Source organism: Simplicispira sedimenti (assembly GCF_022760965.1).
Taxonomy (GTDB): Bacteria; Pseudomonadota; Gammaproteobacteria; order Burkholderiales; family Burkholderiaceae_C; genus Simplicispira; species Simplicispira sedimenti.
Genome location: NZ_JAKVIJ010000007.1, coordinates 55,122 through 111,097, shown reverse-complemented (window position 1 = coordinate 111,097; position 55,976 = coordinate 55,122). Strand labels below are relative to the sequence as shown.

The 55,976-nt window shown below is 66.5% G+C and carries 52 protein-coding genes and 1 pseudogene (2 of these 53 cut by a window edge); 33 read left to right on the top strand and 20 right to left on the bottom strand.

Annotated features, from left to right (window positions below; all coding sequences use genetic code 11):
* Positions 1–1,247, bottom strand: the 5' portion of a protein-coding gene (locus MJ602_RS09545; protein WP_243020616.1) for a rhomboid family protein. Its footprint begins 238 nt before the window's first position; the window shows 1,247 of its 1,485 coding nt (coding positions 1–1,247); its start codon is at positions 1,245–1,247; its stop codon lies beyond the left edge, outside the window.
* Between the two features lie 189 nt (positions 1,248–1,436).
* On the opposite strand from MJ602_RS09545, the gene MJ602_RS09540 reads away from it, so the two are divergent.
* Positions 1,437–2,102, top strand: coding sequence for a hypothetical protein (locus tag MJ602_RS09540; protein WP_162016743.1), 666 nt, complete (start codon positions 1,437–1,439; stop codon positions 2,100–2,102).
* Between the two features lie 21 nt (positions 2,103–2,123).
* Here the strand turns inward: MJ602_RS09540 and MJ602_RS09535 are convergent, their stop codons facing one another.
* Positions 2,124–3,149 (bottom strand): tetratricopeptide repeat protein, encoded by a 1,026-nt coding sequence (locus MJ602_RS09535; protein WP_243020615.1) that lies wholly within the window; start codon positions 3,147–3,149, stop codon positions 2,124–2,126.
* A 136-nt stretch (positions 3,150–3,285) separates the two neighbouring features.
* Between MJ602_RS09535 and MJ602_RS09530 the strand changes: the two genes are divergently transcribed.
* Positions 3,286–5,283, top strand: coding sequence for a transglutaminase family protein (locus MJ602_RS09530; RefSeq protein ID WP_243020613.1), 1,998 nt, complete (start codon positions 3,286–3,288; stop codon positions 5,281–5,283).
* An 81-nt stretch (positions 5,284–5,364) separates the two neighbouring features.
* Here MJ602_RS09530 and hemH read toward each other — a convergent pair whose 3' ends face one another.
* The 6 genes from hemH to MJ602_RS09500 all read right to left on the bottom strand — a co-directional run bounded on the left by hemH (position 5,365) and on the right by MJ602_RS09500 (position 11,456).
* The gene (gene hemH, locus MJ602_RS09525) at positions 5,365–6,453 is read right to left on the bottom strand and encodes a ferrochelatase (RefSeq protein ID WP_243020612.1); all 1,089 of its coding nucleotides are present in this window, start codon (positions 6,451–6,453) and stop codon (positions 5,365–5,367) included.
* Positions 6,454–6,495: 42 nt separating this feature from the next.
* Complete coding sequence (locus MJ602_RS09520) at positions 6,496–7,605, bottom strand: GGDEF domain-containing protein (protein ID WP_243020611.1); 1,110 nt, start codon at positions 7,603–7,605, stop codon at positions 6,496–6,498.
* A 138-nt stretch (positions 7,606–7,743) separates the two neighbouring features.
* Positions 7,744–8,301: a hypothetical protein gene (locus MJ602_RS09515; RefSeq protein WP_162016738.1), complete on the bottom strand. Its 558-nt coding sequence runs from the start codon at positions 8,299–8,301 to the stop codon at positions 7,744–7,746.
* 32 nt (positions 8,302–8,333) lie between these two features.
* Complete coding sequence (locus MJ602_RS09510) at positions 8,334–8,522, bottom strand: rubredoxin (RefSeq protein WP_243020609.1); 189 nt, start codon at positions 8,520–8,522, stop codon at positions 8,334–8,336.
* 171 nt (positions 8,523–8,693) lie between these two features.
* A complete protein-coding gene (locus MJ602_RS09505) occupies positions 8,694–10,946 on the bottom strand; it encodes a TonB-dependent receptor (RefSeq protein ID WP_243020607.1) in 2,253 nt (750 codons plus the stop codon).
* 114 nt (positions 10,947–11,060) lie between these two features.
* The gene (locus MJ602_RS09500) at positions 11,061–11,456 is read right to left on the bottom strand and encodes a hypothetical protein (RefSeq protein WP_243020606.1); all 396 of its coding nucleotides are present in this window, start codon (positions 11,454–11,456) and stop codon (positions 11,061–11,063) included.
* 141 nt (positions 11,457–11,597) lie between these two features.
* Between MJ602_RS09500 and MJ602_RS09495 the strand changes: the two genes are divergently transcribed.
* The 8 genes from MJ602_RS09495 to MJ602_RS09460 all read left to right on the top strand — a co-directional run bounded on the left by MJ602_RS09495 (position 11,598) and on the right by MJ602_RS09460 (position 18,989).
* Complete coding sequence (locus MJ602_RS09495) at positions 11,598–12,308, top strand: HAD family hydrolase (RefSeq protein ID WP_243020604.1); 711 nt, start codon at positions 11,598–11,600, stop codon at positions 12,306–12,308.
* A 24-nt stretch (positions 12,309–12,332) separates the two neighbouring features.
* Positions 12,333–13,196, top strand: a complete 864-nt coding sequence (locus MJ602_RS09490) for a DUF2189 domain-containing protein (protein ID WP_243020603.1) — start codon at positions 12,333–12,335, stop codon at positions 13,194–13,196.
* A complete protein-coding gene (locus tag MJ602_RS09485; protein ID WP_162016733.1) occupies positions 13,193–13,405 on the top strand; it encodes a DUF2788 domain-containing protein in 213 nt (70 codons plus the stop codon). Before MJ602_RS09490 ends, MJ602_RS09485 begins: the two co-directional genes overlap by 4 nt.
* A gap of 34 nt (positions 13,406–13,439) precedes the next feature.
* Positions 13,440–14,102: a glutathione S-transferase family protein gene (locus tag MJ602_RS09480; RefSeq protein WP_243020602.1), complete on the top strand. Its 663-nt coding sequence runs from the start codon at positions 13,440–13,442 to the stop codon at positions 14,100–14,102.
* Positions 14,103–14,208: 106 nt separating this feature from the next.
* Positions 14,209–15,618 (top strand): efflux transporter outer membrane subunit, encoded by a 1,410-nt coding sequence (locus MJ602_RS09475; RefSeq protein WP_243020600.1) that lies wholly within the window; start codon positions 14,209–14,211, stop codon positions 15,616–15,618.
* Between the two features lie 43 nt (positions 15,619–15,661).
* Complete coding sequence (locus MJ602_RS09470) at positions 15,662–17,014, top strand: efflux RND transporter periplasmic adaptor subunit (protein ID WP_243020598.1); 1,353 nt, start codon at positions 15,662–15,664, stop codon at positions 17,012–17,014.
* On the top strand, positions 17,011–17,787 hold the full coding sequence (locus tag MJ602_RS09465; protein WP_243020597.1) for an ABC transporter ATP-binding protein: 777 nt from the start codon (positions 17,011–17,013) through the stop codon (positions 17,785–17,787). Before MJ602_RS09470 ends, MJ602_RS09465 begins: the two co-directional genes overlap by 4 nt.
* Positions 17,787–18,989, top strand: a complete 1,203-nt coding sequence (locus tag MJ602_RS09460; RefSeq protein WP_162016729.1) for an ABC transporter permease — start codon at positions 17,787–17,789, stop codon at positions 18,987–18,989. The genes MJ602_RS09465 and MJ602_RS09460 overlap by 1 nt, the downstream gene beginning before the upstream one ends.
* Before the next feature lie 76 nt (positions 18,990–19,065).
* Here the strand turns inward: MJ602_RS09460 and MJ602_RS09455 are convergent, their stop codons facing one another.
* A complete protein-coding gene (locus tag MJ602_RS09455) occupies positions 19,066–19,440 on the bottom strand; it encodes an Hsp20/alpha crystallin family protein (protein ID WP_243020596.1) in 375 nt (124 codons plus the stop codon).
* Between the two features lie 90 nt (positions 19,441–19,530).
* Between MJ602_RS09455 and MJ602_RS09450 the strand changes: the two genes are divergently transcribed.
* A complete protein-coding gene (locus MJ602_RS09450; protein WP_243020595.1) occupies positions 19,531–20,868 on the top strand; it encodes a branched-chain amino acid ABC transporter substrate-binding protein in 1,338 nt (445 codons plus the stop codon).
* 30 nt (positions 20,869–20,898) lie between these two features.
* On the opposite strand, the gene MJ602_RS09445 is transcribed toward MJ602_RS09450, so the two are convergent.
* Positions 20,899–21,738, bottom strand: a complete 840-nt coding sequence (locus tag MJ602_RS09445; protein ID WP_243020593.1) for an alpha/beta fold hydrolase — start codon at positions 21,736–21,738, stop codon at positions 20,899–20,901.
* Between the two features lie 36 nt (positions 21,739–21,774).
* Entirely contained in the window at positions 21,775–23,298 is a 1,524-nt protein-coding gene (locus MJ602_RS09440; protein WP_243020591.1) for a wax ester/triacylglycerol synthase family O-acyltransferase, read from the bottom strand.
* 260 nt (positions 23,299–23,558) lie between these two features.
* Between MJ602_RS09440 and MJ602_RS09435 the strand changes: the two genes are divergently transcribed.
* The 5 genes from MJ602_RS09435 to MJ602_RS09415 all read left to right on the top strand — a co-directional run bounded on the left by MJ602_RS09435 (position 23,559) and on the right by MJ602_RS09415 (position 28,270).
* The gene (locus MJ602_RS09435; RefSeq protein WP_243020589.1) at positions 23,559–24,110 is read left to right on the top strand and encodes a hypothetical protein; all 552 of its coding nucleotides are present in this window, start codon (positions 23,559–23,561) and stop codon (positions 24,108–24,110) included.
* Positions 24,107–24,802 carry an ABC transporter ATP-binding protein gene (locus MJ602_RS09430; RefSeq protein ID WP_162016723.1) on the top strand — a complete coding sequence of 232 codons (696 nt, stop codon included), beginning with the start codon at positions 24,107–24,109 and terminating at the stop codon, positions 24,800–24,802. The genes MJ602_RS09435 and MJ602_RS09430 overlap by 4 nt, the downstream gene beginning before the upstream one ends.
* Positions 24,799–26,022 (top strand): FtsX-like permease family protein, encoded by a 1,224-nt coding sequence (locus MJ602_RS09425; RefSeq protein ID WP_243020587.1) that lies wholly within the window; start codon positions 24,799–24,801, stop codon positions 26,020–26,022. Before MJ602_RS09430 ends, MJ602_RS09425 begins: the two co-directional genes overlap by 4 nt.
* Positions 26,023–26,201: 179 nt before the next feature.
* Positions 26,202–26,999, top strand: coding sequence for an outer membrane lipoprotein-sorting protein (locus tag MJ602_RS09420; protein ID WP_243020585.1), 798 nt, complete (start codon positions 26,202–26,204; stop codon positions 26,997–26,999).
* A gap of 5 nt (positions 27,000–27,004) precedes the next feature.
* Positions 27,005–28,270 (top strand): hypothetical protein, encoded by a 1,266-nt coding sequence (locus MJ602_RS09415; protein WP_243020584.1) that lies wholly within the window; start codon positions 27,005–27,007, stop codon positions 28,268–28,270.
* On the opposite strand, the gene mltB is transcribed toward MJ602_RS09415, so the two are convergent.
* The 4 genes from mltB to MJ602_RS09395 all read right to left on the bottom strand — a co-directional run bounded on the left by mltB (position 28,271) and on the right by MJ602_RS09395 (position 33,367).
* Complete coding sequence (gene mltB / locus MJ602_RS09410; protein WP_162016720.1) at positions 28,271–29,329, bottom strand: lytic murein transglycosylase B; 1,059 nt, start codon at positions 29,327–29,329, stop codon at positions 28,271–28,273.
* On the bottom strand, positions 29,326–31,377 hold the full coding sequence (locus MJ602_RS09405) for a transglutaminase TgpA family protein (RefSeq protein WP_243020583.1): 2,052 nt from the start codon (positions 31,375–31,377) through the stop codon (positions 29,326–29,328). The genes mltB and MJ602_RS09405 overlap by 4 nt, the downstream gene beginning before the upstream one ends.
* A 79-nt stretch (positions 31,378–31,456) precedes the next feature.
* The gene (locus MJ602_RS09400; protein ID WP_243020581.1) at positions 31,457–32,446 is read right to left on the bottom strand and encodes a DUF58 domain-containing protein; all 990 of its coding nucleotides are present in this window, start codon (positions 32,444–32,446) and stop codon (positions 31,457–31,459) included.
* Positions 32,447–33,367 (bottom strand): AAA family ATPase, encoded by a 921-nt coding sequence (locus MJ602_RS09395; protein ID WP_243020579.1) that lies wholly within the window; start codon positions 33,365–33,367, stop codon positions 32,447–32,449.
* Between the two features lie 42 nt (positions 33,368–33,409).
* On the opposite strand from MJ602_RS09395, the gene MJ602_RS09390 reads away from it, so the two are divergent.
* The 9 genes from MJ602_RS09390 (at position 33,410) to acs (ending at position 44,016) form a co-directional block, all read left to right on the top strand.
* Positions 33,410–34,363 carry a histone deacetylase family protein gene (locus MJ602_RS09390; RefSeq protein ID WP_162016716.1) on the top strand — a complete coding sequence of 318 codons (954 nt, stop codon included), beginning with the start codon at positions 33,410–33,412 and terminating at the stop codon, positions 34,361–34,363.
* A gap of 11 nt (positions 34,364–34,374) precedes the next feature.
* Positions 34,375–35,175 (top strand): enoyl-CoA hydratase, encoded by an 801-nt coding sequence (locus tag MJ602_RS09385; protein WP_243020577.1) that lies wholly within the window; start codon positions 34,375–34,377, stop codon positions 35,173–35,175.
* Complete coding sequence (locus MJ602_RS09380; protein ID WP_243020575.1) at positions 35,175–36,461, top strand: mechanosensitive ion channel family protein; 1,287 nt, start codon at positions 35,175–35,177, stop codon at positions 36,459–36,461. Before MJ602_RS09385 ends, MJ602_RS09380 begins: the two co-directional genes overlap by 1 nt.
* Positions 36,462–36,660: 199 nt before the next feature.
* On the top strand, positions 36,661–37,410 hold the full coding sequence (locus MJ602_RS09375) for an electron transfer flavoprotein subunit beta/FixA family protein (protein ID WP_243020574.1): 750 nt from the start codon (positions 36,661–36,663) through the stop codon (positions 37,408–37,410).
* Between the two features lie 20 nt (positions 37,411–37,430).
* A complete protein-coding gene (locus MJ602_RS09370) occupies positions 37,431–38,363 on the top strand; it encodes an electron transfer flavoprotein subunit alpha/FixB family protein (RefSeq protein ID WP_243020572.1) in 933 nt (310 codons plus the stop codon).
* Between the two features lie 84 nt (positions 38,364–38,447).
* A complete protein-coding gene (locus MJ602_RS09365; protein ID WP_243020570.1) occupies positions 38,448–38,891 on the top strand; it encodes a hemerythrin domain-containing protein in 444 nt (147 codons plus the stop codon).
* A 23-nt stretch (positions 38,892–38,914) separates the two neighbouring features.
* Complete coding sequence (locus tag MJ602_RS09360) at positions 38,915–40,705, top strand: acyl-CoA dehydrogenase (RefSeq protein WP_243020568.1); 1,791 nt, start codon at positions 38,915–38,917, stop codon at positions 40,703–40,705.
* A gap of 106 nt (positions 40,706–40,811) precedes the next feature.
* Positions 40,812–41,771, top strand: a complete 960-nt coding sequence (locus tag MJ602_RS09355; RefSeq protein WP_243020566.1) for an NAD(P)H-dependent flavin oxidoreductase — start codon at positions 40,812–40,814, stop codon at positions 41,769–41,771.
* Between the two features lie 250 nt (positions 41,772–42,021).
* Positions 42,022–44,016, top strand: a complete 1,995-nt coding sequence (gene acs / locus MJ602_RS09350; RefSeq protein WP_243020564.1) for an acetate--CoA ligase — start codon at positions 42,022–42,024, stop codon at positions 44,014–44,016.
* 299 nt (positions 44,017–44,315) lie between these two features.
* Here the strand turns inward: acs and MJ602_RS09345 are convergent, their stop codons facing one another.
* Positions 44,316–44,621 (bottom strand): c-type cytochrome, encoded by a 306-nt coding sequence (locus MJ602_RS09345; protein ID WP_243020715.1) that lies wholly within the window; start codon positions 44,619–44,621, stop codon positions 44,316–44,318.
* Positions 44,622–44,720: 99 nt separating this feature from the next.
* On the opposite strand from MJ602_RS09345, the gene MJ602_RS09340 reads away from it, so the two are divergent.
* From MJ602_RS09340 to MJ602_RS09310, 7 genes and pseudogenes are all read left to right on the top strand, one after another.
* Positions 44,721–44,963: a TIGR04438 family Trp-rich protein gene (locus MJ602_RS09340; RefSeq protein ID WP_243020563.1), complete on the top strand. Its 243-nt coding sequence runs from the start codon at positions 44,721–44,723 to the stop codon at positions 44,961–44,963.
* A gap of 142 nt (positions 44,964–45,105) precedes the next feature.
* Positions 45,106–46,962: a dihydroxy-acid dehydratase gene (gene ilvD / locus MJ602_RS09335; RefSeq protein ID WP_243020562.1), complete on the top strand. Its 1,857-nt coding sequence runs from the start codon at positions 45,106–45,108 to the stop codon at positions 46,960–46,962.
* A gap of 297 nt (positions 46,963–47,259) precedes the next feature.
* Positions 47,260–48,096, top strand: a complete 837-nt coding sequence (locus tag MJ602_RS09330) for a hypothetical protein (protein WP_243020561.1) — start codon at positions 47,260–47,262, stop codon at positions 48,094–48,096.
* 68 nt (positions 48,097–48,164) lie between these two features.
* Positions 48,165–48,617 (top strand): hypothetical protein, encoded by a 453-nt coding sequence (locus MJ602_RS09325; RefSeq protein WP_243020559.1) that lies wholly within the window; start codon positions 48,165–48,167, stop codon positions 48,615–48,617.
* A 68-nt stretch (positions 48,618–48,685) separates the two neighbouring features.
* Positions 48,686–49,885 (top strand): hypothetical protein, encoded by a 1,200-nt coding sequence (locus MJ602_RS09320; protein ID WP_243020558.1) that lies wholly within the window; start codon positions 48,686–48,688, stop codon positions 49,883–49,885.
* Positions 49,870–52,080: an ATP-binding protein gene (locus tag MJ602_RS09315; RefSeq protein WP_243020556.1), complete on the top strand. Its 2,211-nt coding sequence runs from the start codon at positions 49,870–49,872 to the stop codon at positions 52,078–52,080. Before MJ602_RS09320 ends, MJ602_RS09315 begins: the two co-directional genes overlap by 16 nt.
* 110 nt (positions 52,081–52,190) lie before the next feature.
* Positions 52,191–52,316 (top strand): annotated as a pseudogene (locus MJ602_RS09310) (hypothetical protein); the annotation flags it as partial.
* Between the two features lie 31 nt (positions 52,317–52,347).
* On the opposite strand, the gene vapC reads toward MJ602_RS09310, so the two are convergent.
* Together vapC and vapB are read right to left on the bottom strand one after the other, a co-directional pair.
* Entirely contained in the window at positions 52,348–52,758 is a 411-nt protein-coding gene (gene vapC / locus MJ602_RS09305) for a type II toxin-antitoxin system tRNA(fMet)-specific endonuclease VapC (protein ID WP_243020554.1), read from the bottom strand.
* Positions 52,758–53,108, bottom strand: a complete 351-nt coding sequence (gene vapB / locus MJ602_RS09300) for a type II toxin-antitoxin system VapB family antitoxin (protein ID WP_341474751.1) — start codon at positions 53,106–53,108, stop codon at positions 52,758–52,760. Before vapB ends, vapC begins: the two co-directional genes overlap by 1 nt.
* Before the next feature lie 69 nt (positions 53,109–53,177).
* Between vapB and lgt the strand changes: the two genes are divergently transcribed.
* On the top strand, positions 53,178–53,984 hold the full coding sequence (gene lgt / locus MJ602_RS09295; protein ID WP_243020552.1) for a prolipoprotein diacylglyceryl transferase: 807 nt from the start codon (positions 53,178–53,180) through the stop codon (positions 53,982–53,984).
* A gap of 19 nt (positions 53,985–54,003) precedes the next feature.
* Here lgt and MJ602_RS09290 read toward each other — a convergent pair whose 3' ends face one another.
* Together MJ602_RS09290 and MJ602_RS09285 are read right to left on the bottom strand one after the other, a co-directional pair.
* Entirely contained in the window at positions 54,004–55,872 is a 1,869-nt protein-coding gene (locus MJ602_RS09290) for an AMP-dependent synthetase/ligase (RefSeq protein WP_243020550.1), read from the bottom strand.
* A gap of 102 nt (positions 55,873–55,974) precedes the next feature.
* Positions 55,975–55,976: a 2-nt sliver of a beta-keto acid cleavage family enzyme gene (locus tag MJ602_RS09285; protein ID WP_243020549.1), read on the bottom strand. Its footprint extends 874 nt past the window's final position; just 2 of its 876 coding nucleotides fall inside the window; its start codon lies beyond the right edge, outside the window; its stop codon straddles the right edge of the window (only 2 of its three bases are visible, at positions 55,975–55,976).

Here is a 55,976-nt window from a genome sequence, read left to right as displayed (position 1 = left end):
ACGTCGGGTTGCAGGCGGGCGCCGGGCCGGGCCTTGTCCAGGTAGGTGCGGAAGGCCGTGTGCTGGAAGGCCAGGGTGTCGGCATCGTGGGCCTGCAGCTGGAAGATGCGGCGCGCCGCGCGGTGAAAGTCCTCGCCCTCAGGCCAGAGCTGCGCGGTACTGAACCAGGCTTCCAGCGTGGGACGGTCCTGCGGGCGCAGTTGGGCGGCGGCGCGCCACTGGGCCAGTGCCTGCTCGAACTTCAGCCCCTGGGCCAATTGGCGTGCCCGCGCCACATGGGCCTGGAAGTCCAGGTCTTCCTGGTGGTCGGTACGGACGGGGGTGATGGGCACCTCCAGCGGCTTGCGCCGCACGGCCATGGTCAGCGCCATCAGGCCCGCGCCGGCGATCAGTCCGCCCAGGTGGGCCATGTAGGCCACACCGCGCCCACCCAGCCAGTGCTGCAGCAGTTCATTGAGCATCCAGGCAGGCAGCAGCAGCAGGGCGGGGGCCGTCACATAGTTGAAGTAGAAGAACAACTGGTAGAAGAAGCGCACCCGCCGCAGCCGGTAGAGCACGGCGTACATGCCCATCAGCGCCGATACCGCGCCCGAAGCGCCCAGTCCATAGCCGCCCATGCCCGCGTAGGCCCAGCCCGCCAGCAAGGACGCGCCGATACCTCCCAGCAGGTAGTACGCCAGGTACGGCCCTCGGCCCAGCGCCAGCTCCACCGAAAACCCAAAGAGGAACAGGAACACCATGTTGCCCAGCAGGTGCCCGGTGCTGCCATGCAGGAAGGTGGCCGTCAGCCAGGTGATGGGGCGCCAGGGTGCGTCCGCGTTGTAGTCTTGCGCCCAGCGCTCGGTGAAGGGAGGAGGTTGCAGCGCTTCGTAGTGCGCGCGGGCCTCCTGCCACTGGGCATGCTGGGGCGCGCTTTGCGGCACCACCAGCCCGGCGTGCAGGCGCTTCTGGAACACGGTTTCGGACTCCATCCAGCGCAGCAAATACTGCCTGGCGCCTGCCTTCTGCAGCTTGTGGGCCTTGGCAGCGTCCTTGTGCCCTGTGTCGTCGAGCCAGGCAATGAACGGGGGGATCTCCAGCGCGGGCAGCGGGCTTTGCAGGTAGTAGGCGGCGGCACGTTCCTGTGCGGCCTCCTCGGTGCGCTGCGGGCCCCAGAACACGGCCATGTTGATGAGGATCAGCAGCACCGTCATCCAGGGCGGATTGCGCCAGGTGGGCCGACTGTCCAGGGGGATGGCATAAAACATCGCGGCATTGTGCCGGGTTGTCGCCTGTGACCCGATCCTGCGTTGTCCGCTTCTGTGGCGATTTTGGGAAAAATATGCCTCTGGCGCTTGATGGATAAGCGCAAGCAGCTATCAAAAAATGAGTGCTTGCCTTGGGTACACTGCGCGGTCAACGCATATCGAAAGGGACGCAAGAACATGCAGACAACAATGACCCGAGCGCAGGGGGTGGGCCGTGCCGCACGCTGGCTGGGGGCGGCCCTGGCGATGGCCGCGATGGTGTGGACGGCGCTGCCGGCGCAGGCCAAGGACGAGACGGGCCTGTGGGGCCAGCGCATGGTGCACAGCGAGGAACTGCCTGCAGAGGCGGTCGCGCGCTTTGTGCGCTTTCACGAAAAGAATGTGCAGACGCCCGCAGAAAGCGCGCGCAAGGTCCCGCCGGTGCTGGCCGATACGGTGGCCTGGACGGGCAAGGAGCTGGACTTCACCACCAAGCAAAGCCCGTACACCCTGGTCATCAAGGTTCAGGGCGTGGCGCTGGCCGACGGTGATGTGGGGGCACGCCTGGTGGGCGGCTGGGTGCTCGACGGCGCCACGCGCACGGGCCTGATGCCCGAGCTGGCGCATTCCAAGGCCAGGGCGGGCCAGGTGCTGGAATTGGTGGGTGCCGCGCTGCCGGTGACGCTGAAGGAAGACCGCAAGATCGCCCCGGCGGTCGAGTTCTCGGGCATGCGCAACCTGCGCATGGACAGCGTGCGCATCGAGGTGTGGTCGGGCATCCGCACCTCCTCGCCGCTGGAGCTGTTCATGTCCTGGGTGCCGCTGGTGCTGGGCGTGGTGTTTCTGGGCTTTGTCTGGTGGGCGCGGCGTCAATAGGCTCAGCACCCGCAGGGGCCGCTATTCCAGCGGCATCCCTGGCTTCCAGGCGTCGGCCAGGCGGCGTGCCTGGGCCGCATCCGTGATGGACATGCGCGGCTCCAGCGACCGGATGGCGCCCTGCGCCCAGAAGGCGCTCTGGTTGTTCGGAGTCATTGATTCCTGCGTCGGGTTGGCGTTGAAGTCGCGCATGGCCAGCTCCAGCAGCATCAGCGCTTGCACCGGGCGGTAGCCCACGCCGGGCAGGTCCTGCGCGTAGAGCTTGCCCAGGCTGTACAGACCGGTGGAGTCGCCCGCCCTGGCGGCCTTGCGGTACCAGTTTTCGGCCAGGCTGGGCTGGCGCATGTCCTGCGGGCCTTTCTCATAGATGTAGCCCAGCCACACAGCGGCCAGGGCCGAACCCTGCTGTGCTGCCTTTTGCAGCCATTGCAGGGCCAGGGTGGGGTTCTTGGGCATGCCGCCACGCCCTTCCCAGTGCATCAGCCCGAGCAGCACCATGGCCCTGGGGTGGCCCTGCTGGGCCATGGCCTCGACGGTGGGCAGTGCCTGTTCGCTCTTGTGGCTGCGCCAGAGGCCCTCTGCTGCCTTGAGCTGGGCTTCTTCGTCCTGGCGCACCTTTTCCTGGGCCACGGTCTGGGCCTGTGCATCGGCGGCGGCACGGGCGGCGCGCTCGGCGGCTTGGTAATGGCGGGCCTGCCATTTCCAGCCCACCAGGCCCAGCAGCAGCACCATGCCCACGGTGAAAACAATCAGCGCCCAGGGTCGCTCGGGTGTGCTGGAGACCGATGCCCGGCCAGGCGGCTGCGGCGACTGTGCCTGGGCGCTGCGCTGTGCCGCCTTGCCGGCCGAAGCCTTGCGCGTGGACGGCGGGGGTGCAGTGGCGCCTGGCTGCACCTTGTCATAGGCCACGCCACAGCGTGGGCATTGCCATTCGGGGGCCGTGTCGCTGGCCTGGCGCACGTACTGGCAGCGCGGGCAGCCGCGTTGCTGGGGCGTCTCTGGTGTGTCCAGGGGTTCCAGGCTCAGGGAAGAGATGCTGTGGTTCATGGTGTGGTGGACGGAAAGGCGCCGGTGAGCCAGGTGTAACGGTTTGCAGCGCCGCGTGGATTGTGCCGCAGCTCCACTACCATCGGCGGCCACGCGTCGGCACGGCCGCTGCACCCTTGGAAACGGAGACTCCTGAATGCTTGGTTTGTTTGCTCCCACCCCGGCCTTTTCGCGCGCAGCATGGGCCTGGGGGCTGGCGCTTGCCGTGACGCTGCCCGCAGGGGCTCAGACGCCGGCGGCCGCACCGGCTGCCGGTGCCCAGGCACCTTCGGCGCTGCAACGCTGGCATGTGCGCTACGACCTGGGGCCGGACGGGCGCGCCACCATGACGCAGGAACTGCACAACCAGGTGCTGCAGGCGGGGGCGCTGGAAGACCTCAAGACCTACAGCATCGGGTTCAGCAACGGTATCCAGCAAGGCCAGGTGCTCGAGGCCTACACCCTCAAGCAGGACGGGCGGCGCATCGATGTGCCTGCCAACAACTTCCAGACCCAGACCAGCGATGGCCACCAGGGCGGCAAGCCGTTTTTCTCGGACCGCACGCGCATCACGGTGGTGTTTCCGGAGCTGGCCGTGGGCGACACGGTGGCCGTCAAGTACCGCATCGAGGACAAGGAGGCCATCTTCCCTGGCGCGTTCTCGGTGGCGCACAGCTTCTCTCCGTTCATGGTGCACGCCGACAGTCGCATCACCGTGCGTGCGCCCAAGGGGCTGCCCTTGCGCTTCGAGGCCCATGGTCTTGACGAACAGCCCAGCGCAGAGGAGGGCGAGCTCAGCGTGCGCGAGTGGCGCTACCGCAACCCCCAGCCACGCACCTGGAACGAGGCCGATGAGGGCGTCTGGCGCCTGGAAGAAACCCCGGTGCTGTTGGCCAGCACCTTTGCCGACTACGCCGCCATCGCCCGCGCCTACGGCGAGCGTGCGTTGCCCAAGGCCGAACCCACCGAACGCTTGCGCACGCTGGCGCAAAGCATCGTGGGCACCGTGCAGGAGCCGCGCGAACGCGCCCGCCTGTTGTACGAATGGGTGTCCACCCACATCACCTACGGTGGCAACTGCATTGGCGTAGGGGCCGTGGTGCCGCGCGACACCGACACCGTGCTCGAGAACCGCATGGGCGACTGCAAGGACCACGCCACCTTGCTGCAGGCGCTGCTGGGGGCGGCGGGCATCCGCAGTGAGCAGGTGCTCGTCAACGCAGGCGATACCTACGACCTGCCGGGCCTGCCGGTGGTGGCCAGCGCCAACCATGTGATCAACTACCTGCCCGACTGGCAGATGTATGTCGATGCGACGGCCAAGCAGATTCCGTTCGGCCACCTGCCTGCCAATGCCTATGCCAAGCCGGTGGTGCACGTGGGCTCGCAAGACCCGTTGCGCCGCATTCCCGCAGGCCCCGCCGCACAGGCGGTGCAGCGCGTGCACACCACGATGCGGGTGGCCGCCGATGGCAGCGCCAGCGGGCACCTGCGCGTGGAGTTCGAGGGCACCCAGGCGGCGCGCATGCGTGCCTACATGCGCGAGCTGCAGGCCGACGCACAGCGCGATTTTGTGCGCAGGCTGCTGGCGCGCTCGGGCTACAAAGGCAAGGGGGAGCTGGACCGGGGCGACCTGTCGGACGCGTTGCTGCTGTCCGACCGCTACGCCGTGGAGCTGCGCTTTGACATCGACAACTTCCTGCAGTCGGGCACGCAAGGGGCCTTTGTGCTGGCGCCGGTGGTGGATTTGCCCCTGTCGGTGGTGCGCCTGGCGGTGGGCGACTTCACCGCGCCCCAGCGCCGCGTGCGCTGCTACGGCTACCACAGCGAGGAGCGCTACGACATCACCCTGGCGCCCGGCGTGCAGTTCACGCGCCTGCCCGAGGCGTTCGACTCGCGCCATGCCACGCTGGACTACCGCGGGAGCTACCAGCGCACGGCCCAGGGGGTGCAGGTGTTGCGCAGCCTGCACGACCACACGCCCCAGGGCCTGTGCGAGCCCGGCTACATGCGGGATTGGATTGCGCAGGCGGAGCCTGTGGCGCGCAGCCTGCAGGGCCAGGTGTTCTACCGCCTGCAGAAGCCGACGGCGGCAGCGACCAGCAAGAACAGCGGCCCCAAGAAAAAGGCGGTACGCAAACCCAAAAGACGCTAGGGCCTGTTCACACTATTTTTACCAGTGCGAACACGGTGCAAACCGCGCCAATCTAGGCCCGGGCGTGCAGGGGGCACTGCGTCAGCGCGGTGCGCCACCGGCCAGGGCGATGTCGCGCGCGCGCTCCAGCGTGGCCTGGTCCGGGGGCTGCACCGGCCAGCCTGCCAGGTGCTGCTGCGCGATCTGGCTCAGGGCACCGATCCAGGCAGGGCTGTCGTTCAGGCAGGGGATGTAGTGGAACTCCTTGCCCCCCGCGTGCACGAAGGCCTCGCGCGCTTCCTGGGCGATTTCTTCCAGTGTTTCCAGGCAGTCGCTGGTGAAGCCGGGGCACACCACGTCCACACGGCGCGTGCCGCTCTGGGCCAGCGCCACCAGGGTGGGCTCGGTGGCGGGCTCCAGCCACTTGGCCTTGCCAAAGCGCGACTGGAAGGTGAGCTGCCAGCGGTCCTTGCGCAGACCCAGGCGCTCGGCCAGCAGGCGGGCGGTCTTGTGGCCTTCGCAGTGGTAGGGGTCGCCCAGGTGCAGGGTGCGTTCGGGCACGCCGTGAAAGCTCATCACCAGTCGGTCGGGCTGGCCGTGCTCCTTCCAGTGCGCTTCGATGCGGCGGGCCAGGGCTTCGATGTAGAGTGGGTCGTCGTGGTAGCGGTTGACGAAGCGCAGCTCGGGCACATGGCGCTGACGGCCCGCCCAGGCGTACACCGCATCGAACACGCTGGCCGTGGTGGTGCCCGAGTACTGCGGGTACAGCGGCAGGATGAGGATGCGCGTGGCGCCCTCGGCCTTGAGCGCGTCGAGCTGGCTGGCAATGGACGGGTTGCCGTAGCGCATGGCGGGGCGCACCAGCACGTTGCAGCCCGCCTCGCCGAGCCAGCCGCGCAGCAGCGTGGCCTGCTGCTGCGTCCAGTAGGCCAGGGGTGAGCCTTCGGGGCGCCAGATGCTGGCGTACTTGGCGGCGGATTTGGCGGGCCGGGTGCGCAGGATGATGCCGTGCAGGATGGGCAGCCACAGCAGGCGCGGAATTTCGACCACGCGCGGGTCGGCCAGGAACTGGCCCAGGTACCGGCGCAGTGCGCTGGGGGTGGGGGCGTCGGGCGTGCCCAGGTTGCACAGCAGCACGGCGGTGCGTTGGGCCTGGCCGTGGGTGTAGGCGGGTTCGGACTGGAAAGGCATGCCGCATTCTCGCCCAAGGGCGGCGGCCCTGGCGGCACGGCCTCAGCTTGTCATTGCGCGAGAGCCGCCTTTTTGCTTGGCCTCGTAGAGTGCGCGGTCGGCGCGTTTGAGCAGGTCTTCGGTGTGCAGCATGGCGGCGTCCACCTCGGCAATGCCGATGCTCAGGGAGCCGTCCCAGCAGGGCTGGGCCTGGGCGGTCAGAAAGGGCTCCTGGCTGTCCAGGATTTTTTGCGCGGCCCGCACTGCGCCGTGCAGGTTGCTGCGCGGGCAGATGACGAGGAACTCATCGCCACCGATGCGGCAGACGATGTCGCTGCTGCGCACGGCATTGCGCAGTCGCTGGGCCAGGTGGCGCAGCAGTTCGTCGCCCACGGCGTGGCCGAACTGGTCGTTCACGGGCTTGAAGTGGTCGGCGTCCAGCAACAGCACGGACATCGGCGTGCCGTCGCGCCGCGCCTCGGCCCACAGCTCGTTGAGCGCGGCCACAGCAAAGCGGCGGTTGGGCAAGCCGGTGAGGTCGTCCTGGCTGGAGAGCATTTGCAACTGCCGGTTGGCGTATTCAAGGTCGGCCGTGCGCTGGGCCACGCGCTGCTCCAGATCGTGGTTGAACTTGCGCAGCTCGGCGTTGCTGACCGAGAGCATCTGCAGCAGGCCGCGCAACGCGTTCATCAGCGGCTCCTGGTCGGCCAGCGATTCGCGGGTGTCGTCTTCGTAGGCCTGTGCGGGTGTTTTGCCCGCCCGGATGGCCAGGGCCTGCCGGGCCATGCTTTGGTCTATGCCCAGGATGTGGTAGGTCAGCCAGTGCACCAGGTAGTCCAGCAGATTGCGTGTGCGCTCGGTGCTGATGCCGTGGTTGACGTTGCCCAGCATCTGCACTTCCCTGAGGAAGCCGCGGTGTGCAGCGCAGTGCTGTTCCTGGTGCCTGGGATCCACGCCGCTGCGCTGCATGTGCCATTCTTCGTCGCTGAAATGCTCCTGGGCGTAGCGTGCGAGGGCATCGCGCGCAGCTTCAAAGTCCCTGGGATGGATGTCCTCGGCGGACATGCACAGTTCGCTGAGCCCGTTGATCAGATCGACGAGCTTGCGATGCTGTTCGTCCACCGATGGCAGGTGCGTGACGAACGCGTCGTTCCAGGCAAATAGGGCGGTCATGGGACACAGCGGGGGCAGGGCGTCTCCATTGTGTAGCCAGATGTTGCCGCATGGTGTGGTGCTCTGCCCAGATTGCGCTCTCGTGCCACCGACTGTAGGCACTGCGCGACAGAAGAGAGGCGGCGGTCTTGATGTCCTTCAAAGCGTCATGTTGTGGTGCGAAAGCACGGTCTTTTTGACGTGCACGCTGATGATGGCCACCACCTCGTCGGGTTTGGCGGGGCGCAGCAGTTGTTCGGATTCCACCGCCACCTTGGTGACCAGCGAATCGTCTTCCAGCAGGCAGAAAAAAGGCGTGGGGTCGGGCTGGGGTGGCAGTTCGGTGCGGCCCTCCATGGAGCCGTGGGGCACGCGCAGACCGTCGAGCAGGGTCTTGAGCCGGTTGTCGATGTCGCCGCCGTCGGTGATCAAGGTGCCGCGTGGCTGCTGGCGGAACAGCAGCACCGACAGCTCGGCGTACAAGTCCAGCCGCTGCGTGACGAGCGGCGCGAACAGCAGGCCGCCCTTTTCGACGATGACCGAGGGCTTGTCTGGCAGCGCCGGGTGGGCCAGCAGGCTGGACGCGGCGTCCTTGAGTGGGCGCTCGCGCCACAGGCGCTGCAGCTGCGGGTGCAGGGCGCGGCGGATTTCCCACTTGTGGCCAGACTTGGCGCCCTGGCCGTGCAAGGGGCCTTCGTAGATCAGGCGGAATTCCATGGCGTGGGTTCCTTCAGATCATGAACACGTTCTCAGAAAGCCACCAGGTCGAAGTCGGCCTTCTTCACGCCGCACTCCGGACAGGACCAGTCCTCGGGCACGTCGGCCCAGCGGGTGCCGGGTGCCAATCCGTCCTGCGGGCGGCCCTGCGCTTCGTCATAGACCCAGCCGCAGACGGCGCACATGTACATCTGGAAGGGAGGGGCTTCGTGGGACTGCATGGGTGGCAAGGGTGAAGGTGTTAGTGTGCATTGTGCCGCGATGCGCCTGAGGCCAGATTTTTCATATTAAAAAAGCACCTGGCGCTTATGGATAAAGCGCGAGGTGCTATCAAATATGGAGTAACTTGGCGGCGGTTGCATGGGGCCCCGCCGCCTTGGCCCTGGGGAGCGTCAGAACTTGACGGTCACCCCCACGTTGAACGAACGGCCCATGCCCGGTACGCGCACGCCCCAGGGCACGGCGGTGCCAGCCATGGTGCGACCCTGGCCCACATAGGCGCCACCTTGGGGGTGGTTGTAGAAGCGGTCGAACAGGTTGTCGATGCCGAAGTCCAGGCGCACTTGCTTCCATTCGTAGCTGGCGCGCAGGTTCACCAGGCCGTAGCCAGCGGTGGTCAGCTCGTTGCGCTCGGCGTTCACGCGCGTCTTGCCGTCCACCACCTGCAGCTCGGCGCTGGTCGTCCAGGCGCCCAGGCGCTGGGTCAGGGCCACGCGCGCGTTCAGCGGCATGATGTTGTAGAGGTGGTCGCCCGTGGTGCGGTTCTTGCCGTTCACATAGCTCAGCACGCCGCTCAGCGTGAACTGGCCCCACTGGCCGTGCTTGCCCAGGTCGGTAAAGCCCGACAGGTCAAAGCCATGCAGGCGTGCGTCCTGGTTCAGGTAGCGCAGATAGACAAAGGCGTTGCTGGCCGTGAGGTTGGCGTTGGTGCAGGCCGACATGCCGCCACCGCCGCCGCAGCGCTTGGCGTCGATGTAGTTGTTCACGTAGGTGAGGTAGGGCGTGAACTTGACACCCCAGCGCTCGCCCGTGGCGTCGTGCCAGTCGGCCGTGGCGCTCAGGGTGTTGGCGGTCTCGGGCTTGAGGTCCGGGTTGCCCACGTAGCCGTTGCCGTCGCCCACCAGGTTGATCATGCGCATGGCCATGCCGCCGGTGGCCCAGGTGTAACGCTCGTACAGGTTGGGCGAGCGCGTCTTGTGCGCAAAGCCGAACTCGTAGCTGGCGTTGGCATTGGGCGTGTAGCGTGCCAGCGCGGTCAGGTCGATGTTGCTGTCGCTGCGCTTGCGGTCCTTGGCGTTGAAGGCGTTGGCGTCCATGTCGTAGCTGTTGTTGTAGCCCTGCACGGCGCCGCTGTTGGTGCGCACATGGCTGCTGCGCAGGCCGATCTGCGAGAGCCATTGCGGGTTCCAGCGGGCTTCCCATTCGCCATACACGTCAAAGCGGTCGCGCTGGCCGTCGCGGATGTTCCAGAAGGTGTTGGGTGCCATGCCGCCGCCCGAGGGCAGCCACCAGTCGTCCAGGCGGTAGTTCTGCAGCTCGCTGCCCACGCGCAGCGTGTCGCGTGCCGACAGGGGCAGCTCGGCCTGAACGCGCAGGCCGGTGGTCTTGCCCTCGGTGTCCATGGGCATGCCGGGCACGTTGCCTGCGGGGCCGTACCAGTATTGCTTGTCCTCGCCGTAGTTCATGCTGTGGCGGGTCTTCTCGTGGTACGCGCGGGCCTGCAACTGGCCCCAGGCGTAGTTGCCCTGGTAGCGCAGGTTGAACTGGTGGCTGTCGTTGCCCGTCATGTCCATGCGCTGGTTGGGGTAGTTCTGGTACGGGATGTCCTGCAGGCCCAGGCGCATTTCGACCAGGTGGTTTTCGTTGCGCAGCGCGTAGGCGAGGGCGTGGTTGGTGGTCTTGTAGCTCGAAGAGCCCACTACGTCGCCCGGCAGCCAGCGGGTGGGCTTGTCGGTGGCGGCAGCGCCCGCGGGCTTGAAGACGTCGCCGGCCTTGTAGTCATCGGCCTTGGCGGTAGAGCCGTCGTAACGCAGGCTCATCTGTTCGGTGGCGTAGGTGGCAGACAGGTTCAGACCCACGCCGTCGCCGTTGCTGCGGTAGTGGGTGCCCGCTTGGCCCTTGAGCAGCTTGCCCTGGCCAGCGGCGGCAAATTCGGGGGGCGCCGATTCCACCTGGATGGTGGCGCCAATGCTGTCGCCGCCCACGCTCACGGGGGTGACGCCCGCAAACAGGCGCACCTTGCCGACGCGCGAGGGGTCGATATAGGACAGCGGCGGGTTCATGTGGTTGCCGCAGGCAGAAATCAGGTCCATGCCATCAACCTGGATGCGCAGCCGGTCATCGGCCAGGCCATGCACGCTGGGCAGGCTGGAAACGCCGCCTGCGCCGTACAGGCTCACGCCGGGCAGGCCGCTGAGCAGATGGGCAGTGTCGCTGGTGCGGGTGCGGTTGGCTTCGATCTGGTCGGCAGGCACTTCGCTGACGGCAGCGGGCTGTACCGCCGCCTTGGATGCCTTGACAGTGACGGGTTGCAGGGCGGCCTCTTGGGCCAGGGTGGCAAACGGCAGGCTGGCGAGCAGGGCGCACAGCGGCAACAGGGCAAAGCGATGGCGTTCGCCAGCGCCTGTACGAAGAACAGGTTTCATGGTGCGTGGAGGTGTGGGATAGCGTGTTTGCCGACGGACGCAAGGCCCGGCAAACGTTGTGGCGACCCGCAGCCGGAGAGGCTGCGGGCCAGTACCAAGAGAGAAAAATACCCGTCAGGCCTGTGGTGGTGCCTGGGCTGGTGGGTAGAGGCTCGCGTGCCGCAGCGCCAACACGGGCGCGGGCAGGTAACTGAAAAGGGTGGCAGGTGGGAGGGCCTGCGTGGAGCTGTGAGTGTTGCCGGTGTGTGCAAGCGTGCTGGTCGCTGCGAGGGTGCAGACGGGGCAGTTCATCGCTGCATCGACCGCGCTGTGGTCGCTGGCTGCGCCGGGTTCCGCAGTGGGGTTGCCCTGCGCCTGGCAAATGTCAGCGCTGACCACGGTCTGGGTCAGCATCTGCCCCAGGTGGGTGGTGCTGATCTGTCCCATCCAGAACTGTGCCCAAAACGCCAACACCGCCAGGGCCAAGCCCAGACGGATGCGGTGCGTAGGAAGTGCGGAAGGGGAAGCCACGTTGCAAATTGTGAAGCAGCCCGGCGCGGTGCGCCTTGTCGTGCGTCAAGTGGACGCGAGGTCACACGCACCACAAGGGCTTGCGTGCTGCGGTATTCTCTGGCTCCACTTGATCTGGGGCCATGGCGCCTCGAAGCTGCAGTGACCGCATCTGCCCTTGATATTTCCCGCATCCGAGCCATCACACTCGACCTGGACGACACGCTGTGGCCGATCTGGCCCACCATTGCGCGTGCCGAGGCCGTGCTGCTGGACTGGCTTGCGGAGCATGCGCCTGCGACCCGCACCCTGCACGCATCGACCGCCGCGCTGAGGGCGCTGTGCGACCGGGTGCAGCAACTGCGGCCCGAACTCAGCTGCGACCTGGGCGCCTTGCGCCGCGAGTCCATCCGTATGGCGCTGCAGCAGGCGGGCGACCCGCCCCAACTGGCCGAGCCTGCCTTCGAGGTCTTTTTGGCCGAACGCCAGCGCGTGGATCTGTTCGATGACGCACTGCCAGCCTTGCAGTACCTGAGTCGCCGCTGGCCCGTGGTGGCCCTGTCCAACGGCAATGCCGATGTGCACCAGATGGGTCTGGGGCACTACTTTCATGCCACCGTCAGCGCGCGCGAGGCGGGTGTGCCCAAGCCGGATGCACGCATCTTTCACCAGGCCGCGATGGCCGCAGGCGTGGGACCGGACCAGGTGCTGCACATCGGCGACGATGCGCATCTCGATACCCAGGGGGCCATGCAGGCCGGTATGCAGGCGGTGTGGCTCAACCGGGCGGGAAGCGATTGGCCCCTCGGTTCTGCGCAGCCGCATGCGACCGTGGCAAGCCTGCACGCATTGCCCGAGTTGTTGACACCTTGATTTCCATTTCACCCGGAACACCCTATGAGCCCAGACTCCGCAGCCCTGCCCCCGGTGCGCTCCGTCCCCTTCACGAGCCCCTTGTCCTGGTTGGCACGGGGATGGCGTGATTTATGGCAAGCCGGAGGCGCCAGCCTGGTGCAGGGCGCCGCCGTGGCGGTGTTCAGTCTCTTGCTGTGGGTGCTGGGGCGCGACAAGTTTGGCTTGCTGGTGGGCGCGTTGTCGGGCTTTCTGGTCATGGCACCCGTGCTGGCGACGGGGTTCTATGTGCTCAGCCGGTCCCTCGAACGGGGGGAGCCCGCCCGCATTGCGGTGGTCTTGCGAACGTGGTTGTTCTGGCAGAGCCACTACCGCAGCCGTTGGGACCACGACTACTGGTGCCTGGTGCGCCTGGGCCTGTTGTTGGCACTGGCCGGCACCGGTTGGGTGCTGACCTCCGCTGCCATGATCACCTTGCTGGCGCCAGCGCCGGTACGCACTCCCCACGACTTTTTGCTGCTGGTGGTACTTGCCAAGGACAACAACCTGTTCGAGCTCTGGTTGGTGTTGGGGAGCGTGTTGGCCGCCCCGATCTTTGCGTCCAGCGTGGTGTCCATTGCGCTGCTGCTGGACCGGCGCATTGGCCTGTGGCGTGCCGTGCTCACCAGTTGGCAGGCCGTGTTGGCCAACCCTGTGACCATGGCGATGTGGTCCTTTCTCATTCTGGCCCTGGTGCTGGTGGGTATGGCCACTTTCATGCTGGGCCTGGCGCTGGTCATGCCCTGGCTGGGCCATGCGAGCTGGCATGCCTATCGCGACCTGGTGGACTCCAGCGGTTTGCCCGAGCGACAGCCCCGCTCGGAAGAGCCTGGCATGGGGCATGAACAAGACAAGGCGATCGGATCGTGATTTTTGGATATACCGAGGCCGAGATTTCGGCGTTTTTCCTCACCTGGGGCGTGGGTGCGTTCATCCTCTTCATGGTGTTCATCATCGGACAGCTCGCCTGGGAATCCAAGGCCGGAAAGTTCGGTACCTTTGTGATCTTTTTGGGCCTGGGCGTGGGCTTCCTGGGCTTTTTGGCAAAGTTCATCATTCAGTGGTGGCTGGAGCGCTGACCGCGTCCGCTGCTGCTTTTGGAGGCAAGACAACATGGGTCTCACCATTTACGGCATTGCGGCATCGCGCGCGGTGCGACCGCTGTGGGCGGCCACCGAACTGGGGTTGGCGTTCGAGCATGTGCCCACCCCGTACCAGAACGGTGGCACGCGCACGCCCGAGTTTCTGGCGCTCAACCCCAATGGCCACATCCCGGTGCTCGTGGATCGCCGCCCTGAGGGCGAGGTCGTGCTGTGGGAAAGCATGGCCTGCACGCTGTACCTGGCGCGCCACCATGGCAAGGGGGATGGCAGCGACCTGGCCCCGGCCGATCCGCACGAGGATGCCGAGGCCCTGCGTTGGAGCTTCTGGACCGTGAACGAGCTGGAGGCCGATGCGCTCACCGTGCTCATGCACCGCCTGGCCATGCCGCCAGAGCAGCGCAAGCCCGATCTGGCCGACGCCGCCGAAAAGCGCCTGAAGGTGCCGTTGCGCGTGCTGGAGCAGCATCTGCAGCGCCAGGCGGAGCGCGGTCAGGACCATCTGGCCGCAGAGCGCTTTACCGTGGCCGACCTGTGCGTGGCCAGCGTGATGGGCTGGGTCAAGCCCGCACGCGCCTTGTTGGAGGCCCACCCTGCCACCCACGCCTGGTTGGCGCGCTGCCTGGATCGTCCCGCGCAGCAGGCCATGCGCGCCTTGGCACGACAGCAGCACTGATTTTTTGCACCGTGGAAGACGTGCGAGCTATCGGCTCGCATGGCTCTTTACCGGAACTTCACATGGGGTTTGCGGGGCTGTCTGTGCTGCTGGGCACAATCGGGGCATGACTATCGGTTTGCGTTGGTTGGATTGGCGCCCCGTGGCAGGGACTCTGGGCTTGGCGCTGCTGTTGCAAGGGTGTGCCCATCGGGCCCCCGTGGCGTCCGAGTCCCCAGGGGCTGCACTGCCGGTGGCATGGAATGCGCCCTTGCCTGCGGGCGTAGCCGTATTGCCTCAGGCCGACGATCTGGCGCGTTGGTGGGAGCGCTTTGGCGATCCGCAACTCAGCGCCCTGGTGGCGCAGGCCTTGCAGGCACACCCCAGTGCCCTTTCCGCCCAGGCGGCCTTGCGCCAGGCGCGGGCCCAGGCACGCGTGCAGGCAGCGGGGATGCTGCCCGATGTCTCGCTGTCGGGCTCGGCCCAGCGCAGCCGATCGGGGGGGCAGACGGGCAACAGCTTCCAGGTGGGGCTGGATGCGGGCTGGGAGCCCGACCTGTTCGGACGCCTGGACGCCGGCGTGCAGGCCAGCGAGGCCGATGCCCGCGCCGCCCAGGCGAGCCTGGAGCAGGTGCACGTGTCGTTGTCGGCCGAGGTCGCCCTGCAATACATCTCCCTGCGCAGCCTGCAGCAACGCCTGGCGATCGCCCAGCGCAATTTGGAAACCCAGCAGCAGACCTTGCAGATCACCGACTGGCGCGTGCAGGCCGGTCTGGCCACCTCGTTGGTGGCTGAGCAGGCCCGCGCGGCGGCCGAGCAGACGGCGGCGCAGTTGCCGCAGTTGCAGGCCAGCCTGGCGCAGGCGCGCCACGCGCTGGCGGTACTCACCGGTCAGGCGCCTGCAGCGCTCGATGCTGCACTGGCAGCACCGCAGGCGGTGCCGCAGCCGTCGCAGGCCCTGGCGTTGGACATCCCCGCCGACACCCTGCGCCAGCGCCCGGACGTGCGGGTGGCACAGGAGCGCGTGCAGGCTGCGCTGGCGCGCGTATCGCAGGCCGATGCGGCGCGCTACCCCAGCCTGCGCCTGTCGGGCAGCCTGGGCCTGCGCGCGCTCACGCTCGGTGCGCTGGGCGACAGTGCTTCGCTGGTGCACTCGCTGCTGGGCAGCGTGGCCGTGCCACTGTTCGACGGCGGCGCCACCCAGGCCCAGGTGCAGGTGCAGCAGGCGGCACTGGAGCAGGCGCGCCAGGCCTATCAGCTGGCGGTGCTCACGGCCCTGAAAGAAGTGGAAGACGCCCTGGTGGCACTCCAGGGCGAGGCCGCGCGCCTGGCCCACCTCCAGCAGGCCGCGCAGGCTGCGGGCAACGCGGCCTTGCTGGCCCAGCAGCGCTACGCGAGCGGACTGATCGACTTTGCCTCGGTGCTGGAAACCCAGCGCACCCAATTGGCCACGCAGGATGCCCTGGCCACGTCCCAGGCCAATCTGGGCTCCAACCATGTGCGGCTTTTCAAGGCCCTGGGGGGTGGCTGGCAATGACGCCGTGCCATGCCTGCCCTTTTGACGATCCATTGCTGTACCCATGACCACTTCTTCGTCCGATTCCGCCACCGCTGCCAGCCCGGCTGCCGTGCGCGATGTGCAATCCCTGCTGGGTGCCGAGCACCCGCGCCGCTGGTGGCTCCGACCTTCCGTGTGGGTGGGGTTGCTGGTCTTGCTCGCCATGGGTGCTGCGGGGTGGGCCTGGATGCAGCAACGGCGCGACACCCAGGCGCCGCAGTACGTGACCGAGGAGGCGCGGCGCGGGGCCATCACGCTCACCGTCTCGGCCACGGGGACGCTGCAGCCCACGCGCTCGGTCACTATTGGCAGCGAGCTGTCGGGTACCGTGCGCCAGGTGCTGGTAGATGTGAACGACCGCATCAAGAAGGGCCAGGTGCTGGTGGAGCTGGACACCGCCAAGCTCTCGGCGCAGGTGCTGCGTTCGCGCGCATCGCTGGCGTCGGCGCAGGCGCGGCTGGCGCAGGCCCAGGCCACGCAGCGCGAGGCACGGGCCAGCCTGGGGCGGCTGGAGGAAGTGGCCCGCCTGTCGGGTGGCAAGGTGCCTTCGGCGGCCGAGTTGGATGCGGGCCGCGCCGCGCTCGAGCGTGCCCAGGCCGATGAGGCCAGCGCCCGTGCCAGTGTGGAAGACGCCCGCGCAGCGCTCGCCAACGATGAAACCAACCTCTCCAAGGCCTCCATCCGTTCACCCATTGACGGCGTGGTGCTCACGCGCAGCGTGGAGCCGGGCAATGCCGTGGCGGCGTCGCTGCAGGCGGTCACGCTGTTCACCGTGGCCGAAGACCTGGGTCAGTTGCAGCTGCAGGTGAACGTGGACGAAGCCGACGTGGGCGCCGTGCGTGTGGGCCAGAAGGCCAGCTTCACCGTGAGCGCCTACCCATCACGCCGCTACCCGGCGCGCATCACCCGCGTGGCCTTTGGTTCCACCAAGACCGACAACGTGGTGACCTACACCACCTGGATGCAGGTGGACAACGCCGACCTGAGCCTGCGTCCCGGCATGACAGCGGCCGCCACCATCACCGCCACCGAACGTACCGACGTGCTGCTGGTGCCCAACACGGCCCTGCGGTTCACGCCGGTCAGCGCGGCTGCGGCGCCCGAAGCCGGGGCCTCCGCCCAGGGCGGTGGGGGCATCGTGGCGCAGATCATGCCGCGCGCGCCCAGGTCGTTTTCGCGCGGCGGCTCGGGCAACGGCAAGGGGCCGGGCCAGGGGGCGCGCAGGCAGGTGTGGGTGCTGCAGGACGGCAAGCCCCAGCCCATGGCGGTGCAGGTGGGCATCAGCGATGGCCGCATGACCGAGGTCAGCAGCGAGCAGCTCCAACCGGGCATGGCCGTCATCACCGACCAGCGCAGCAGCGGGGCGCGTCCATGAGCGCAGCCGCCCCCAGCACACGGAACCTTGCCGAGGACGGCATGCCGCTGATCCGGCTGCGCGGCGTGACCAAGGTCTATGGCGAAGGCGCACTGGCGTTTGCGGCGCTCAAGGGGGTGGACCTGGACATTGCACGCGGCGACTTCGTGGCCATCATGGGGCCCAGCGGCTCGGGCAAGTCCACGGCCATGAACACGCTGGGTTGCCTGGACCGTCCGACCACGGGCGACTACCTGTTCCAGGGCGTGCATGTGGAGTCGCTGACGCGCGATGAGCGCGCGCGGCTGCGGCGGCGCTTCTTTGGCTTTGTGTTCCAGGGTTTCAATCTGCTGGCGCGCACCACGGCGCAAGAGAACGTGGAACTGCCCCTGCTGTACCGGGGCGAAAGCGCCGCTGTGCGGCGCCAGGCGGCAGCGCAGGCGCTGGACGCGGTGGGCCTCAAGGGCTGGGAACACCACACCCCGGCCGAACTCTCGGGCGGGCAGCAGCAGCGCGTGGCCATTGCGCGCGCCATTGTCACCAACCCCGCCGTGCTGCTGGCCGACGAGCCCACGGGCAACCTGGACACCCAGCGCAGCGTGGAGATCATGGAGCTGATTGCGCGCCTGAACCGGGAGCGTGGCATCACCGTCATCATGGTGACGCACGAGCCCGACATGGCAGCCTACGCGCGGCGCGTGGTGCGTTTCGTGGATGGCGTGGTCGAAAGCGACCGCCTGAACCCCGAACGCGCGGGCGCCCCCGAGGGCCTGACCGCGCAGGAGTCTGCCTGATGTGGCTCAACACCCTGTGGTTGTCGCTGCGCTCGATCCGGCGCAACCTGCTGCGCTCGTTCCTCACCATCCTGGGCATCGTGATCGGGGTCAGTGCCGTCATCACCATGGTCACCCTGGGCAATGGGGCCACCCTGGCGGTGCAGAACCAGATATCCAGCCTGGGCACCAACCTGCTGCAGGTGCGCCCCGGGCAACGCATGGGGCCAGGCAGCGGCGGTGCTCCGGCCTTCAAGGACGTGGACGCTGATGCGATCGCGCAGCAGATCGGCGGCATCCAGGCCGTTGCGCCCGAGGGCCGCACCGGCAGCACGGTCGTGGCGGGCGGGCGCAACTGGACGACCAGCATCATCGGCAGCACCAACGCCTGGCTGGAGACCGGCAACTGGCAGGTGCGCTCGGGCCGGGCCTTCAGCCCCGAGGAAGTGCGTGCAGGCTCCGCCGTGTGCCTGGTGGGTTCCACGCTGCAGCGCGAGCTGTTTGGCGGCCAGGATCCGGTGGGTCAGCAACTGCGCGTCAAGGCGTTTTCATGCGAAATTGTTGGCGTGCTGGGCTCCAAAGGGCAGGGCGCCTTCGGCAACGACCAGGACGATGTGGTGCTGCTGCCCCTGGCCACGCTGCAGCGCCGTGTGACCGGCAGCACCCGGGTGCAGACGCTGCTGGTGTCCATGCAGGAAGGCAGTGACCCCGAGCGCGTGAAGGCAAGCCTGCGCCAGTTGTTGCGCGAACGGCGCAAGCTGGCCGAAGCCGACGAGGACAACTTCAACATCCTTGACACCAAGCAACTGGCCGACACGCTCTCGGGCACGACCAAGGTGATGACCACGCTGCTGGGCGCGGTGGCCGCCGTGAGCCTGCTGGTGGGCGGCATCGGCATCATGAACATCATGCTGGTGAGCGTGACCGAGCGCACCCGTGAAATCGGCCTGCGCCTGGCCATTGGTGCGCTGGAGCGCGAGGTGTTGCTCCAGTTCCTGATCGAGGCCGTGGTGCTGGCGGCACTCGGCGGCCTCATCGGCATCGTGCTGGCCACCGGTGCCTCGTTGGTGCTGGCACAGGCCATGCAGGTGCCGTATGTCTTCAGCCCAGGGGTGAACCTGCTGTCGTTTCTGTTCTCGGCAGGCATCGGGGTGCTGTTCGGCTACTTTCCGGCGCGGCGCGCCGCGCGCATGGACCCGATCGAAGCCTTGCGGCACGAGTGATTAACCATAAAAAATGCCCGCAGCGCTTTATCTGCGGGCGTTAGTAGCTATAAAAATAATAGCTTTACTGGTGCGGTCAATGCACCGTCAGTTCCACGGCTTGCGGTTGTGCGTGGGCCAGCGTCAGTGTGAGTACGCCGTGCTCCAGCTTGGCGGTGCTGGCGGCAGTATGGATGGGCTGGCTGAGTTCCCAGGCGCGGTGCACCTGGCGCGGTGCGTCTTCGCTGCTGCGCACCTGCACGCGTGTGCCCTCGATGCTGATCTGCAACTGCTCGCGCGCCAGGCCTGGCACATCGATCTGCAGGGTGGTGGCCTTGTCGTCCTGGGTGATTTTCACGCCCGGTGCAGGAGCTGCAGCGGCCTGCAGGCTGCTGCGCACCAAGTGCTGCCATGCGGCGTCAGAGCGGTGGGGCGCACAAGCGGCGCGGCGGGTGACGGGGGTGAAGAACATCAGGGTAACTCCTATACACTGCGCGGCCAGGGGTGAACCGCATGCCCCTGCAGATAGGCATCTGCCTGTGGATTTCAAGAAAGACCAAGCATGAATACTTTGAGCTTTGCCGGGTTGAAATCGGCGCTTCTCACCCCAGGGCGCGCAGCCTGTGCGGCCATCGCTCTGGCGGTGCTGGCCTTGCCGGTCAGCCATGCGCAAACGGCGGCTCCTGCGCCTGCTGCGGCCGCGGCAGTGCCGGTCAAGCTGGCGCTGATCGAAAGCCTTTCGGGGCCGTTTGCCAACACCGGCGAGGCCGTGTTTCGCAACATCTTTTGGGCGGTGGAACGCGTGAATGCACGCGGTGGCGTGCTGCTGCCTGCCGCCCAGGGCGGCATGCGCCCCTTGCAGGTACAGCGCTTTGACAGCAAGGGCCAGAACGAGGAGGCGCTCTCTGCACTGCGATCGGCCATTGACCAGGGGGCCCGCATCGTCATGCAGGGCAATTCCTCGGCCACGGCGGCGGTGCTGATCGACGCCATCAACAAGCACAACGAGCGTGAGCCCGACAAGCGCGTGCTGTTCCTCAACTACTCGGCGGTGGACCCCATCCTCACCAACGAGAAATGCAGCTTCTGGCACTTCCGCTTCGATGCCCATGCCGACATGCGCATGGCGGCCCTCATGGACGTGCTCAAGTCCGATGGAGCGGTCAAGAGCGTGTACCTCATCGGCCAGGACTACAGCTTTGGCCAGGCCGTGTTGCGCGAGGCGAAAAAACAGCTCGCCGTGCAGCGGCCCGACGTGGCCATCGTGGGTGACGAACTGCACCCCGTGGGCCGCGTGAAGGACTTTGCGCCCTACGCTGTCAAGATCAAGGCCAGCGGTGCGCAGGCGGTCATCACCGGCAACTGGGGCAATGACCTGACACTGCTGGTCAAGGCGGCGCGCGAGGTGGGCTACACCGGCAGCTTCTACACCTTCTACGGCAACGCCCTCGGGGCCCCCGCTGCCATTGGCGACGCTGGGATCGGCAAGGTGGTGGCCGTGGCCGACTGGCTGCCCAACGTGCCGGGCGCGCAGAGCGAAGCCTTCTACCAGGCCTTCCGCGAGCGCTTCCCCAAGCCGCAGGACGACTACGTGCACATGCGCATGCAGCTCATGGTGGAGACGCTGGCCCAGTCCATCGAAGGTGCGGGCAGTGTGGAAGCCACCGCCGTGGCGCGCCAGATGGAAAAGGCGCGCGTGCAACTGGCCGGCCGCAGCGGCAGCATGCGCGCGGCCGACCACCAGTTCCAGCAGCCGCTGGTGGTGGGTGTGATGGACAAGCAGGGCGCGGCCGGTGTCAGGTTCGACGTGGAGGGCTCGGGCTACGGCTTCCGCGTGGTGCGCGATCTACCGGCCGACAAGGCACAGCAGCCGCACAGTTGCCAGATGCAGCGGTATTGATCCTGGAGTGCGCCGACATCCGCGCAGAGGTCAATACCACTGCGTGACCATCTCGGGCTGGTGCGCCACCTTGAAGAACCAGCGGCGCGCGCCCTGCACGTCAAAGCGCTTCCAGTGCGCCGGGTCCTGGCGCAGCCGGTCGGCAATGGCGTACATGGCCAGCGGGTTCATGCCCATGCCGATGTGGCTGGCGTGCACCTCGATGTTCTCGGTGTGCGCATGCCTGGTGGGGTTGATGCTGCACTGCCAGGCGACGATGCCGTCGGTCTTGCTGTAGATGGATGTGGTGGGCACCGGAGGCGGCTTGCGCACCTCTGCCAGCAGGTCTTCGTCATGGCTTTGCTGGCCGCTGACCAGGTTGTAGAAGCGCCAGGCATTGGTGGCCTTGGGGTGACCCGTGAACGGTGTGCCCAGGGTGATGACGCAGCGCACCAGGTCGGGCATTTCCTTGGCCATTTCGCGCGCATAGACGCCGCCCAGGCTCCATCCGATCAGGCTGATCTTTCCGCCGTGTTGCTGGTGCAACTGGTGCACCCGTTCGCGGCAGGTGTCGAGCACACCGTCGCGGGGGCCCAGGTTCAGGCCCTGCTTCCAGCCATGGGCCTGGTAGCCATGCTGCTTCAGAAAGCGGCGCAACGCCAGCGTGCTGATGTCCGATGCGCCCAGGCCAGGAAAGACCAGCACCGCATGGCCATCGCCCGAAGGCATGCGGGAGAGCCAGGGGAAGACGGCTGCCATCGCCATGGCCTCCCAGGGCGCACGGGCCTCCAGCAAGACCAGGCCCAGTCCGGGCGGTGTCAGGTGCAGGCCGGTGTCATCGCCGCCGGTGGGCTCTGGCTTGGGTGTGGTTTTGCGGGAGGGGCGGGGCATGGTGCGTGCGCAAAGGGTGAGAGCCATGTGCCCATGCTAGCGAGCGCGCTGGCGTGGGGCGGGCGCGCTAACCCTAGAGGGCAGTCGCGTGCGCGACACCTTGGGGAGCGTGGCGGGCACGGGGAGCGCCCGGAGTTCATCCCAGGCCCCGTCCAGTGCCGCTGCCAGCGCTCTGACATCGGGCAGGGCGGCGGCGTCGGCCATCAAACCGAAGTCCATGTGGGCATCGAAGCTCTGCACCGTGATGTTCAGTGCCAGGCCGTGCACCACGATGCTGGTAGGGCAGTTGGCCCGTACGCGGGCACCGGCCAGGTAGATCGGCACCTGCGGGCCGGGCACGTTGGAGATCACCACATTGGCGACCTGCGGCAAGCGTTCGGCCATCCGTGCCTTGCCGTAGAGCGAGGCGGCGGCTTCCATCAGCCAGGGGATGCCGATGGATGGGAAGTCGGTGGGCAGAATGCTTTTCATTGGCCCCATGGTCGTTTTCATGGCGCTGCTGGCGGCGAGGATATGGGCCAGGCGCTTGGCCGGGTCGGCCAGGTGGGTGCCCAGGCTGATCAGGCTCATGGAGGCCTGGTTGTCCGACCGGACATCTCCGGTCTGGCGCAATGAGATCGGCACCGCCGCCACCAGGCTCTTGCGTGGCAGCTGCGTGCGTTGCTGCAGATAGCTGCGCAGTGCGCCGGCACACAGCATCAGCACCATGTCGTTGAGCGTGGCCGCATGGGCCTTGGCCAGCGCCTTGAGCTCCTGTAGCGGCACGCTGGCCGAAGCAAAGGCCCGGGTGCTGCCGACCGTCACGTTCATGGGGGTGGCAGGCGCGAGCGTCACATTGCCGGTGCCTTTGCCGAGCAAGGTCTTCAGGCTGAATGCGCCCCTGGCGGTGCGGGCCACCGTGCCCAGCGTGGCAGGCAGCTCGCGTGCCATGCGCACCACCTGGCCGGCCTCGTTGCTCAGTGCGCCGCGCAGCATCTCCACCATGCCGATCTGAAAGGTCTTGCGGCGCGTGGGCGGGCGCAGTTCGATCTCGCGCGGCTCGGGGCCCAGATCGAACAGCACGTTGGCCAGTGCCACGGCGGCCTGGCCGTCCACGGCGGCATGGTGCACCTGCGAGTACACGCCCACCTGCTTGTGGCCGCTCGCGCTGCGTGGCAGACCGTCGATGACATGGATGCGCCACAAAGGTCTGCTGCGGTCCAGCAGCTGCGGATGCAGGGTGGAAATCATGTCCTCCAGCAGCGTGCGTGCGTTGGGCACAGCGCCCTCCTTGCGCGTGCGGCGGGGCAGCTTGTGCTCCACCACGTGGTAGGCCAGATCGGGCTCGGCATCGACCCATGCCGGATTGGCCAGGTTCAGCGGCATCCACCACAAGCGCCTGCGCAGGGCCGGTGTCGCGGGCATGCGCGCTGCGTAGTGGCGCCGCAGATCGTTCACATACCGCCCACGGTAGCCCGAGGGCAGTTCCAGCAGGTACATCGCGCCCACGTGCATGGGCATTTCGGGGGTCTCCAGGTAGAGAAAGCTGGCGTCCAGTCCTGAAAGCTGCTTCAGTGGCATGCAGGGTCTCCTGTGGGCGGGGCGCGGAATGTCAGGCTGGCTGCAAGGCGCCCATGGCGGGCGAGCGCATTGCGTTGGGGCGCCAGTGAACCCGCACATCAGGATACGCCAACAGACGCGGCTCCCCAGCCCACAGGCGTTGGCGGAGCCTGTTCGGTATTTGGCGCCATCCGGTCGGTGTTTCGTCGCATCCCTGCTGCGCAAGGTGATCGCCGTCTAGACACTGCCGGCATGTTCAACCCTGCCCAGGAGATGGCGACATGCCCTACCCCTTGCTGATGTCCGTGGCCTGTGCGGCCCTGATCGCGGCTGCGCCGCTGCCCGCCCAGGCGGTGCCCGATGCCCAGTTCGAGCCTGCGTTCCAGGTGTTCATGCGCGCTTCGCAGGGCGAGGAGTCGGCGATTGCGCAGGCTGCGGACGCCTTTGCTGCCTTGCTCAAGGCCGAGCCCGCCAACCCTGTGCTGCAGGCCTACAGCGGCGCTGCCATGGCCATGCGGGCGCGAACCACCATGCTCCCCTGGCGCAAGATGGCCTATGCCGAAGACGGCTTGGCGCAACTGGACAAGGCCCTGGCCCTGTTGGCCCCGGCGCACGAGGCCGTGGGCCAGAACCAGGTGCCTGCCGTGCTGGACGTGAAGCTGGTGGCGGCCAACACCTTCTTGGCCCTGCCGCGCATGATGAACCGGCATGACCGAGGCCTGAAGCTGCTGACCGAGGTGCGCAGCAGCCCCTTGCTGGCGTCGGCCCCGGCGCCGTTCCGCGAGGCAGTGGACAAGGCCGTTCGCAAGGCCGGGCTGGAGGGCGCGCAATGACGCACGCCCCGGCAGATGCCACTGCGCCGGTGGTGCGCCTGCGCGGCGTGCGCAAGACCTACCGCCTGGGCGCGCATGTGATCCCCGCGCTGCAGGGCGTGGACCTGGAGGTGCGTCGCGGCGAGCTGCTCGCGTTGACCGGGCCTTCGGGCAGCGGCAAGAGCACCATCCTCAACCTCTGCGGCCTCATCGACACACCAGACGAGGGCGACATCGCGCTCTCGGGCACGCCCGTGCAAGGCCTGGATGAGGTGGCGCGCACCCTGTTGCGACGCGATGCGCTGGGCTTTGTGTTCCAGAGCTTCAACCTCGTACCGGTGATGACCGTGGCCGAGAACGTGGACTACCCGCTGTTCCTGGCGGGCGTGCCCTTGCCCGAGCGGCGCGAGCGCGTGGCCCGCCAACTGGCCGCCGTGGGCCTGCAAGACCACGCCCGGCACCGGCCCGATGCCCTCAGCGGCGGGCAGCGCCAGCGCGTGGCGATTGCGCGTGCGCTCATCAAGCGGCCGCGCCTGGTGATTGCCGACGAGCCCACCGCCAGCCTTGATTCGCACACCGCCGACCAGGTGCTGGACCTGATGCGCGAGCGCGGCCAGGCCGAGGGCGCAGCCTTTGTGATTGCCACGCACGACGAGCGCCTGACGCGCCGCTGCGACCGGGTGGTGGCCTTGCTGGACGGGAGGATCCAATGAACGGCTTGTGGATGTGGCTGAAATTTGCCTGGCACAACTGCCTGCGCAACCGGCGCCGCTCGCTGGTGACGGCATCCATCGCCATGCTGGGTACGGCGGCCATCCTGCTGGCGGGTGGCTTTGCGCTGTTCACCTACGAGAGCCTGGCCCAGGCCGCGGCGCGCGATACGGGCCACCTGGTGCTGGGCACGCCAGCGCACTTCAGCGCCGATGAAGACATGCCCCTGCAGCACGGCCTGGACGATGTGGCCGCGCTGCGCAGCGTGTTGCTGGCCAACCCGGCCGTGCGGGCCGTGCTGCCGCGCGTGGTGTTCAGCGGCCTGATCAGCAACGGTGACAAGACCGCCGTGATGATGGCCCAGGGCGTGGAGCCCGACGCCGAATTCGCGGTGAAGGGGCCATTCCTCACCGTGCAAAGCGGCACCTTGCTGGAAGGCGATGCTGCGCAGCCGCAGGTGTTGCTGGGCGCAGACCTGGCACGCAGCCTCAAGGCCACGCCGGGCAGCAGCCTCACGCTGCTGGCCAGCACCACCGAGGGCGCCATGAACGCCATGGACGTGGTGGTGGCAGGCACCTTCAGCACCGGCGTGCCTGATGTGGACAAACGCGCCGTGTACACCAGCGTGCCGGTGGCGCAGCAACTGCTGGCCACGCAGCGGGTGTCCAGCCTGGGCGTGTTTCTGGACCGCATGGAATCCATCGCCGCCGCCCGCGAGCGCCTGGCGCAGCAGTTTGCACCCTTGCAGGTGCAGACCTGGGAGCAGCAGGCGTTTTTCTACCGCTCGGTGCGCGATCTGTACAACCGCATCTTCGGGGCGCTGGGTGTGGTCATTGTGGTGATCGTGGTCTTTGTCGTCACCAACGCCATGGCCATGGCCGTGATCGAGCGCACGCGCGAAATCGGCACCCTGCGTGCCCTGGGCACGCTGCCCGCACAACTGCTGCGCAGCCTGGGGCTGGAGGGCATGCTGCTGGGCGGTGCGGGCGCGCTGGCCGGTGCGTTGCTGGCGCTGGCGGTGTCGTTGCTGCTGTATGTGTTTCCTGTGGACATGCCGCCGCCGCCGGGGCGCAGCGTGGGCTACCCGCTGAACATCAGCATCCACCCCACGCTGTACCTGCTGACCATGGGGGCCATGGTGGTGCTGACCCTGCTGGCTTCGCTGTGGGTGGCACGCAAGACCGTGCACATGCCGGTGGTGGATGCCTTGGCGCATACATGAAACACCCCCCTGAGGTGCTGCGCACCTTCCCCCCTCTCTCCAATCGCTGCGCGATTGGGGAGGGGGGACGCTCCCAGCGCGGCGGGGCGGCCCTTGCGCGGGAGCCCTGGCCTGGGGAGCGCCCGCTTCATGGGCTGTGGGTGGTGCGCAGCGCAATGGATCAATGAAAGGAATCTCTCATGTCTCTCGTTTTCAGAAAGAACCCGGCATGCTTGCTGAGCCTTGTGGTTGCGGCACTGGCAGGGCCTGCCCTGGCGCAGGATGCCGAGGCCCTGCTGCGCGACGCCGACCGTTACCGTACCGGGTCCGACAACCTGCAGGTGGACACGCTGGTGCAGGCCTATGCGAGCGACGGCACGCTGGACAAGGAGCGCCGCTACACCGTGTTTGCCCAGGCAGACCGGCGCACGCTGGTGCTGATGCAAAGCACCGCCGAACAGGGCCAGAAGGTGCTGATGCTGGGTGATGACTTCTGGCTGCTCATGCCCAGCAGCCAGCGGCCCCTGCGCATCACCCCCATGCAGAAGTTGCTGGGCGATGCCTCCACCGGCGATATCGCCACCATGCGCTGGAGCGGCGATTACAGCGCCACCCTGGTCGGTGTGGAGCCTTGCGTGGATGCCTCGGTGCCCACCGGCACTGCCCCAAGCACCCAGCACCTCCCGCCCGCAAGCTGCTACCACCTGCAGTTGCAGGCCACGCGCAAGGGCGTGACCTACCAACGCATCGAGCTGTGGCTGGGCCAGCAGCGCCACGAGCCCGTGCGCGCCCAGCTCTACGTGCAGTCCGACAAGCTGGCCAAGCAAGCGCTGTTCGAGGTGGACCCATCGCAGTCCAGCGTCAGCGCCATGGTGCTGATCGACCAGCTGGGCAAACAGAAGCAGACACGCATCCGCTACCTGGCGCGCAAGGAGCGCACGGTGCCTGTGGAGTGGCTCAACCCCATGTTCCTCGCACGCTCGCCGGTGTTGGAGTGACACCCATGGCACGCATGCTTTGCATCCCAGCGCTTGCACTGGCGGCCGTGCTGGAAGTCACCACGCTGCGCCCGGCAGTCGCTGGCGAATTCAGCGCCAGCCTGCGCAGCCATGGATTGGCGCGCCAGACGGCGAACACGGGGCCGCTGGCCCAGGCCCATGCGCGGTACGCCGGCATTGCCGCCGACCAACCCAGCGAGGGCGCTGCCCAGTTGCAATTGCAGGGCAGTGCGCAGTGGGCGGGCCTGCAGTGGCACGGGGATGTGCTGGCCCAGGCCCGGTGGCCTGCGGGTGGCCCTGGCAGCACGCACGTGTCCGTGCTGGAGGCCTATGCCGCAGGGCGGGCAGGCGCCTGGGAGTGGACGGCGGGCCGCAAGGTGGTCGGCTGGGACGTGGGCTACGGCTTTCGCCCCAACGACCTGGTGCAGCAGGAGCAGCGCCGCACGCTGGTGAGCCAGCCCCTGCAAGGCCGCCCGGTGCTGATGGCCGAACAGTTCGGCGCCGAATCGGCCTGGAGCCTGGTGGCCGTGAACCCCACCACCGGGCGTGATGCCACTGGCGCCGGCGAAAGCGCCCTGGCCGCCCGCTGGTACCAGCGCCTTGGCAGCGCCGACGCCTACGCCTTTGCCCGCTGGGGCCGCCGCACCCAAGGCAGCGTGGGGGCGGCCTGGTCCTGGGTGGCCAGCGATACGCTGGAGCTGCACGCATCGCTGCGCCACTTGGCGCGCCATGACACCTGGCAGGATGCGTCGGCCTCGGCCGGTGCGCTGGCGAGCGCCAGCCCGTGGCGTGCGCTGACTGCGGGTGCCGCGCAGCAGTTGTTGCTGGGCGGCACCTGGACCAGCGAGCGGCAGGTCAGTGTGCTGCTGGAGGCGTGGCACGACGGCACGGCGCCGTCGCGCGGGCATTGGAAGCGTTGGGAGAATCGCAACGCCGCTTTGCAGCACCTGGGCGCTGTGGGTGCGCCCGCCCTTGCGGTGGCGGCCAACCTGGCCTGGCAAACCCAGGCTTTCAGCGCCAGCCCTTCCCTGCACCGCCAGAACCTGTTCGCCCGCCTGGCCTGGACCACAGGCCCATGGGAAAGCGCGCTCGACATGCTCTACCACCCCGCAGACGGCGGCCGCCTGCTCACCGCCAGCCTGGCCTGGAAGGGCGACCGCCTGCGCCTGGAAAGCGGCCTGCGCGCCAGCGCGGGGCCGGGCACCGCCGTGGTGCGGCAACTGCCAGTGCAGCGCCAGGCGTTTGTGCAGGCGGTGTGGGTGTTGGATTGACTACCGCGCTGCCTCGCGCGCGGCTTTCACGGCCTGGCCCAGTTCGATCACGGCCATGGCGTAGTAGCTGGACCAGTTGTAGCGCGTGATGGCATAGAAGTTCTCTGTGCCTGCCACGTAGCTGGGCGGGTTGGTGCCGTTCTGCAGTTCCACCAGGGCCAGGGGACCGGTGTGGTTGGCGCCGGCCTCGTCGAGCAGGGCACCCCGCGCCTGCATGCTGGCGGCGCTGAAGGTGGGCAGGATGTCGGGGGCCAGCAGTTCGTCCTGCTGCGTGGGTGTGCCCTCCAGCCGCACGCCAAAATGCGTGGGCATGCCCGGTTGCCAGCCGTGGGCAATGAAGTAGCTGGCCACGGAGCCGATGGCGTCTGCGGCGCTGGCATGCAGGCTCACGTGGCCGTCGCCATCAAAGTCGATGGCGTAGCGCACCCAGCTCGATGGCATGAACTGCGGCAGGCCCATGGCGCCGGCAAAGCTGCCGCGCGGCGCGGTGGGGTCCTGGCCGATGCGCTGCATCAGGCTGAGGAACTGCTCCAGCTCGCGCTGGAAGAAGGCCTGGCGTTCGGCCGCACGTGGATGCGCATCGGGGAAGTCAAAGGCCAAGGTGGCCAGCGCGTCGATCACGCGGAAGTTGCCCATGTGCTGGCCGTAGATGGTCTCGACCCCCAGGATGCCCACGATGATTTCCTGCGGCACGCCGAATTCCTGCTCGGCACGCTCCAGCGTGCGGGCATGTTCCTGCCAGAAGCGCAGCCCGGCGCGCACGCGCACCGGCTCGATGAAGCGGGCGCGGTAGGCCTGCCAGTTCTTGGCCGTGCCCTTGGCCGGCGGCAGCACCAGGCGTTGCACTGCGGGCAGCAGGCGCGCCTGGCCGATGCTCTGGCGCACCCAGGCCGGGTCCAGGTCGCGGCGCGCGGCCAGGTCGTTGGCAAACTCCATGGCGTCGGCACGGTTGGCGTAGGCCGCATGGGTTGCGGTTTTTGGGTGTTTTTTGGCTTCAGCGCCCGTGGATAAAGCGCAGGTAGCTATAAAAATAGTAGCAATGACAAGGCTGCGGATCATGGTGTGGGGCTTTGGCGCACCGGCCAGCGGATCTGGCGCATGTCGCGCCGCAGCTGGCGCAGGGTGGCGCGCGGGTCGGTGGGGGAGGGGGCGTAGCGCAGGTGTTCCAGGCGCAGCAACCAGTCGGCCACGGCCTGTGCCTGGGGGCCGAAATGTGCCAAGGCCTGTGCCGCCAGGGTGCGTGGCGGCGTGTGCTCGGGCAGGTCGAGTCCGGCGCGGGCCAGGCGGGCGCGGGCCAGGGCCAGCAGGCGCAGCCAGGGGTCGTGCTGCAGGCGTTCCCACAGCGTCCAGGCGGCACCGCCCAGGGCACTGGCGACGATCAGCCCGGCGATCACGGCGGCCAGATCCTGCCAGTCGGGGCTGTCAAAACCCAGTTGGCGCAACAGGTCGTACTGGCGTTCCTGGGTGTAGTTGAGCACCCACTGGTTCCAGCGGTTGTTGGCCGCTTCCCACACAGCGCGCAGGCGCTGCGCTGCATTGGGGCTGAGGACGGTGCCCATGGCGTTGCCCAGCACGCCCTGCGGTGCCTGCAGGCGCTGGAACTGGCCCACGCGCCCCGGCGATACGGCGCCCGTGGGATCGACACGCACCCAGCCCTGGCCTTGCACCCAGACCTCGGCCCAGGCGTGTGCGTCGCTCTGGCGCACGGTCCAGTAGCCATCGACCGGGTTGAGCTCGCCGCCCTGGTAGCCGGTGACGATGCGCGCGGGCACGCCTGCGGCACGCATCAGCACGACGAAGGCCGAGGCAATGTGCTCACAAAAGCCCTGCTTGCGGTCGAACCAGAATTCGTCGGCCGTGTGCTCGCCGTACAGCCCCGGCTCCAGCGTGTAGGTGTAGCCGCCGGTGCGCAGTCGCTGCAGGGCGGCGTTGACGAGGGCCATGGTGCCGCCCTGGGCCAGTTGCGGATCGGCACGCCACTGTGCGGCCAGGGCCAGGGTGCGTGGGTTCATGCCCTGGGGCAGGGTGGTGAAGGTGCGCAGCGCGGGCACGGCCTCCAGGGGGCCGTGGGTGAAGTCGGGGTGGCTCACGGCGCGGTAGCGCTGCAGCTCGTTGATGGGCTGGCGCACCATCCACTGCAGGTCCTGCATCATGTAGGGGCGGCGCGTGCCCAGGGCAGGGGGCTCGGCCGTGGCCTCCAGCACCATCAGCCAGGGGCGAAAGCTGGGCTCCAGGGTGATCTCGTAGCGCAGCGCAGGGCCGCGCACCTGCAGTTGCGCGGGCAGGGTGAAGCGCCTGCGGGCTTCGTCCTCGTCCTCACGCACCGGGTCGGCCAGCCATTCCCGGCCGTCGAAGCTGGTGAGCACCGGGCCACGGAAATAGAGCACCGATTGCGGCGGGCGGTAGCCGGCGTCGTCAAAGCGCAGACGAAAGGCGATGCGGTCGTCCAGCGCCAGTTCGGCGATGTTGCCCACCTTCATCTGGCCCGACAGGCCCGTGCGGCCTGCCATGGTGTCGTTGGGCACGCCCCACAGCGGTGCCATGCGCGGGAAGAACATGAACAACGCCACCATGACCGGCGTGCCCAGCAGCGCCATGGTGGATGCGGTGCGCAGCGACTGCACCAGGGGCGGGCGCCCCACGGGCTGGTGCGCGTTGACCAGCGCCGTCAGCAGGCCCAGCAGGCCCAGCAGCATGGCTGCAGCCGTGGCGAGCGACTGCGAATAGAAGAAGTTGCTGAGCATGGAGAAGAACGCGAGAAAGAAGATCACCATCGCGTCGCGCTGGGCGCGTGCCTCCAATGTCTTGAGTGCCAACAGCAGGATGACGAGGGTGAGCCCCGGATCACGCCCGACGATGGTGCGGTGCGTCAGCAGCGTGCCTGCCACGGCGCACAGCATCAGCAGGTGCATGGTCCAGCGCCCTGGCAGGGGCTTGGCGCGCCAGGCCAGCGTGCCGCGCAGCAGCAGCAACAGGGCCACCGCCACCGAGGTCCAGACCGGCAGCTCGCGCACCAGCGGCGCAATCACCCAGGCGATCACGCACAGCATGAACAAGGTGTCGCGGGCATCACGTGGCAGGGCGGCCAGGGTTTGGCGCAGGTTCATGCACTGCCCCTGATGCTATAAAAATAATAGCTTCTAGCGCTTGATGGCATTGCGCTGGAGGCTGTTTTTGCTTTGAATTTCAGCATAAGGCCAGCGCCTCCAGGCAACGGCGGCGCTGGGCTGCGCCGTGGCCCATGGCAATCTCCTGGCCCGGCAGGCGCAGGCCGTAGTCCAGGCCCAGGCGGTCGGCCTGCAGCACCCAGGCGGTCAGGCGCGAGAGGCGCGTCTCCAAGTCGCCCAGGCCCGTGTGGGCATGGTCCAGCCACAGTTCGTGCCGGTGCGGCTGCTGGGCATCGCGTGCAATCAGCGTGCCGTTGCCGCTGGCAAAGGCCTGGGCGGCTTTCTTCCAGACCACGAGCTTCATGGGGTCGCCGCGGCGGTAGGCGCGCACGCCGTCAAATTCGGTGCGGCCATGGCTGGGCGCACTGCCGGTGCCGCCGCTGCGGGGCTCCCCCGGCGGCAGGGGTGGGGCGCCGGGCTCGGGCGCGGGGTACACCAGCACCTGCGCTGCCGGGCGCCACAGCGCCCAGACCCGGAAGGTGCCCAGCGGGTAGCGTGTTTCGGCTGTCAGCAGGGGTACGGGGTGCAGGCCGCGCTGCGAGGGGGAGAAGGCGATCTGCACCTGGGCGTTGCCCTGCGCGGGCACGTCGGTCCAGGCCCAGTGCCCACTGCCGTGCACGGCCAGGGCGACGGCACGGCGCGGGCTGCGGCGCTCGTTGGCCAGTTGCACGGTGAGTGCCGCACCCTGGCCCAGGAACTGCGGCTCGGGCGGCTGCAGGTGCAGGGTCAGACCGCGCAGTGTGCCGTGGCAAATGTGCATGCCCGCCACGGCGCTGCCGGCAAGCAAGAAGGTGAGCAGGTAGCCCAGGTTGAGCTGGAAGTTGATGGACGCGAGCAGCAGCACCAGCAGCGTGAGCGCCAGCATCCAGCCCGCGCCCGTGGGCAGGATGTACACATTGCGCTGCGTCAGCAGCAGGGTGTCGCTCAGGGGCAGGCGTGCCTGCATCCAGCGCGACACCTGCCGCCGCAGCGCTGCCAGGGGGTTGAGCGCGCGCAGGAACTGGCGCATTCAGGTCAACTGGATGGACGCCACCATGGCGCGCACCTGCTCCACGGCACCGCGCCCGGCGTCGCCCACGGGCACCAGGCGGTGGGCCACGGTCTGCGCGATGATGGCCTGCACGTCGTCGGGCGCCACGTAGTCGCGCCCGCTGATCAAGGCTTGCGCCTTGGCCGCACGCACCAGCGCAATGCCGGCGCGTGGCGAAAGGCCCTGCAGGAACCAGCGCCCGGAGCGGGTGGCGGCGATCAGGTCCTGCACATAGTCCAGCAATGCGGCGCTGGCGTGAACTTCGGTCACGCTGTGTTGCAGCGCTGCCAGCTCGGCAGCGGTCAGCAAGGGCTGCAGGGTGAGGGCCATTTCGCGCCGGTCTTCGCCAGCGAGCAACTGGCGTTCTGCGGCGCGATCGGGGTAGCCCAGCGAGATGCGCATCAGGAAGCGGTCGAGCTGGGACTCGGGCAGGGCGTAGGTGCCCAACTGGTCGTGCGGGTTTTGTGTGGCGATGACGAAGAAGGGCTCGGGCAGGGCACGCGTTTCGCCTTCCACCGACACCTGCTTTTCCTCCATGGCTTCGAGCAGGGCGCTTTGCGTCTTGGGGCTGGCACGGTTGATTTCGTCGGCCAGCAGCACCTGCGCGAACACCGGGCCGGGGTGGAAGACGAAGGACTCCTTGCCGCGCTCGTACACTGACACGCCCACCAGGTCACTGGGCATCAGGTCGGCCGTGAACTGCACGCGGGAAAACCGCAGGCCGAAGGTGTGGGCCAGGGCATGGGCCAGCGTGGTCTTGCCCACGCCGGGCACGTCCTCGATCAGCAGATGACCGCCCGCCAGCAGACAGGCCACACAGTCCCGTACGCTGTCAGTTTTGCCTACGATCACCGTGTTAAGCTGATCCAGTATCGATTGGATTTTGATATGCGCTTGCATGGCGTGAAGTTACCTCAGATTTTCCGGCGGAGAGGCAAGGCGATGGGCAAGACGGGTTATTTTTCTCACCAAGACTGTTGGTTGCACGAAATGGGGCCCGGCCATCCAGAGTGTCCTGGAAGGTTGGATGCCATCGAAGACCGGTTGCTTGTCACCGGTGTTGCCGATGCGCTGGAGCGCTGCGAGGCGCCCCAGGCCTCTTTGGCCGACATTGAACTGGCACACAACCGGTTGCACATTGCCGCCATGCGCGGCCTCACGGATTGGCTGCGCGAGGAGGTGGAGGCCGGTGGCCCGCCCTACACGCAGGTGGATCCGGACACCTCCATGAACCTGCACACCTGGAACGCCGCGCTGCGTGCTGCAGGCGCTGCCATGGCGGCCACGGATGCCGTGCTGGCGGGGGAACTGGAAAATGCCTTTTGCGCGGTGCGCCCGCCTGGCCACCATGCCACGCGCGACAAGGCCATGGGTTTCTGCTTCTTCAACAACGTGGCCGTGGCCGCCAAATACGCGTTGCAGCGCCACAACCTCAACCGTGTGGCGGTGGTGGACTTTGACGTGCACCATGGCAACGGTACCGAGGACATCCTGGCGGGGGACGAGCGTGCGCTGATGGTGAGTTTCTTCCAGCACCCGTTCTATCCCTACAGCGGAGACCAGGCGCCGGCCGCCAACATGGTCAATGTGCCGGTGGCTGCTTACACGCGCGGCATGGACATCCGCGACATTGTCGAGATGATGTGGATCCCCCGGCTGGAGGCGTTCAAGCCCGAGCTCATCTTCATCAGCGCGGGTTTTGATGCCCATCGCGAAGACGACATGGGCCAGTTGGGTCTGACCGAGCAGGACTACACCTGGATCACCCAGCGCATCAAGGACGTGGCGCGCAAGCACTGTCAGGGGCGCATCGTCTCGTGCCTGGAGGGCGGGTACGTCATGGGCCCGTTGGCACGCAGTGTGGAAGCCCATGTGCGTGTTCTGGCCGACATTTGACGAATTCTCCCATGACTGCAAGCCGCAAAACAGCTTCTTCCGACCTGGTGCAGGTCGCGCGTGATGCGCGTGGCGTGGCCACGATCACGCTCAATGATCCCGCCCGCTTCAATGCATTGGGCGGGGAAATGCTCGCTGCCTTGCAGGAGGCGATCGATGCACTGGCGCAGGACGAGTCGCTGCGCGTGGTGGTGCTCGCGGCAGCGGGCAAAGCCTTCTGCGCAGGCCACAACCTCAAGGACATGGCCCAGCACCCCGAGCTGGACTGGTACCAGCAGCTTTTTGCGCAGTGCTCGCGCGTCATGCTTTCGCTGCACAAGCTGCCCGTGCCGGTGATTGCGCGTGTGCACGGCATGGCCACGGCGGCAGGATGCCAGTTGGTGGCGCAGTGCGATCTGGCCGTGGCGGCAGACTGCGCCAGCTTTGCCACCAGTGGCATCCACTATGGCCTGTTCTGTTCCACGCCCAGCGTGCCGCTGGTGCGCAACGTGCCTGCCAAGCGCGCCATGGAAATGCTGCTCACAGGCGACTTCATCGATGCCGCCACCGCAAAGCAGGAGGGCTTGGTCAACCGGGTGGTGTCCCTCCAGGCGCTCGATGCGGAGGTGGAGCAGCTCGTGCAGTCCATCCTGGAGAAGCCGCGCGTTGCCGTCGCCATGGGCAAGGCCCTGGTGTATCGCCAGCGCGAGCTGGGTCTGGAGGCTGCCTACCAGCTCGCGGGCCAGACCATGGCCGTCAACATGATGGATGCCGCCGCCCAAGAGGGCGCGCGTGCTTTCGCCGAGAAGCGCAAGCCCGATTGGAAGTGCTGATGGCGGGGAAGGTGTATTCGCCCGTGGTGGACGGGTTTGACGCTTGGTTTGCCGCATTCACGAAGCCGACGGTGCTCATTGAGTTGGGCGCCTTGCTGGTTTGTCTGGGGCTGGCGTGGGCGCTGGTCGCCTTGCTCAGGCGTGGGCTCAAGACATCCAACTCCATTCTTTTCGGTCGCAGCGTTGTGGACGGCGCGCTGTTTCCCTTGTTGCTGCTGGCCTTTGGCTACCTGGCCAAGACCCTGCTGCAACAATGGGTGCCATCTGCCGTATGGGTGGTCGTCATTCCGGTGCTGGTGGCGTTGGCGGTCATACGTGTGGGGGTCAAGGTGCTGCAGGTGGCCTTTCCGCAGGCAACTTGGGTCAGACCCGTGGAGCGCAGCATTTCTTGGCTGGTCTGGCTGGCCATGGTGCTGTGGGTGACCGGCTTGCTGCCGCTGGTGTTGCAGGAACTGGAGCAGATCACCTGGAAGGTGGGCGGCTCCACGCTCTCGCTGCGCACTTTGATCGAAGGGGCGCTCACTGCGGGCGTGGTGCTGCTGTTGTCACTCTGGATCTCCGCCGCCATAGAGTCCCGGTTGTTGCGCTCGGCGGTTGGCGGGGATCTGTCCTTGCGCAAGGCCGTCAGCAACGCCACACGCGCATTGCTGATGTTTGTGGGCTTGATCGTTGGGCTGTCGGCGGTGGGCATCGATCTGACGGCCCTCTCCGTGCTGGGCGGGGCCATCGGTGTGGGCATCGGCTTTGGCCTGCAGAAGCTGGCGGCCAACTATGTGAGCGGCTTCGTCATCCTCGCGGAGCGCAGCTTGCGCATTGGCGACAACGTGCGCGTGGACAACTTCGAGGGCATCGTCACCGACATCAAGACACGCTACACCGTGATTCGCTCGCTGGCGGGTCGCGAGTCCATTGTGCCCAACGAGATGATCATCACCAGCAGGGTGGAAAACCTCTCGCTGGCAGACCCGCGCGTCTGGGCCTCCACGGTGGTCAGTGTCGCTTACGACAGCGACGTGGATCAGGTCATGCGTTTGCTGCTGGAGGCGACGCTGCGTTGCGAGCGGGTGTTGCGCGAGCCGGGTCCCAGTGTGGCACTCTCGAATTTCGGCGCCGATGGACTGGAATTCACCGTGGGCTACTGGATTGCCGATCCACAGAACGGCCAATTGGGGCTGCGCTCGCAGATCAACGTCGCCATCTTGCAGACTTTGCGCGCGCATCACATTGATATCCCGTATCCGCAGCGTGTGGTGCACGTCACGCAGCCCCTCGCTGCCCCCCACTGAGTGGTGCCAGCCGGGGGCGTCCGGCGGGTGACAAAAATCGCTGGACAAGGGGCGTGGCTGTCCTATAATCTCGAAAAAGCACGATCGTTCGTTTTTATAAATCTACAACCTGACACTGTTCGCCGCCATTTCGTTGCACTGCGGCATAGAATGTCTGGGTTTACGTAACGTCAATTAATCAACCCTAGGAGCCGCAGCAATGAAGGTTTTGGTCCCTGTCAAGCGCGTGGTGGACTACAACGTGAAGGTCCGTGTGAATTCGGACGGCACGGGCGTGGACATCGCCAACGTCAAGATGAGCATGAACCCCTTTGACGAAATCGCCGTCGAAGAGGCCGTGCGCCTGAAGGAAAAAGGCGTGGTGACCGAGGTCATCGCCGTCTCCTGTGGTGTGGACAAGTGCCAGGAAACCCTGCGCACTGCCATGGCCATCGGAGCCGATCGCGGCATCCTGGTCGAGACCGATGCCGAGCTGCAGCCCCTGGCCGTGGCCAAGCTGCTCAAGGCCCTGGTCGATAAAGAGCAGCCCGGCCTGATCATCCTGGGCAAACAAGCCATCGATGACGATTCCAACCAGACCGGCCAGATGCTCGCCGCACTGTGCGACCTGCCCCAGGCCACCTTCGCTTCCAAGGTGGAAGTGGCTGGCGACAAGGTCAGCGTGACCCGCGAAGTCGATGGCGGCCTGGAGACCGTGCAACTGAGCCTGCCGGCCGTGGTCACCACCGACCTGCGCCTGAACGAGCCGCGCTACGTCACGCTGCCCAACATCATGAAGGCCAAGAAAAAGCAGCTGGACACCGTCAAGCCCGCCGATCTGGGTGTCGATGTCGCGCCGCGCATCAAGACCCTCAAGGTTTCCGAGCCGCCCAAGCGCAGCGCAGGCATCAAGGTGCCCGATGTCGCCACGCTGGTGGACAAGCTCAAGAACGAAGCCAAAGTCATCTGAGGCCCGAAGGAGTAACACACATGACCGCACTCGTCATTGCAGAACACGACAACGCGAGCCTCAAGGGCTCCACGCTCAACACCGTCACCGCAGCCAAGGCTTGCGGCGGCGACGTGCATGTGCTGGTGGCCGGTGAGGGCGCCGCAGCCGCAGCGCAGGCCGCAGCCCAGATCGCCGGTGTGTCCAAGGTGATCCACGCCGACGGCGCCAGCCTCAAGGACGGCCTGGCCGAGAACGTCGCCGCCCAGGTGCTTGCCATCGCTGGCAACTACAGCCACATCCTGTTCCCCGCCACCGCAGGCGGCAAGAACGTGGCGCCGCGCGTGGCTGCCAAGCTCGACGTGGCCCAGATCAGCGAGATCACCAAGGTGGGCAGCGCCGACACCTTCGAGCGCCCCATCTACGCCGGCAACGCCATCGCCACCGTGCAAAGCGCTGACGCCGTCAAGGTCATCACCGTGCGCACCACGGGCTTCGATGCCGCAGCCGCCACGGGTGGCAGCGCCGCCGTGGAATCGGTGGCCGCTGTGGCCGATTCGGGCAAGAGCAGCTTTGCCGGCCGCGAAGTGACCAAGAGCGACCGCCCCGAGCTGACCGCCGCCAAGATCATCGTCTCCGGTGGCCGTGCCCTGGGCAGTGCCGAGAAGTTCAACGAAGTGATGACCCCCCTGGCTGACAAGCTGGGCGCGGCCATCGGCGCATCGCGCGCAGCGGTGGACGCTGGCTACGCACCCAACGATCTGCAGGTCGGCCAGACCGGCAAGATCGTGGCGCCGCAGCTTTACATCGCTGCAGGCATCTCGGGCGCTATCCAGCACTTGGCTGGCATGAAGGACTCCAAGGTGATCGTTGCGATCAACAAGGATCCCGAAGCGCCGATCTTCAGCGTGGCCGACTACGGCCTGGAAGCCGACCTGTTCGCGGCCGTGCCGGAACTGGTCAAGGCCTTGTAAGTCCTGCGTCGCCCCCTTGGGCTCCTCTCGGGGCCCAAAGGGCGACGAACGCGGCACGGTGGCTTCTTCGCTCAAGGAGATCACATGGTGACAGGCGTCCCGCACCATTCTGCTTTGGTGCAAGGGCTGGTGAACGATCACCGGCAACTACTGCAAGCTTTCGGGCGGCTCAAGCATTGTGCTGAGGCTGAAGACCCTGGGGCGTTCAAGCATGCCTTGGTCGATTTCAAGGCATTGCTGGTACCACACCTGCTGCAGGAAGCCATCAAGCTGTACACCTTCCTGAGGCAGGAGCTGAAGGCGCAAGGCAACCAGCAGGCGTATCAGATGGTCAACGGCTACAAGACCGAGATGGGCGGCATCGGGGATGCTGCTGTGCGTTTTGTGGAAACCTACACTGCGACGGCCGACGCAGACATCGATTTTGTCGGGGTGCGTGCTGCACTGGACGACATCGGAAAGCTTCTTGGCGACCGTATCCGTCGCGAAGAGGCAGAACTCTATCCTCTCTACCAATCGCTTCACTAGGCGCGTTTTTGCGCGCGAGAACTATGTCTTATCACGCCCCCATCAAGGATATGCTGTTCAACATGCAGCATCTGGCCCACATCGAACAGGTCGCACAAATCCCAGGCTTTGAGGATGCTGGCCTGGACACCGCCGCCGCGGTGCTCGAAGAGTGCGCTAAGTTCACCGAGGGCGTGCTGGCTCCGCTCAACTTCGAGGGGGACAAAAACCCCTCGTCCTGGAAGGACGGAGTGGTCACCGCCACGCCAGGCTTCAAGGACGCCTTTCACCAGCTCACCGAAGGCGGCTGGCAGGGCCTGCAGCACCCGCAGGACTTCGGTGGCCAGGGCCTGCCCAAGACCATCGGCGCTGCCTGCATGGAGATGCTCAACAGCTCCAACATGAGCTTTGCCCTGTGCCCGCTGCTGACCGATGGCGCCATCGAGGCGCTGTTGACGGCGGGCAGCGACGAACTCAAGGCCATTTACCTGGAGAAACTCATCTCCGGCCAATGGACTGGCACCATGAACCTGACCGAGCCCCAGGCGGGCTCTGATCTGGCACTGGTGCGCACCAAGGCCGATCCGCAGCCTGACGGCACCTACAAGATTTTCGGCACCAAGATTTTCATCACCTGGGGTGAGCACGACATGGCCGAGAACATCGTCCATCTGGTGCTGGCCCGTGTGGCGGGTGCGCCCGAGGGCGTCAAGGGCATCAGTCTGTTCGTGGTGCCCAAATTCATGGTGAACCAGGACGGCAGCCTGGGCGCGCGCAACGACGTGCACTGCGTCAGCATCGAGCACAAGATGGGCATCAAGGCCAGCCCCACGGCCGTGCTGCAGTTTGGCGACCATGGCGGCGCCGTGGGCTACCTGGTGGGCCAGGAAAACCGTGGCCTCGAGTACATGTTCATCATGATGAATGCCGCGCGCTACGGCGTGGGCATCCAGGGCATCGCCATTGCCGAGCGCGCCTACCAGAAGGCCGTGCAGTACGCCCGCGACCGCGTGCAGAGCCGCCCCGTGGACGGCAGCGTGGCCGCCAGCGCCGCCATCATCCACCACCCGGACGTGCGCCGCATGCTCATGACCATGCGCGCCACCACCGAGGCCTGCCGCGCCATGGCCAGCACGGCCGCAGCGGCCTACGACGCTGCGCACCACCACCCTGATGCGCAGGTGCGCAAGGACAACGCCACTTTCTACGAATTCATGGTGCCGCTGGTCAAGGGCTACAGCACAGAAATGAGCCTGGAAGTCGCGAGCCTGGGCGTGCAGGTGCATGGCGGCATGGGATTCATCGAGGAAACGGGCGCCGCCCAGTACTACCGCGACGCCAAGATCCTGACCATCTACGAAGGCACCACGGCCATCCAGGCCAACGATCTGGTGGGCCGCAAGACCACGCGCGACGGCGGTCAGACGGCCCGTGCCATTGCCGCGCAGATCGAAAAGACCGAAGCGGATCTGACTGCCAGCGGCACGCCCGCGGCCCGGGCCGTGGCACGCCGCCTGGCGGCCGCACGCAAGGCCTACCTGGACGTGGTGGACTTTGTCTGCAGCAGCGCCAAGGCATCGCCCAACGCCGTGTATGCAGGCAGCGTGCCCTACCTCATGCTGGCAGGCAACCTGGTGGCGGGCTGGCAGATGGGCCGCGCGCTGCTGGTGGCGCAGGAGCTGTTGCAAAAGGGACAGGACGAAGCCTTCATGCGCGCCAAGATCGCCACGGCACAGTTCTATGCCGAGCACATCCTGGTGCGTGCGCAAGGCCTGCGCGACGGGATCGTGGAAGGCGCAGACAGCGTGACTGCGCTGCCACTGGACCTGTTCTGATCGAGCATCCTCGGCGCCAGAGTACCGAGGATGCTATAAAAATAATAGCCTCCAGCGCTTATGGATAGAGCGCTGGAGGCCTATTTGTCAATCAATGGAGACCGCCATGTCCACCTTGCCCCCGGTATTGCAGAAGCCCACGCTTCCCGTCATCGGCTCACCCCTGTTCATCATCAGCAACCCCAAGCTGGTGATCGAGCAGTGCAAGGCAGGCATCGTGGGTTCCATGCCCGCGCTCAATGCGCGCCCGGCCGAGCTGCTGGATGAATGGCTGGCCGAGATCACCGAGACCCTGGCCGCCTGGGACAAGGCAAACCCTGACCGGCCCTCGGCGCCCTTCGCGATCAACCAGATCGTGCACAAGAGCAACGACCGGCTGGAGCACGACATGCAGGTCTGCGCCAAGTACAAGGTGCCTATCGTCATCACCAGCCTGGGCGCGCGCGAGGACGTGAACCAGGCGGTGCACGCCTGGGGTGGCATCGTGCTGCACGATGTCATCAACAACAAGTTCGCTCGCAAGGCGGTGGAAAAGGGCGCTGACGGCCTGATTGCCGTGGCTGCGGGTGCCGGTGGCCATGCGGGCACCAAGAGCCCGTTCGCGCTGGTGCAGGAAATCCGCGACTGGTTCGCCGGCCCGCTGGCGCTGTCGGGCTCCATCGCCTCGGGCGGTGCCATCCTGGCGGCGCAGGCCATGGGAGCCGACTTCGCCTACATCGGCTCGGCCTTCATTGCCACGCACGAAGCCCGCGCCGCCGACGCCTACAAACAGGCCATTGTCGAGTGCACTTCGGACGACATCATCTACAGCAACCTGTTCACCGGCGTGCACGGCAACTACCTGGCGCCGTCCATCCGCGCCGCCGGGCTGGATCCCGAGCACCTGCCCGAATCCGACCCAAGCAAGATGAACTTTGGTGGGGGCGCGGCCGCCAAGGCCTGGAAGGATATCTGGGGCTGCGGCCAGGGGATTGGCGCGATCCACGAGGTCACCAGCGCGGCCGACCTGGTGGCGCGGCTGCGCCGCGAATACGAGGCTGCGCGTGCGCGGCTGCTGGGACAGTGATCCAAACCGCGGACGGCGGCGCACACGACGCATGAAACTGGCGCGCCCCAGGCCAGGGCTCCCGCGCAAGGGCCGCCAGCATTCCCAGGTGTGGGCGCTGGGAGCGTCCCCCTGCCCGCAGCGCGCAGCGATGCGAGAGCGGGGGGAAGGTGCGAAGCGCCTCAGGAGGGTGTTGTTTCATTCAGTCAGTGGCATGTAAGTGCGGGCGCAGACAGTGTCGGGGCTTTTACTGACCTTCAGGAGACAACCCATGAGCGCGCCCACGAATGCCATTGAATCCAACCTGGTGGAAAACCGGGTGTTTCCGCCTTCCGATGCCGTGGTCAAGGCGGCCCGGATTTCCGGCATGGCCGCCTACGATGCCTTGTGCAACGAGGCCAACACCGACTTCGAGGGCTTCTGGGCCCGCCGTGCCCGCGAAAACCTGCAGTGGACCAAGCCCTTCACGCAGACGCTGGACGAGTCCAATGCCCCCTTCTTCCGTTGGTTTGCCGACGGCGAACTCAACGCCAGCGCCAACTGCCTGGACAGGCACATTGGCACGCCGGTAGAGAACAAGACCGCCATCATTTTTGAAGCCGACGATGGCGCCGTCACCCGTGTCACCTACAAGGAGCTGCTGGCCCGCGTGAGCCAGTTCGCCAACGCGCTGCAGTCCTGTGGTGTGGGCAAGGGCGATCGCGTGCTCATCTACATGCCCATGACCATCGAGGGCGTGGTGGCCATGCAGGCCTGCGCGCGCATTGGCGCCACGCACAGCGTGGTGTTCGGCGGCTTCTCGGCCAAGGCGGTGCAGGAGCGCATCATCGACGCCGGTGCCGTGGCCGTGGTGACCGCCAACTACCAGTTGCGCGGTGGCAAGGAGCTGCCGCTCAAGGGCATCATCGACGAGGCCCTGGCCATGGGCGGGTGCGAGAGCATCCGCAACGTGCTGGTGTACGAGCGCACCAAGACGCCCTGCAACATGGTCGCTGGCCGCGACAAGACCTTTTCTGAGGTGCTGGCAGGTCAGAGCACCGAGTGCCCCGCCGTGGCCGTGGAGGCCGAACACCCGCTGTTCATCCTCTACACCTCGGGCTCCACGGGCAAGCCCAAGGGCGTGCAGCACAGCACGGGCGGCTACCTGCTGTGGGCCAAGATGACCATGGATTGGACCTTCGATCTGCGCCCCGACGACGTGTTCTGGTGCACTGCCGACATCGGCTGGATCACCGGCCACACCTATGTGGCCTACGGCCCGCTGGCGGCCGGTGCCACGCAGATCATCTTCGAAGGCATTCCCACGTACCCGAACGCCGGCCGCTTCTGGCAGATGATCGAGCGCCACCAGTGCTCCATCTTCTACACCGCGCCCACGGCGATCCGTTCGCTCATCAAGGCAGCCGACAGCGATGCGGCGGTACACCCCGCGCGCTCCAACCTTTCCAGCCTGCGTATCCTGGGCAGCGTGGGGGAGCCCATCAATCCCGAAGCCTGGATGTGGTACTACAAAAACGTGGGCGGCGAACGCTGCCCGATCGTGGACACCTTCTGGCAGACCGAAACCGGCGGCCACGTCATCACCCCACTGCCGGGCGCAACGCCGTTGGTGCCGGGCTCGTGCACGCTGCCGCTGCCGGGCATCACGACCGCCATTGTTGATGAGGCGGGACAGGACATGCCCAATGGTTCGGGTGGCATCCTGGTCATCAAGCGCCCCTGGCCCAGCATGATCCGCACCATCTGGAACGACCCCGAGCGCTTCAAGAAGAGCTACTTCCCGGAAGAACTCAAGGGCTATTACCTGGCTGGCGACGGCGCCGTGCGCAGTGCCGACCGCGGCTACTTCCGCATCACCGGCCGTATCGACGACGTGCTCAACGTCTCGGGCCACCGCATGGGCACCATGGAGATCGAGTCGGCCCTGGTGGCCAAGACCGACCTGGTGGCCGAAGCTGCCGTGGTGGGCCGCCCCGACGACGTGACCGGTGAGGCCATCTGCGCCTTTGTGGTGCTCAAGCGCCCACGTCCCACGGGCGACGAAGCCAAGGAGATCGCCGCTGAGCTGCGCAACTGGGTGGCCAAGGAAATCGGCCCCATTGCCAAGCCCAAGGACATCCGCTTCGGCGACAACCTGCCCAAGACGCGCAGCGGCAAGATCATGCGCCGCCTGTTGCGCTCGATCGCCAAGGGTGAAGCCATCACCCAGGACACCAGCACGTTGGAGAATCCCGCAATTCTGGAACAGTTGGCCCAGACCAACTGATCCAGAAGGGCGCCATGAGGCGCCTGCGCGTAGCGCTTGCGGGATTCGGGGGGCACTCATGTCGCGTAGCGACGTGATGTGACCACAAAATCCCAGCGGAATATGGATCAGTTGGCCCAGACCAACTGATCCGGAAGGGCGCCATGAGGCGTCCGTGCGTAAAAAAAACAAAGGGTGCCCATGGCACCCTTTGCGTTTTTGCAGAGACCGTCCAAAGAAAAACCGCCGTGCCCGGAGAGGCTGCGGCGGTTTTTCCAAGCGCCTTCCGCCGCAGCGGAGGGCGCTGGAGTGAAGCAGTATTACTTCAGCGACAGAATCCAAGCCACCAGCTTCTTGGCGTCGGCTTCGTTGACCTGGGGGTTGGCGGGCATGGGCACGGGACCCCAAGCACCCTTGGTGCCCTTCATGACCTTGGTAGCCAAAGCATCCGCAGCGGCCTTGTCGCCGGCGTACTTCTTGGCCACGTCCTTGTAGGAAGGACCCACCAGCTTCTTGTCGACAGCGTGGCAGGACATGCAGTTCTTGGACTTGGCCAGCGCTTCGTCGGCCATTGCCGGAGCAGCGACGGACAGGGTCATGGCAAGGGCGATCAGGGTACGCTTCATCATGGGGGTTCCTCTGGTTGGGTTACATTGCTGATAATGGGATTGTAGTGAAGACGGTTGACAACCACAAAACCATACTGACGACATTTGAGGCAAATCATGTACCTGCTCGGCCTAGGCATTCTTCTGGCGCTTCTGAAGTACCTCGAAATCGGCCCTGTTGCCCAGTGGTCCTGGTGGGTGGTACTGGTTCCTTTCGGTTTGACCCTGCTGTGGTGGGGCTGGGCCGATTCCACCGGCTACACCAAGCGCAAGGCCATGGAGAAGGTGGAAAAGCGCAAACAGGACCGCGTGAACAAGCAGAAGGAAGCCATGGGCATGCGCCCGCGCAAGCCGCGCTGAAGTGTCACTGGTCTTGTTGGCCGGGGTCTGGCAGCACTACGAGCCTGCTGGCCCCTGTTGCCTAGGTGTTATTGCAGACACCGATAATGGCGCGGCGCATTGCCGCGTTTTCGTTTTGTATCTCCCCCACGACTGAAGACCTATGCCCGAATACCGTTCCAAAACTTCCACCGCCGGTCGCAACATGGCGGGCGCCCGCGCGCTGTGGCGTGCCACCGGCATGAAGGATGCAGACTTCCAGAAGCCCATCATTGCGGTGGTCAACTCTTTCACGCAGTTTGTGCCTGGGCATGTGCACCTCAAGGACCTGGGGCAGCTCGTGGCGCGCGAGATCGAGGCGGCCGGCGGCGTGGCCAAGGAGTTCAACACCATCGCCGTGGACGACGGCATCGCCATGGGCCACGACGGCATGCTGTATTCGCTGCCCAGCCGCGAGATCATTGCCGACTCGGTCGAGTACATGGTCAACGCCCACTGTGCAGACGCCATGGTGTGCATCTCCAACTGCGACAAGATCACCCCCGGCATGCTGATGGCGGCGATGCGGCTGAACATTCCGGTCATCTTTGTCTCGGGTGGCCCCATGGAAGCCGGCAAGGCCAAGCTGGCGGTGCCCGGTGAGGCCACGCTGCAGTTCAAGAAGCTGGACCTGATCGACGCCATGGTGATGGCCGCCGACGACAAGGCCAGCGATGCCGACGTGGCCGAGGTGGAGCGCAGCGCCTGCCCGACCTGCGGCTCGTGCTCCGGCATGTTCACTGCCAACTCCATGAACTGTCTGACCGAGGCGCTGGGCCTGTCCCTGCCAGGCAACGGCACCACCTTGGCCACCCATGCGGACCGCGAGCAGCTCTTCCAGCGTGCGGGCCGGCGCATCGTGGAGCTGGCACGCCAGTACTACGAGCAGGGGGACGAGCGCATCCTGCCGCGCTCGGTGGGGTTCAAGGCGTTTGAAAACGCCATCACGCTGGACATCGCCATGGGCGGTTCCACGAACACCATCCTGCACCTGCTGGCCATTGCGCAAGAGGCCGAGATTCCCTTCGGCATGGCCGACATCGACCGCCTGTCGCGCACCGTGCCGCAACTGTGCAAGGTGGCACCCAACACCGACAAGTACCACATTGAAGATGTGCACCGCGCGGGCGGCATCATGGCCATCCTGGGCGAACTGGAGCGTGCGGGCAAGCTGCACACCGATGTGCCCACTGTGCACGCGCCCACGCTGGGCGATGCCCTGGCCCAGTGGGACATTATTCGCACGCAGGACGAGGCCGTGCACCTGTTCTACCGCGCCGGGCCTGGGGGCATTCCCACCCAGGTGGCCTTCAGCCAGAACAGCCGCTGGCCCAGCCTGGACCTGGACCGTGCCCACGGTTGCATCCGCTCCTACGAGCACGCCTTCAGCAAGGAAGGCGGCCTCGCCGTGCTGACTGGCAACATCGCGCGCGATGGCTGCGTGGTCAAGACGGCAGGCGTGGACGAATCCATTCTCGTGTTCGAAGGCCCAGCCCACGTGGTCGAGTCGCAGGATGACGCGGTGGAGCATATCCTCAATGACCAGGTCAAGGCGGGCGATGTGGTGATCGTGCGCTACGAAGGCCCCAAGGGTGGCCCCGGCATGCAGGAAATGCTCTATCCCACCTCGTACATCAAGTCCAAAGGCCTGGGCAAGGTGTGCGCGCTGCTGACCGATGGCCGCTTCTCGGGCGGTACCTCGGGCCTGTCCATCGGCCACTGCTCGCCCGAAGCCGCTGCAGGCGGCGCCATCGGCCTGGTACAGAACGGCGACCGTATCCGCATCGACATTCCCAACCGTCGTATCGACGTGCTCGTCAGCGATGAGGAACTGGCCCGCCGCCGCGCCGAGCAGGATGCCAAGGGCTGGAAGCCCGCGCAGCCCCGCAAGCGCAAGGTCTCGGCCGCCCTCAAGGCCTATGCCAAGCTGGTGATGTCGGCCGACAAGGGCGCGGTGCGCGATCTGTCTTTGCTGGATTGATGGATGCACGGCGCTCAGGCGCCGTGCATCCAAGAATCCGCCCGCCGCGGACAGGGTGATCTTGCTATTATTTTGATAGCTGCTGGCGCTTTATTCGTAAGCGCCAGTTTTATTTTTTGCTTGAAAGTTGGCGGGAGTGTGCATGGCTGCGGCGTGCGCTCCAAGAGATACGCCATGGGTGGACATCCTGTCAGGTGCGCAGGATACGAGCGGTGGACAACATGGTGAGCTGCGATTTGCAGGTGCCGGACCACAATCCGAACACTCTTCTTCGAATGGCCCCTGATTCCAAGCACCATGTCTCAAAACGCCCACACGCTACAGCTCTTTTTCGACAATCCCATCCAGCAAAAAAAGGCACAGTTGGTGTACCAGTACATCGCCGCTGGAAATACTGGACAAGCCCAGCGGTGGGCCCAGGAACTGGGGGTGGCCAGCCTGGACGACCTGTGGGACGAGGAGTGGTTCAACCCGCAGGTGGTGGCCAAACCTACCCATTTGCTGCTGTGTTTCGATACCGGCACCAGTGCCGGCTTGCCCCTGCGCGCCCTGGAATCTCTGTTTTCCCACGGCCTACGTGCGGCGGTGCTGGAGGTGTTTTACGACCAGGTTGGTGAAACCGAGCGGATGCACTTTGACCAGGGGCGATGGGTGGCGCGCAAGGCCTTTCTCGAAGCCCACTCCCAGTGGCTCACTGTGGTGGAGCCGATGGGCCCTCATAGCGATGGGGGCGCTGAGGCGGATGAACAGTCAGCACCCCATGGCTGCTCTCGTGACCCTGCCAAACCCGTGTCCGTGGCCAAGCTGCGCAGGGATGAGGCCGACCGCAGAAAGCAGGGCGAGGAGGCCGCGCAGGCCTTTATCGACTTGGCCCGCACCATGGGAAAAAGCGGCCAGTCGCCGGTGCAAGGCCTGATGGCCGTGCTGTTGCTGCGTGCGGGCCTCAAAGGACTGCTGCATGCCGTGGTGTTCACGGTGATCACCGTGCTGCTTTTCAAGGGCCTCTGGCTGTGGCTGGGGTTGGGCCTGGTGCTGGCCATCACGCTGCCGCTGTTCTATATGCAGCGCGAACACAAGGATCTGCAGGGTGACGCAGAGGACGGTGACGCTGCCGCCCAAGCTGCGACGGGTTGATGTCGACCCATGGCGGGCGAGACGGACAAACGACAACACCGGCAAACAACAATGAGGGGGATTGAACGATGCTGACAGCGATCGAATGGTGGGGTGGGGTGATCTTTGTGTTGGGTGCCATCACCTACCGACTGGTGATGGGGGCTCTTGACAAGAAGGAAGAGGGGATCGACTGGTACCGGTGGCAGATGCGGAGCTTCTTCGTGCTGCCAGCCCTGGTGCTGGCCGGGTACTTCTATCCCCTGGAGGGTACTGGGCTGCAGTACGCATACCTGGGGGCATTGGGCATCTCGCTGATGCTGGTGGCAGTGATGCTGGTGCAAGAGGTGACGGGCGAGGACGGTGAGGACGGGCTGGAGGCAGGGGCTGGAACTGGCGAACCGAGCACCGCCCAGGCGGACGAGCCCTCACCAGGCTGGTTGATGACGCTGCTGGGGGTTGTGGTGCTCTACAGTCCTGTGCTCACGGCCTGTGGCCTGGGCTGCACCAAGGCGTGGCCCATGGTGCAGGGCTTGTTGTAACTGCGCTGCTTTCCCCTTGTTTCTCATACATGGTTACAGACTCTTTTCCCGATCTGCTGGCGCTTTACATGCGGCGTATCCGAGCCAGTGCCTCGGGCGTAGCCACCGAGATCGGCCTGAGCCGTGAAGCGGTGAACAACTGGCGCAACGGCATCTCGGCGCCCAACCCCCGCTCGCGCGACAAGTTGGTGGCCTGCACCCGCTACCTGCGACTGACTGAAAGCGAGGCCAATCGGCTGCTCAGTGCCGCAGGGTTTGCGCCTGAGTTTCCGCTGCAGGCCGAGGCTGGTGGTGTGGCGCAACCCTTTGCAGCCTTCCTGGATCGCCTGTTTGCCCAGTTGGCGCAGGCTGTGCCGTACCCGATCTCGCTGCTGCTGTCGCCGGCCCACTGGGGGCAGCCACCCTTTCGGCAAGAACTGCTGCAGCGCGCACGGGTGCAGTACGGCGAGGGTGCGGTGCTGCACATCCAGCCGCCCTTCAGCGTGAGCACTGCGCAGGCAGAGTACTTTGCCGCCATCGGGCGCCAGTGTGGATTGGGTGAGGTGGCTTCGGACTATGAGTTTGAATCGGCGCTGGAGCGTCGCTTGCTGCAGGGAGATCGCATCTTCTGCCTGGTCAGCCGCTTCGAGCAGGGCACACCCGCGCTGCGTGAGACCCTGGCAGGCATCCTGCGCAGCCTGAGCGAGATGCACAGCGGCCGCCTGCACCTGCTGTTGTGTGGCGGCGAGGCATTGGCCGACCTCAAATACCGCGGCGGTGACCTCTCGCTGCTCAACATCGCTCAGGTCAACCATTGGCCCGATCCGTCTCTGGATGATCTGATGCAGCTGGCCCGCCAGCGCTGGCCGGAGCACCGCTGGGCCGTGCCGGTGGTGACTGCGCTGCAGACGCTCAGCGGGGGGCACCCGGCATTGTTCGAGGAAGGGCTTCAGTGGCTGGTGGACAGCCCGGGCCTGGATGGCGCTGGGAATGAAGCGCATGCATCGTCCAGCGCGCTGCGCACCCACCTGGCCAGCAGCCCGCGCCTGTGGCAGACCTTGTTGCCGCTGGCACAGGTCCCGGCCACCCGTGCGCGGCTGCGACAACTGCTGCAGGCCGATGACCTGGGCCGCGCGCGGCCCTACCTGCAGGATGACGAGCTGCGCCGCCTGTTTTGGGGCAACCTGATCCATGTGCGTGGCACGGGTGAGTCGGCGCGGCTGCATTGGCGCTGCAACACGGTGCGTGAAGCTGGTTTGATGGTGCTGGAATCATGTTCGAGCGACTGAGTCCCCTTCTGACCAGGCCGGTGGTGCGCGCGGTGGTCATCGCGGCGGTAGCCCTGTTTATAGCCAGCGCGATGTTCACCCCCCAGTTCAACCCGGCCACGCGCGGCAGGTTTCTTGCCGCCGTCAATGTGGGCCCCGTGTGGGGGGAGCTGGTGCAGTGGCGCATGGCAATGATCGAGGCAAGCAACGAGCTGGGGCATTGGCCAAGGGACATTCAGGCCTACGCGCCCCCCATTGCAAACCCGCAACTGCGTGTCACCTCTCCGCGCCCCCATGTCTTGCAGGCAGACATTGCCGACAACCCGGAGCTGGGCAAGCTGGCTGGCACACAGGTGCTGGTGGAGCTCAAACCCGGCACCCACACCTGGAGCTGCCGCCCTGGCAAACCGCCCATCCCGTCAGGCTATCTGCCCATCAACTGCCTAGAGGGCAGTAGCGACGATTTTTCACTCGGTGCGACGCCAGTCACCCACACCGATGCCGACCCGTTTGGCTGGTTGCGTTTGCTCATCGTGTGGTGCGCGTTGATCTTCGCTGTGGGCGCCGTGGTGTGGGTGCTGCGCCACCCATTGATCGGCGCGGGCCAGCTGCGCCCCGCACGGCTGCGCCGCACGCCTTTGGCACGCCTACCGCAGATGGATCGGCTGCTGCGCTGGCTGCGGCGCCTGGAGGCCACCTTGTTGGCTGCCGACATCCGCATGGTGGACTGGCGCCGTGCCGTGCTGTGCGCGCAGGCCACAGGTGAAGAGCGCGCCCAGGCTCTGGCCCGAGCGATGGCCGAGCGTGTTTCGGCCCGCTGCCAGCCAAGCACCGACTGGGCGCTGCCCGGCCAGGTGTTCGAGTGGCAGTTCCGGCCCGACCTGCCCGTGTCGCTGGACCGCTGCCTGGTCTTCGTGCCCGCGCCGGACATGGACGAGGCTACCGTGCTGCGCCAGTTGCGCGCCGCGCAGACCGGCAGCGACGTGCTGCTGATCCTGAGTGAGCACAGCGTGGACGCTCCCCAGCCCCTGTTGCAGGCCCACGCCGAGGACCGTGCCAATCTGCACGTGATGGTGGACAGTGCCAGTCAGACCGAGTGGTTGGTCGGCGGCGAAGCCCTGCAGGTGCTGCTGCGCCTGCTGGCCGCGCAGCTGCGCATCACCCGCATCTCGCCGTACCAGACGCGTGGCGGTGTGACGCGCGAAGGCGCCTTTTTTGGCCGCGCGCAGTTGCTGGCCCGCGTCATCAACCGTGAGCCCACCAATTACCTGGTTGTGGGTGGGCGCCAACTGGGCAAGAGCAGTCTGCTCAAGGCAGTGCAACGCCGCATGCAGGGCCACCCGCACACCGTGTGCCACTACGTCTCGCTGCGCGACCACCGCCTGGCGCCGCGCATGGCGCTGCAGTTTGGCCTGGCGGCCGATACGCCGCTGGAGGCCATCGTGGACCACCTGCAGGCGCAGTACCAGGGCAAGCGCTTGGTATTGCTGATCGACGAGGCCGATCTGTTCTTTCGCGACGAGTCGAGCCATGGCTACCCGCAGCTTTCGGCCCTTCGCGCACTCAGCGAAGAGGGGCGCTGCTGGTTCATGCTGGCAGGCTTCTGGGATTTGTATGCCACGGCTGTGCTCGACTACCAAAGCCCGCTGCGCAACTTTGGCGAGGTGCTGGCCATTGGGGGCCTGGAGCACGCCGCCTGCCGCGAACTGGCCACCGAGCCGCTGCGCAAACTCCGCCTGGGCTTTGACAATGAGCGCCTGGTGGATCGGCTGGTGGAAGCCAGCGGCCAGCGAGCGAATCTGGTTGCCATCCTGTGCCAGGAATGTCTGGAGGCCTTGGCGCCTGCGGAGCGCGTGATCGAAAAGCGCCATCTGGACCAGGCCCTGGCCTCGCAGGCCGTGCAGGACGCCCTGGCTGGCTGGGGGCGCCTGAGCCACGACGAAGCGGCCTGCCGCCTCGATCGCATCGTGGTCTATCAGACTGCGCAGGCGGGCGGTGTGAGCCTGGTGGCCCTGGCCCAACTGCTGCAGAGCCACGGCATTGCGGGTGATCCCCAAGCCCTGCGCCAATCGCTGGCGCGTCTGCAACTGGCCTATGTGCTGCGCAAGCAGGACGCCGAATACCGCTTTGCCATCCCGCTGCTGCAAGACCAGTTCGAGCCAGCCGAGGTGGAACTGCTGCTGCACCAGGAGCTGGCGGTGTTGGCGCGCAGTTAGCCAACTCAAGCATTTCCCTTCTTTTACTTGAACCATGGCCACTTACTCCTCAGTCACCATGAACGACAACATTGGTTTCGACGCCCTTATTGCCGAACTGGATCGTCTGGTGCGCGCTGCTGATCGACGGGCGCTTCTCGGGCGGCACGTTCTGCCTGTCGATCGGCCACTGCGCGCCCGAGGCTGCTGCGGAAGGCGCCATAGGCCTCATGCGCAACGGCGACCGCATCCGCATTCAGGAGGCTGCGTGCTGTACCACTGTGCGATTCAGTTGCGTGACTGAACCCAGTTTTCCACCTGCAGGGCAGGGACGCGGGCAAACTCGCCGACGTTGTTGGTCACCACAATGAGCCCCTCGCTGCGCGCATGGGCGGCGATGTGCAGATTGTTGACGCCAATCGGCTGCCCGGTCTTCTCCAGGCCCGCACGAATGGCGCCATAGTGCTGCGCAGCCTTGGCGCCATACGGCAGAACCTCCAGACGGCTGCAAAAGTCTTCAATGGCGACCAGGTTGTTGCTCACCCGTGTGCTTTTTTCCGCACCGTGGAACAGTTCCGACAGCGTGATTGCCGAAATCGCCATGCGGCTGGCATTCTCGTTGAAGAGCGAGAGCACCTCGATGGGGCGCCGCTTCAACACGTAGATGACGATGTTCGTATCGAGCAGGTAGCGCAGCATCAGAGAGGCTCCCGCTCACCGAGGGGCTGCGGGGTGCGCTCTGGCAAAAAATCTTCACTGACCGCTGGGCCACCCAGAAAAAAGCTGTCCCACGTCTGGCCCACGGGCGAGATGATGCGTTCATTCCCCCTGGCACGCACTTCCACCTTGCGCACGCCCTCCGGCAGGCGCAACTCGACGGGTAAGCGCACGGCTTGCGTGCGGTTGTTGATAAAGACGGAGCTGATGGCCATGACAATCCTTTCTGGATGTATATGGCGCTGGTGGTGGTCAAGCCAAGCGGTCCGAAAAGCAGTACAAAAACCATAGCTGCTCGCGCTTGCTGGATAAGCGCTGGAGGCCAATTTCATTCAAAAAATGCGGGATAGCTGCCGTGGGCTGCAACCCCGCGCTCCGCGCCGGGCACAATACCGACCACCATGCTGACCTACCCCCATATCGACCCCGTCGCTCTGCAACTTGGCCCGGTGGCCATCCACTGGTACGGGCTGACCTACCTGGCAGCCTTTGGTCTGTTCATGCTCCTGGGCCTGCGGCGCCTGCGGCATGAGCCGTTTGCGTCGCTCACTGGCCCTGCGGCCTGGACGCGCAAGGACGTGGAGGACATCCTTTTTCTGGGTGTGGTGGGTGTGATTGTGGGCGGGCGTCTGGGCTACTGCCTGTTCTACAAGCCGGGCTACTACGCCGCGCACCCGCTGGAGATCTTTGCCGTGTGGCAGGGCGGCATGAGCTTCCATGGGGGGCTGCTGGGCGTGATTGGCGCCTTCTTCTGGTTCGCGCGCACGCGCCAGCGGCCGTGGCTGCAGGTGGCCGATTTCGTGGCGCCCTGCGTGCCCACGGGCCTGGCGGCGGGGCGCGTGGGCAACTTCATCAATGGCGAGCTGTGGGGGCGTTTCGCCAGCCCCGACCTGCCCTGGGGCATGGTGTTCCCGCACAGCGGCTCCATGCTGCCGCGCCACCCTTCGCAGGTGTACCAGTTCCTGCTCGAAGGGCTGCTGCTGTTCGTGCTGCTGTGGCTGTATGCGCGCAAGGAGCGGCGCCAGGGGCAGGTGGCGGCGGCCTTTTTGTTCGGCTACGGCGTTTTCCGCTTCATCGCCGAATACTTCCGCGAGCCCGATGCCTTCCTGGGCCTGCTGTCGCTGGGCATGAGCATGGGGCAGTGGCTGTGCCTGCCCATGATCGCCGGGGGCATCGCGCTGTGGCTTTGGAGCGCCAAGCGCGGCTGACGCCCAGCGAAGCTGTGGCTCAGTGCGGCGCACTGGCGCCGTCCCGGTACAGGGCCTCGATCTCCTCGGCGTACTGGCGCTGCACCACGTTGCGCCGGATCTTCTGCGTGGGCGTGAGGCAGCCGTTGTCGATGGTGAAGGCGCTCTGGAGCACCGAAAACTTGCGCACATGCGCCACGCGCGCCTGCTTGGCGTTGACGGCGTCGATGCCGCGCTGCAGCTCCGCGTGCACCGGGCTGCTGCGCGCCCACTCGGCGGGCCCGCCAGGGATCTGGTGCTGCTGGGCAAAGGCCTGCAGCACATCGGGCTTGAGCGTGAGCAGCGCGCTGAGGTATTGGCGCGAGTCGCCAATGACCACCGCGTGCTCCACCAGCGGCAGGTTCATCAGGTCGGCCTCGATGTTGCCGGGCGAGATGTTCTTGCCGCCCGAGGTGATGAGCAGGTCCTTCTTGCGGCCGGTCACGTAGATGAAGCCGTCCTCGTCGATGCGGCCCAGGTCGCCGCTGTGCAGCCAGCCGTCTTGCAGCGTCTCGGCGGTGTCCTTGGGGCGGCCACGATAGCCGCGGAACACGTTGGGCCCCCGGACGAGGATCTCGCCGTCGTCGGCGATGCGCACCTGCATGCCGGGCAGGGTCTTGCCTGCCGCACCCAGGCGGATGAAGCCGGGCAGGCTGATGGCGGTGGGGCCACAGTCCTCGGACTGGCCGTACACCTCGCCGATCAGCAGGCCCAGGCCGGTGAAGAACTCCAGGTTTTCCACGGCGATGGGCGCCGCGCCGGAAATCAGGATGCGCGCCTGGTCAAAGCCCAGCGCGGCCTGCACCTTGCGGTGCACCAGTTGGTGTGCCCAGCGGTACTGCCGGTTCAGCCATGCGCCGGGCGTGCGCCCTTGCAGGCGCTCGGCGTGCCAGGTGCGCCCGGTGCGCAGTGCCCAGCGCGCCAGCCGGGCCTTGGCACCCGTGGCGCCTGCCAGCTTGGTGGCAATGGCGGCCTGCATCTTCTCCCACACGCGCGGCACGCCGAAGAATACCGTGGGGTGCACTTCCTGCAGGTGCTCGCCCAGGCTCTCCAGCGAGCGCGCGAAGTAGAGCTGGTAGCCCGCCAGCGCGTGGTTGCAGATGGAGCCATGCTGCTCGGCGATGTGCGCCAGCGGCAGGTAGGAGATCAGCCGGTCTTGTGGGCCCACCTGGAACGCGGCCGACAGTGCTGCCGAAGTCCAGCTCAGGTTGGCGTGCGTCAGCTCCACGGCCTTGGGGTGGCCGGTGGTGCCCGAGGTGTAGATCAGCGTGCCGATGTCCTCCTCGCGGATGGCGTCCATGCGGCGCTGCACCTCGGCATCGTGCTCCATGCCGCCCAGCGCCAGGAACTGCTCCCAGGCCATGGGCGCGGCCACGCCCTCGGGCACCTGCGGCGGTGCATCGCCCGGCGCCTGGCGCATGAGCACGGTGGCGCGCAGGCGTGCCAGTGCCTGGGGCTCTGCCGCCGCCTTGGCCCACTGCGCTTCGCCTTCCACCAGCAGCAGGCTGCAGCCGCTGTGCTCGACGATGTAGGCAATCTCGTTGGCCGCGCTGCTCCAGTAGATGCCGGCCGCCATGGCGCCCACCATCATGGCCGCCAGATCCATGGTGGTCCACTCGGGGCGGTTGAAGCCCAGGATGCACACCGCGTCGCCTGGCTGCACGCCCAGCGCCACCAGCGCGCGGGCGGCCTGGCGCACCTGCTGCGCGTATTCTTGCCAGGTCGTGGGCTGCCAACCCTGGGCGCCGCGCACGAAATAGGCGGGCGTCTGCGGCTGGCGCAGGCTGGTGGCCATGAAGCGGGCCGGGATGCTCTGGAACCGTTGGTCGCTCGCGGCCAGCGGCCCGCTGTGCGCTAGGGAGGTTGGCATGCGTTTGTCTCCTGTTTTATGGGGGGGAGGCCTGCCGCGTTGCGTGCAGGCGGTGCGCCGACCCCTCTGGCGGGGGCCTGTCGCGCACGGGCCGGGTGAAGCTC

Coding starts and splice junctions, on each gene's coding strand:
- MJ602_RS09540 (WP_162016743.1), top strand. CDS start 1,437: ATGACCCGAGCGCAGGGGGTGGGCCGTGCCGCACGCTGGCTGGGGGCG.
- MJ602_RS09535 (WP_243020615.1), bottom strand. CDS start 3,149: ATGAACCACAGCATCTCTTCCCTGAGCCTGGAACCCCTGGACACACCA.
- MJ602_RS09530 (WP_243020613.1), top strand. CDS start 3,286: ATGCTTGGTTTGTTTGCTCCCACCCCGGCCTTTTCGCGCGCAGCATGG.
- hemH (WP_243020612.1), bottom strand. CDS start 6,453: ATGCCTTTCCAGTCCGAACCCGCCTACACCCACGGCCAGGCCCAACGC.
- MJ602_RS09520 (WP_243020611.1), bottom strand. CDS start 7,605: ATGACCGCCCTATTTGCCTGGAACGACGCGTTCGTCACGCACCTGCCA.
- MJ602_RS09515 (WP_162016738.1), bottom strand. CDS start 8,301: ATGGAATTCCGCCTGATCTACGAAGGCCCCTTGCACGGCCAGGGCGCC.
- MJ602_RS09510 (WP_243020609.1), bottom strand. CDS start 8,522: ATGCAGTCCCACGAAGCCCCTCCCTTCCAGATGTACATGTGCGCCGTC.
- MJ602_RS09505 (WP_243020607.1), bottom strand. CDS start 10,946: ATGAAACCTGTTCTTCGTACAGGCGCTGGCGAACGCCATCGCTTTGCC.
- MJ602_RS09490 (WP_243020603.1), top strand. CDS start 12,333: ATGAGCCCAGACTCCGCAGCCCTGCCCCCGGTGCGCTCCGTCCCCTTC.
- MJ602_RS09480 (WP_243020602.1), top strand. CDS start 13,440: ATGGGTCTCACCATTTACGGCATTGCGGCATCGCGCGCGGTGCGACCG.
- MJ602_RS09475 (WP_243020600.1), top strand. CDS start 14,209: ATGACTATCGGTTTGCGTTGGTTGGATTGGCGCCCCGTGGCAGGGACT.
- MJ602_RS09470 (WP_243020598.1), top strand. CDS start 15,662: ATGACCACTTCTTCGTCCGATTCCGCCACCGCTGCCAGCCCGGCTGCC.
- MJ602_RS09465 (WP_243020597.1), top strand. CDS start 17,011: ATGAGCGCAGCCGCCCCCAGCACACGGAACCTTGCCGAGGACGGCATG.
- MJ602_RS09460 (WP_162016729.1), top strand. CDS start 17,787: ATGTGGCTCAACACCCTGTGGTTGTCGCTGCGCTCGATCCGGCGCAAC.
- MJ602_RS09455 (WP_243020596.1), bottom strand. CDS start 19,440: ATGTTCTTCACCCCCGTCACCCGCCGCGCCGCTTGTGCGCCCCACCGC.
- MJ602_RS09450 (WP_243020595.1), top strand. CDS start 19,531: ATGAATACTTTGAGCTTTGCCGGGTTGAAATCGGCGCTTCTCACCCCA.
- MJ602_RS09445 (WP_243020593.1), bottom strand. CDS start 21,738: ATGCCCCGCCCCTCCCGCAAAACCACACCCAAGCCAGAGCCCACCGGC.
- MJ602_RS09440 (WP_243020591.1), bottom strand. CDS start 23,298: ATGCCACTGAAGCAGCTTTCAGGACTGGACGCCAGCTTTCTCTACCTG.
- MJ602_RS09435 (WP_243020589.1), top strand. CDS start 23,559: ATGCCCTACCCCTTGCTGATGTCCGTGGCCTGTGCGGCCCTGATCGCG.
- MJ602_RS09430 (WP_162016723.1), top strand. CDS start 24,107: ATGACGCACGCCCCGGCAGATGCCACTGCGCCGGTGGTGCGCCTGCGC.
- MJ602_RS09425 (WP_243020587.1), top strand. CDS start 24,799: ATGAACGGCTTGTGGATGTGGCTGAAATTTGCCTGGCACAACTGCCTG.
- MJ602_RS09420 (WP_243020585.1), top strand. CDS start 26,202: ATGTCTCTCGTTTTCAGAAAGAACCCGGCATGCTTGCTGAGCCTTGTG.
- MJ602_RS09415 (WP_243020584.1), top strand. CDS start 27,005: ATGGCACGCATGCTTTGCATCCCAGCGCTTGCACTGGCGGCCGTGCTG.
- mltB (WP_162016720.1), bottom strand. CDS start 29,329: ATGATCCGCAGCCTTGTCATTGCTACTATTTTTATAGCTACCTGCGCT.
- MJ602_RS09405 (WP_243020583.1), bottom strand. CDS start 31,377: ATGAACCTGCGCCAAACCCTGGCCGCCCTGCCACGTGATGCCCGCGAC.
- MJ602_RS09400 (WP_243020581.1), bottom strand. CDS start 32,446: ATGCGCCAGTTCCTGCGCGCGCTCAACCCCCTGGCAGCGCTGCGGCGG.
- MJ602_RS09395 (WP_243020579.1), bottom strand. CDS start 33,367: ATGCAAGCGCATATCAAAATCCAATCGATACTGGATCAGCTTAACACG.
- MJ602_RS09390 (WP_162016716.1), top strand. CDS start 33,410: ATGGGCAAGACGGGTTATTTTTCTCACCAAGACTGTTGGTTGCACGAA.
- MJ602_RS09385 (WP_243020577.1), top strand. CDS start 34,375: ATGACTGCAAGCCGCAAAACAGCTTCTTCCGACCTGGTGCAGGTCGCG.
- MJ602_RS09380 (WP_243020575.1), top strand. CDS start 35,175: ATGGCGGGGAAGGTGTATTCGCCCGTGGTGGACGGGTTTGACGCTTGG.
- MJ602_RS09375 (WP_243020574.1), top strand. CDS start 36,661: ATGAAGGTTTTGGTCCCTGTCAAGCGCGTGGTGGACTACAACGTGAAG.
- MJ602_RS09370 (WP_243020572.1), top strand. CDS start 37,431: ATGACCGCACTCGTCATTGCAGAACACGACAACGCGAGCCTCAAGGGC.
- MJ602_RS09365 (WP_243020570.1), top strand. CDS start 38,448: ATGGTGACAGGCGTCCCGCACCATTCTGCTTTGGTGCAAGGGCTGGTG.
- MJ602_RS09360 (WP_243020568.1), top strand. CDS start 38,915: ATGTCTTATCACGCCCCCATCAAGGATATGCTGTTCAACATGCAGCAT.
- MJ602_RS09355 (WP_243020566.1), top strand. CDS start 40,812: ATGTCCACCTTGCCCCCGGTATTGCAGAAGCCCACGCTTCCCGTCATC.
- acs (WP_243020564.1), top strand. CDS start 42,022: ATGAGCGCGCCCACGAATGCCATTGAATCCAACCTGGTGGAAAACCGG.
- MJ602_RS09345 (WP_243020715.1), bottom strand. CDS start 44,621: ATGAAGCGTACCCTGATCGCCCTTGCCATGACCCTGTCCGTCGCTGCT.
- MJ602_RS09340 (WP_243020563.1), top strand. CDS start 44,721: ATGTACCTGCTCGGCCTAGGCATTCTTCTGGCGCTTCTGAAGTACCTC.
- ilvD (WP_243020562.1), top strand. CDS start 45,106: ATGCCCGAATACCGTTCCAAAACTTCCACCGCCGGTCGCAACATGGCG.
- MJ602_RS09330 (WP_243020561.1), top strand. CDS start 47,260: ATGTCTCAAAACGCCCACACGCTACAGCTCTTTTTCGACAATCCCATC.
- MJ602_RS09325 (WP_243020559.1), top strand. CDS start 48,165: ATGCTGACAGCGATCGAATGGTGGGGTGGGGTGATCTTTGTGTTGGGT.
- MJ602_RS09320 (WP_243020558.1), top strand. CDS start 48,686: ATGCGGCGTATCCGAGCCAGTGCCTCGGGCGTAGCCACCGAGATCGGC.
- MJ602_RS09315 (WP_243020556.1), top strand. CDS start 49,870: ATGTTCGAGCGACTGAGTCCCCTTCTGACCAGGCCGGTGGTGCGCGCG.
- vapC (WP_243020554.1), bottom strand. CDS start 52,758: ATGCTGCGCTACCTGCTCGATACGAACATCGTCATCTACGTGTTGAAG.
- vapB (WP_341474751.1), bottom strand. CDS start 53,108: ATGAAATTGGCCTCCAGCGCTTATCCAGCAAGCGCGAGCAGCTATGGT.
- lgt (WP_243020552.1), top strand. CDS start 53,178: ATGCTGACCTACCCCCATATCGACCCCGTCGCTCTGCAACTTGGCCCG.
- MJ602_RS09290 (WP_243020550.1), bottom strand. CDS start 55,872: ATGCCAACCTCCCTAGCGCACAGCGGGCCGCTGGCCGCGAGCGACCAA.